The following is a 57,671-nucleotide window of genomic DNA, read 5'->3' as shown; positions in this document are numbered from 1 at the left end:
CGTGCGCCACGCCCAGCCGCTGGCCATCGGCCTGAACTGCGCCCTGGGTGCGGCGCTGATGCGCCCCTACATCCAGGAGCTGCACCGCGTGGCCCCGGACACCTTCATCAGCTGCTACCCCAACGCGGGCCTGCCCAACCCGATGAGCGACACCGGTTTTGACGAAACCCCGGACGTCACCTCGGCCCTGGTGCGCGAGTTTGCCGCCGAGGGGCTGGTCAACATCGTCGGCGGCTGCTGCGGCACCACACCGGAGCACATTGCGGCCATCCACGACGCGGTGAAGCCGCTGCCGGGGCGGGTGCGGCGGGCGTACTTCTACCAAGATGAAACCAACGAACAAGAGGCAGCCTGATATGCAAAAAGTACGCTGGGGCGTGTTGAGCACCGCCAAGATCGGTATGGAAAAGGTCACCCCGGCGCTGATGCGCAGCCAGTGGTGCGAGGTGCAGGCGATTGCCTCGCGTTCGCTGCCTTCGGCGCGTGCTGCGGCTGACACGCTGGGCATCCCCACCGCCTACGGCTCCTACGCAGAGCTGCTGGCCGACCCGAATATCGAGGCCATTTACAACCCCCTGCCCAACGACTTGCATGTGCCCATGACCCTGGCGGCCGCCCGCGCGGGCAAGCATGTGCTGTGCGAAAAGCCGATGGCTTTGAACGCCGATGAGGCGGCGCAGCTGCGCGAAGTGGCCGGCCAGGTCCACATCATGGAAGCCTTCATGGTGCGCTTTCACCCGCAGTGGCTGCGCACCCGGGAGCTGGTGCAGAGCGGCGCTTTGGGCGAGCGCTGCTCGGTGCAGGCCTGGTTCTCGTACTTCAACCGCAACCCGGACAACATCCGCAACGATGCGGCCAAGGGCGGCGGCGCGCTGTTCGACATTGGCTGCTACCCCATCGTGGCCGGGCGCTTTTTGTTTGGTGCCGAGCCGCTGCGCGTGATGGCGCTGGCCGACATCGACCCCACGTTCAACGTAGACCGCACGTTCAGCGCGCTGCTGGACTTTGGCGGCGGGCGCCAGCTGAACTTCACCGTGTCCACCCAGTCCACGCCCTACCAGCGCGTGCAGGTGGTAGGTACACAGCAGCGGGTGGAGATCGAGATTCCGTTCAACGCGCCGCAGGGTGAGGCCACCCGTATCTTTATCGACAGCGGCAAGCAGCTGGGCGGTGCCAGCGCCACGGTGGAGACCTTTGCGCCTTGCGACCAGTACAGCCTGGAAGGTGATGCGTTCTCACTGGCGATCCGGGGCGAGGCCACGTTGCAGTACGGCGTGGAAGACGCGATCCAGAACATGCGGATCATCGACGCGCTGTTTGCCTCGCAACGCAGTGGCCGCTGGGAAGTCTTGTAAATCATCAAAATGAATAGCTGTTTGCGCAGGTGCTACCTACGCTAGAGGCTGTTTTCTTATAAAAATGCAAGGCATCCGAAGAAGAGTCGTCTACGTCGCCCTGTACGAAGCGTTCGCCATCGTGGCGGCCACGCTGGGGCTGGCGGGCATGTCGGGCAACGGCATGCAGGATGCGGGCATCGTGGCGGTGGCCACGTCGGCGATTGCCATCGTCTGGAACCTGGTGTTCAACACCCTGTTCGAGCGCTGGGAAGCCCGCCAAACCGTACGTGGCCGCAGCGTGGCGCGCCGGGTGGCCCATGCCATTGGGTTTGAGGGCGGCCTGACGGTATTTTTTGTGCCGCTGATGGCCTGGTGGTTTGGCACCACCTGGCTGCATGCCCTGTGGATGGACCTGGGGCTGCTGCTGTTCTTTTTGGTCTACACCTTTGTGTTCAGCTGGGTGTTCGACCGGGTGTTTGGGTTGCCCATTTCCGCGACGCAGGCGGCCTGAAGCAGGCCGCTCAAGTGGGCATCAGGTGGTCGATTTCCTGCTGCATGGCTTGCACCAGCTGGCTATAGCGCTTGACCTTTTCTGTGGTGTCGCGCAGGCGCTCGGCGATGCGCATCGACACGGCCAGCAGTAGCTTGGCGGCGGTTTGGGGGTCGTCCTGGCTGAGCTTTTCCAGCGCGGCGCGGGACAGGATGGCGCAGGTCACGTCGGTGCTGGCGGTGCACGATGCCAGCCGGGCCTGGCCGTCGATCAGGCCCATTTCGCCAATCAGGCTGCCGGGGCCGAGCACGCTGACCGTCACCGGCTGGTGGCGGCTGACGACGAGGTTTTCCACCGTCACCTCGCCCTCCAACAGCAGCAGCATGTAGCCGGTTTCGGTTTTGTCGCCCTCGTGGATGAAGGTGGTGTCCATGGGAATGCGGCGCGGGGTCATGTAGCTGACGATGGCCAGCGCCTCGGCGGGACTGAGCTGCATCAGCGCGGTGGGCGCAATCAGCAGCTCGGCCGCCCGGCTGGCCGAACCCGAATGCTGCACGCTGCGCATGCGCTCTTGGGGTTCCAGCGATTCGGGGGCCCGGGCAAGCTGGGTTTTGATACCGTCAAACAGGCTTTTGAACATGGTCGGGTTTCAGGTGAGGTGTAACAGGCTTGTAGCACAGCGCGGCAATGTGGAGCGCTTGGGTATGTTTGTTGCTATTAAATGTATAGCTGCATGCGCATGATTTATATGCGCTAGCGGCCTATTTCTTATAAATTTTCCCCGGCCCTTAAAATGGCGGCCTCCCAAGGAGCGTTGCAGCGGGCTGGTCCCCGTCAGGCTTGGGTTGTTAACGACGCTCACCTGAACCCCCGCACATCCACAGGTGAGTCGCATGCTTGATGCCGTCGTAAATTCCGTTCCCCCCATGCTGTTGTCTGGCCTGGAGCCCGTCTCCATCGGCCAGGGCACCCTCTTCGTCAACATCGGCGAGCGCACCAACGTCACCGGCTCCAAAGCCTTCGCCCGCATGATCTTGAACGGCGAGTTCGACCAGGCCCTGTCGGTCGCCCGCCAGCAGGTGGAAAACGGCGCCCAGGTGATCGACATCAACATGGACGAAGCCATGCTGGACAGCAAGGCGGCGATGGTGCGGTTTTTGAACCTGATTGCCAGCGAGCCCGACATCGCCCGTGTGCCGATCATGGTGGACTCGTCGAAGTGGGAGGTGATCGAGGCCGGGCTGCGCTGCATCCAGGGCAAGGGCATCGTCAACTCCATCAGCATGAAAGAAGGCGTGGACGCTTTCAAGCACCAGGCCACGCTGGTCCGCCGCTACGGCGCAGCCGCCGTGGTGATGGCGTTTGATGAAAAAGGCCAGGCCGACACCTACCAGCGCAAGATCGAAATTTGCGAACGCGCCTACCGCATCCTGGTAGACGAGGTGGGCTTTCCGCCCGAGGACATCATCTTCGACCCGAACATCTTCGCCATCGCCACCGGCATCGAAGAGCACAACAACTACGCGGTCGATTTCATCGAGGCGGTGCGCTGGATCAAGGCGAACTTGCCGGGCGCCAAAATTTCTGGCGGCGTCTCCAACGTGAGCTTTTCGTTCCGGGGCAACGACCCGGTGCGTGAGGCCATCCACACCGTGTTCCTGTACCACGCTATTTCCGCCGGCATGGACATGGGCATCGTCAACGCGGGCATGGTGGGCGTGTACGACGACCTGGAGCCGGTGCTGCGCGAGCGCGTGGAAGACGTAGTGCTGAACCGCCGCCCCGATGCCGGTGAGCGCCTGGTCGAGATCGCCGAAACCGCCAAGAGCGGTGCCAAAGACGAAAGCAAACGCCTGGACTGGCGCGGCACGCCGGGTCACTTTGTGACGGTAGAGCAGCGCCTGAGCCACGCGATGGTGCACGGCATCACCGACTTCATCGTGCCGGATACCGAAGAGGCCTACCAGGCCATTTTGGCCAAGGGCGGCCGGCCGCTGCACGTGATCGAAGGCCCGCTGATGGCAGGCATGAACATCGTGGGCGACCTGTTTGGCCAGGGCAAGATGTTCCTGCCGCAGGTGGTCAAGTCCGCGCGGGTGATGAAGTCTGCCGTGGCGCATTTGATTCCGTACATCGAAGAAGAAAAGCGCCTGGACGAAGCCGCCGGGCGCGACGTAAAGACCAAGGGCAAGATCATCATCGCCACGGTGAAGGGCGACGTGCACGACATCGGCAAGAACATCGTCACCGTGGTTTTGCAGTGCAACAACTTCGAGGTCATCAACATGGGCGTGATGGTGCCCTGCCACGAGATTCTGGCCCGCGCCAAGCTGGAAAAAGCCGACATCGTGGGCCTGAGTGGCCTGATCACCCCCAGCCTGGAAGAAATGCAGTACGTGGCCGCCGAGATGCAAAAGGACGACCACTTCCGCATCCAAAAGATCCCGCTGATGATCGGCGGTGCCACCACCAGCCGCGTGCATACCGCCGTGAAGATTGCGCACCACTACGACGGCCCGGTGGTCTACGTGCCCGATGCATCACGCAGTGTGGGTGTTGCGCAGAGCCTGCTTGGGGATGGTGCTGCAAACTTCATAGCGGAGTTGAACGCCGACTACGACAAGGTGCGCCACCAGCACGCCAACAAAAAGCAAACCCCGCTGTGGCCGCTGGCCAAATGCCGGGCCAATAAAACCGTGATCGACTGGACTGGCTACACCCCCAAAGTGCCCAAGTTCATAGGACGGCGCGTGTTCAAGAACTTCGACCTGACCGAGCTGGCCCGCTACATCGACTGGGGCCCGTTCTTCCAGACCTGGGACCTGGCCGGGCCGTACCCCGCCATCCTGACCGACGAAGTGGTGGGCGTGGAAGCCAGCCGCGTGTTCAAGGACGCGCAGGCCATGCTCAAGCGCGCCATCGAAGGCCGCTGGCTCACCGCCAACGGCGTGATCGCCCTGTACCCGGCCAATAGCGTGAATGACGACGACATCGCCTTCTACACCGACGAATCCCGCACCGAGGTGGCCCTGACCTGGCACGGCCTGCGCCAGCAGGCCGAGAAGCAGGCAATTGACGGTGTCATGCGCCCCAGCCGCTGCCTGGCCGACTTTGTGGCTCCCAAATCCAGCGGCATTGCCGACTACGCGGGCCTGTTTGCCGTCACCGCCGGGCTGGGTGCAGAGAAGAAAGAGGCGCAGTTCCAGGCCGAGCTGGACGACTACTCCAGCATCATGCTCAAGGCCATTGCCGACCGACTGGCCGAGGCCTTTGCCGAGTGCCTGCACCACCGCGTGCGCACCGACCTGTGGGGCTACGCGCCGCAAGAGGCGCTGAGCATTGAGGACATGATTGCCGAAAAGTACACCGGCATCCGCCCCGCACCCGGCTACCCGGCCTGCCCGGACCACAGCGTCAAGCAAGACATGTTCAAGCTGCTGCAATGCCATGACATCGGCATGGAGCTCACCGAGAGCCTGGCCATGATGCCGGCGGCTAGCGTCAGCGGCTTCCAGCTGGGCCACCCAGACAGCGTGTACTTCAACGTCGGCAAGATTGGCGAAGACCAGCTCAAAGACCTGGCCCAGCGCCGGGGCGTGCCGGAGGCAGATTTGCGGCGCTTCCTGGCCCCCAACCTGTAAGCGCTGCTTCCTCAAACCTGGCGGACGGTGTGCCCGTGGCGCAGGGCGTAGGTCTGCGGGGTAATAGGCTTGTCCTTAGCTACATTTTGTAAGAGACTGTGTCTTTAGTTTGTACATGGCGCCTAGCCGCCACCTAGCCCATGAATGACGAAGATCTGCTTGAGTTCATAGACGGCGCTTCGGCGCCACCACTGGTGGTGGCTGTGCGAGAGCCGTGGCGGATTCTGGTGGTGGACGACGATCCCGGTGTGCATGAAAGCACCACCTATGGCTTGCGCGGGCTGGAGATTGACGGCCGTGGTTTGCAGCTGCTCCACGCCCATTCGGCCGCCGAGGCACTGGCCTTGTTGCGCCACGAACGTGACATCGCCGTGATCCTGCTCGACGTGGTGATGGAAACCGACAATGCCGGGCTGGTCACCGTGGGGGCCATCCGGGGTGAACTGGGCTTGGCCAATGTGCGCATCATTTTGCGCACCGGCCAGCCGGGCCAGGCACCCGAGATCGACACCATCCGCCGCTTTGATATCAACGACTACAAAACCAAAAGCGAGCTGACCCGCACCAAGCTGTACACCACGCTGACCACGGCCATCCGCTCGTATGACCAGTTGCGTCGCCTGGATGCCAGCCGCCGGGGGTTGGAGCAAATTGTGGCCGCCAGCAACCAGTTCATTGCCGAACCGGGCTTGCAGAACTTTGCCGAAGGCGTTATTACGCAAATTGCGAGTCTGGTGGGCATTGAGCCGGAAGGTCTGGTGTGCGCTTACAGCAGTTTCCCTGGCATGGGGGCGCAGAGTGCCGCCGAATGTGTGGTGATCGCGGCCGCTGGGCGCTTGGCCTATCTGATGCAGCGACGTGTCACCGAGATTGAAGACCCGCATATCGCCGCCAGCCTGACCCAGTGCCTGGCGGAGCGCCGCAACCTGCTGGCAACGCACAGCGTGACCTTGTTTTTTCCGGGCCGCGAGGGCGGGGACTTTGCCGCTTTTGTGTACGCAGCCGCCCCGCTGCGCGATGTAGACATGCATTTGCTGGAGGTTTTTTGCACCAATATTGCCCTGTGCGCTGCCAATGTCGAGCTGGTAGCCCGGTTGCGCAACTATGCTTTTGTCGACCGTATGCTGGGTCTGCCCAACCGCACCGCCTTCATCCAGCACCTGGACGATGCGGTGGCCGGTGGCAGCATGGCCGGGCACGCTATTGGCCTGATGGATGTAGACCAGTTTGCCGAAACCAACGACATGTTTGGCCACGGCTATGGAGACAAATTGTTGGCGGCCATTGCCCAGCGGTTGGGTGCGGGGTACACCGGCGGCGGTTATCTGGCCCGGGTGGCGGGGGATATCTTCGGCCTGTTTGGCCTGGAGTCCAGCGTCAACCCCGAGGTGCTGCACCACGTGTTTGAGCAGCCGTTTGAGATCGAGAACGTGCAGCGCCCGGTGTCGGTGTGCATGGGTTTTGTACGCTGCGACGAAACCTCTGGCAGCGGGCTGGAGCTGCTGAAAGACGCATCCATTGCCCTCAAGCGCGCCAAAGAATTGGGCCAGGGGCGCAGCGCCTACTATTCGGCCGAGATCGGCACTATCACCCGCGAGCGCACCCGCATGCTGCATGGCTTACAGCGCGCGTTTGACTGCGAACACATGTTTGTGGTGTACCAGCCCCAGGTGGATTTGCGCGATGGACGGCCGATTGGGGTCGAGGCGCTGCTACGCTGGCGCACCGATGACGGCAAGTTCGTACCACCCGACCGCTTTATCCCGGTGGCCGAGCAGTCAGGTTTGATTGTCACCATGGGGGCCTGGGTGCTGCGCTCGGCTCTGCACGCCATGGCCACCCTGCGCCACCAGGGCAAGGCGCTGGACATCCGGGTGGCGGTCAACGTCTCATCGGTGCAGTTTTCCCAGCCGCAGTTTTTGGACATGGTGGACGAGGCCCTGCGCGACAGTGGTATGCCACCCGAGAGCCTGGAGCTGGAGATCACCGAGTCGGTGGCCGTGATGGGCATGGAGCGGGTGGCGGCCCTGCTGCGGCAGATCAAAGCGCGCGGCATTGCGGTGGCGATTGACGACTTCGGCACCGGGTTTTCATCGCTGTCGTACCTGGACCGCCTGCCCGCCGACCGGCTCAAGATCGACCGCGCCTTTGTGATGTCGCTCGACTCCGGCCGCCTGGGCGCACGCATCGCCGAAATGATCGTGCCGCTGGGCCACCAGCTGGGCATGCAGGTGCTGGCCGAAGGGGTAGAAACCGAGGCCCAGGCCGATATCTTGCGCAAATTAGGCTGCGATGAAGCGCAGGGCTACCTGTACGCCAAGCCCATGCTGATCGAAGACCTGGGGCCGTGGCTGGCGCAACGCTGTGGAACCTCTGCGTGAACCGATGGCCCTGGCGGACCGCCCTGGTGCTGGTCTGTGTGTTGGCGGGCTGTGGTCCGGCAAAACCGATCCAGCTGGGCTTTATCGGCAGCCTGTCGGACCGGACTTCCGACACCGGCGAGGATGGTCGCAACGGCATGATGCTGGCGGTGGAGCAGCGCAACCAGGCCGGTGGCATCCGTGGCCGCATGGTCGAAATTCTGGTGAAGGACGACGGCATGGACCCGGTCAAATCGCAAGTGGCCGTCCAGGCGCTGGTGGCGGCGCATGTCGATGCGGTGGTGGGGCCCTTTAGCAGTGCGGTTGCGACGGTGGTGCTGCCGGTGATCAACCAGGCGGGTATCGTGATGGTCAGCCCCACCGTGACATCGCTGGATTTTGCGGGTAAGGATGATTTCTTGATCCGCATCAACCGCACCACGCAGGACAACGCCAGCGAGTACGCGCACTTGCTGTACCAGCGCGGCCAGCACCGCCTGGCCCTGGCCTATGACACCCGCAACGCCAGTTACTCTCTATCTTGGCTGAACGCTTTCAAGGCCGCCTATGCCGCGTTGGGGGGGGAGGTGGTGGTCGCCGTGGCGTTCGCATCCGATGCCAGTACGGGCTTTGGCAACGTGGTCCGGCAGATGCTGGCCGGTGCGCCGCAGGGCCTGCTGTTTATCGGCAGTGCGGTTGATGTGGCCCGCCTGGCCCAGCAGGCCGAAAAATTGGCACCGCAGATGCCCAAGAGCGCCGCAGAAAGAGCCTCTACCGAATTACTTTTGGAGCTAGGCGGGCGCTCGGTAGAGGGGCTGCTGATTGCGCAGGCCTTCAACCGGGATGACCCCTCCGAACGCTACCGCAACTTCCGCCAGGCATTTTTGGCACGGTTTGCGCGGGAGCCGGGCTTTAGTGCGGTGCTGTCGTACGACGCTACCTATGTGCTGTGCCAGGCGCTGGCGTTGCAGCAGAAGGGCCAGTCCTTGAAAGACAGCATCCTCCAGCACGGGCCCTTCCAGGGGCTGCAACAAAGCATCCAGTTCGACCGTTTCGGCGATACCCCGCGCAAGGTGTTTTTCACCGAAGTCCGGGGTGGCAAGTTTGTGTTGCTGCCATGAACCATTTGCGCATCTGGCGTTTGCGCAGCTACCTGGCGGCTCTGCTGGTGGTGACGATTCTGGTCACGTTCGCCATCGTGGGCAGCAGCATTTTGCTGGTGCGTATTCCGCAGATCGAACGCACCAACAAAGACACGGTGGTGCGTGACACGAATGAAATCGCCGACCGCGTGGAAGTCTTGCTGGGCTCGCTGGAGGGCCGCATGGAGCTGCTGAGCGAAGCGATGGAGGGCATGGACCTGGTGCAGTCCACCGCCATGATGGAGCGCGCCGCCTGGGACGGCAAAGCCATCCGTGCCATCTACTTGGTAGCCAACGACGGCACGGTGCTGGCGGCAGGCGTGCAGCCCGCGTTGCGCTTGAGCCGTACCGATCTGTTGGGCAGCGACCTGTCGGCCAGCCCGCTGTTCCGGGCGGTGCTGGAGTCGCGCCAGATGGTCTGGGGCGATAAATTTTTGTCGGCTCTGTCGGGGGCCGTTACCGTCGGCCTGGCCTACCCGGTGGGCCGTGACCGGTTGCTGCTGGCCGAGGTGCCGCTATCGTATTTGCTAGATACCTTTCAGCTGGCGGCGGGCCAGCGCACCGCATCCGTCTGGCTGGTAGATAGCACCGGCGAAATCGTGGCCGATACCGATGGCGGGCGGCACGTGGGTGCCGCCAATGTGCTGAACTGGCCGCTGATGCAGGCGGCGCTGAACTTCGAGACCCTGCCCGAGCTGTTCAGATTCGATGGCCGCAGCTTCCACCCGGCGGTGGCCCGCTCCCAAGCCCTGGACTGGTACTTCGTGGGCGGCATGCCCGCCGCGCTGGAGAACCAGGACATCCGGGGGTTGGTGGTGGGCGTGGTGTCCGGGTTTGCCGGGGCGCTGCTGGTGGGTCTGCTGATGGCGCCGTTCTGGGCCTCGTGGCTGACGCGGCCGCTGCGCGGCATCGTGGCGCGGGCCGGACAAATCACCCAGGGCGCTGTGGGCGGCCCCTGGCCCCGGGGGCCGATTGCCGAGTTCAACCTGCTGTCGGCCGATATCGAAAAAATGGCCAGCAGCCTGCAAGAGCGCGAGCTGAAGTCGCAAGCCATCTTCAACGCCTCGCCCATCCCCATGTCGGTCACCGATGCCGACCACGCCTTTGCCCTGCTGGACGTGAACCAGGCCTGGTGCACTGCCTACGGCTTTGCGCGCGAAGATGTGCTGGGCCGCACCGGCATCGGCATTGGCCTGCTGCCGTCCAGCGAGGCCCGCGAAAACGCCATGGTCCATATGGTCGACGGTAGCCTGACTACCGAGGGAACGCTGTACCGGGCCGACGGCCAGCCGGTGCTGTGCCAAGTCTTTGGTCGCCAGGTGCAGATTGGCGACGCCCACTTGATGATCTGGGCCAGCATCGACATCGGCGATATGCGCCGCATCAGCAACGAACTGCGCGAACTCAACACCGAACTCGAAGCCCGCGTGCAGCGCCGCACCGAGGCCCTGGCGGTTACCAACGAAGAACTCTCCAGCGTGGTGGCCCACCTGCGCGAAACCCAGGGCGAGCTGGTGCGGGTGGAAAAAATGGCCGCCCTAGGCGGGCTGGTGGCGGGCGTGGCCCACGAACTCAACACCCCGCTGGGCAACAGCCTGATGGCCGTGACCGCGCTCACCGACGAGGTGCGCCAGTTCCGCGCCGCCATGCAGGCGGGCCTGCGCCGCAGTGCTCTGGAGAGCCTGCTGGACAGCGCGGAACAGGCCACCGACATTGCGGCCCGCAACCTGCACCGTGCGGCCGACCTGGTCGCCAGCTTCAAGCAGGTGGCGGTAGACCAAACCAGTTCCCAGCGCCGCCCTTTCGAGCTGCGCGAAGTAGTCGATGAAATGGTTGTCAGCCTGCGCCCCAGCTTCGCCCGCACGCCCTACACCATCGTGGTCGATGTGCCCACCGGCCTGCGCCTGGACAGCTACCCCGGCGCGTTGGGCCAGGCCATTGGCAACCTGGTCCATAACGCCGTGCTGCACGGTTTTGAGGGCCGCCCCCAGGGCACCGTGCGCATCACCGGCGAGCGCGATGGCCAGGGCGCGCTGGTGCTGCGCGTGGCCGACGACGGCTGCGGTATTCCGCCGGCGCTGCTGGAGCGCGTCTTCGATCCCTTCGTTACTACCAAAATGGGCCGGGGCGGCACCGGCCTTGGCTTGCACATCGCTTTCAATGCCGTCACCAACGTGCTGGGCGGCAGCCTCACCGTGCGCAGCCAGGAAGGTGCGGGGACGACGTTTGAAATGCGCCTGCCGGATACCGCCCCGCACCACAGCGGGGCCATGCCCTTGGCATGAGAATCAGCATCAAACAGGCCTCTGGCGCTTATTTAATATGCGCTAGTAGCTATTAAATATGTAGCATTTTTGGTGGCTGCCTAGCTGCCCCCATTTCTGTAAATAGTGTGCATGGTTGGCTGTGCCATCAGCCCGTAGCCCGCAAGGCCCGCCGGTACTGCATCGCCTCCGCCACATGGTGACTCTGCGTGGTGGCTGCACCCTCTAAATCTGCAATCGTCCGCGCCACTTTCAGGGCCCGGTGTACGCCGCGTGCGGACCAGCCGAGTTTGGCGGCGGCGGTGGTCAGGAACTTGGCGGCGGCGGGGTCCAGGGCGGCGAATTGGTCGATCTCTTGGCCTTGTAGTGCCTGGTTGGTTTTGCCTTGGCGGTCTATGGCGTGCTGTCGGGCGGTGGCGCAGCGGGCGCGGATGGCGGCGGTGGATTCACCGGGCGGGGCGTGCAGCAGGTCTTCGGCGGGGAGGGCGGGCACTTCGATGTGCAGGTCGATGCGGTCGATCAGCGGGCCGCTGAGTTTGCCCTGGTAGCGCGCCACCTGGTCCGGGCTGCAACGGCAGGCTTGTTGGCGTGCGCCGAGGTAGCCGCAGGGGCAGGGGTTCATGGCGGCGATGAGCTGGAAGCGGGCCGGAAATTCGGCTCGGCGGGCGGCGCGGGCGATGGTGATGCGGCCGGTTTCCAGTGGTTCGCGCAATGCTTCAAGCGCGGCGCGGGGGAATTCGGGCAGCTCGTCGAGAAACAGCACGCCGTGGTGCGCCAACGATATTTCACCAGGTCGGGGTGGCGAGCCGCCGCCCACCAGAGCCACAGCGCTGGCGGTGTGGTGGGGGCTGCAGGTGGGGCGGGTGGCCCACTGCTCCAGTGCAAAGCAGCCGCCCAGGCTGGCGATGGCGGCGCTTTGCAGGGCTTCAATGACGGTCATGGGCGGCAGCAGGCCGGCAAAGCGTTGTGCCAGCATGGACTTGCCCGAGCCGGGTGGGCCGACCAGCAGCAGGCTGTGGCCGCCCGCTGCGGCGATTTCTAGCGCCCGTTTGGCCCCGGCCTGGCCTTTGACGTCGGCCAGATCGGCGTAGGTGGCCGAGGCGGGCAAAGGGGTGGCGGTCTGCCGGGTCCAGCCGTCTGTGGGTTCGGGTGCATTGCCATCCAGGGGCAGAAACTGCTGCACCACGTCAAGCAGGTGCTGGGCGCAGAACACCTGGGCACCGGGCACCAGGGCGGCTTCTTCGGCACTGCCGGGGGGCAGCACCAGCCGGGTTTGCACTTGGGCGATGTGCAAGGCCAGGCTGGTGGCGAGTGCGCCGCGCACTGGGCGCAGCGCACCCGACAGCGACAGTTCACCGGCAAATTCATGCCCGGCCAGCCGCGCGGTGTCGATCTGGCCGCTGGCGGCCAGGATGCCCAGGGCGATGGGCAAATCAAACCGGCCCGAGTCTTTGGGCAGGTCGGCCGGGGCCAGGTTGACGGTGATGCGTTGGTTGTGGGGGAATTCCAGCCCCGAATTCTGGATCGCCGAGCGCACCCGTTCGCGGGCTTCTTTGACCTCGACCTCGGCCAACCCGACCAGCGTGAAGCTGGGCAAGCCATTGGTTAAATGCACCTCGACGGTGACCGCAGGGGCATCCAAGCCCAGCAAAGCCCGGCTTTGCACCAAACATAAGCCCATAACAACGTGCCTCCCCATATCGGTGCGCAACGGTGGGATTCAACATGTAAACCACCTGCGCGCACCATTTTTGTGCGATAAATACCTGCCCAAACCTGTGCATGGCCGAAAAAAGGGGCTGCTGGTAGGCGTTACCAAAGTAACACTTATTTGGCACGCAACCTGCTTAAATCGGTTCGCCGTTCTCCTTTTAGAGGGGAAGCACATGCAACAGCCCGAGCCCCAAGGCCACCCGCCTTGGTGCCCATTTTTGCGACAGCCTACCGAAAGAGCAGCCATGAAACTAGTCACCGCCATCATCAAACCCTTTAAGTTGGACGAAGTGCGTGAAGCCCTCTCCAGCATTGGTGTGCAGGGTATCACCGTGACGGAAGTCAAGGGCTTCGGTCGCCAAAAGGGCCATACCGAGCTGTACCGTGGTGCCGAGTATGTGGTCGATTTCTTGCCCAAGGTGAAGATTGAAGCTGCCATTGCCGACGAGCTGGTAGACCGCGTGATCGAAGCCGTTGAAGGTGCCGCCCGCACCGGCAAGATCGGCGACGGCAAGATTTTTGTCTACAACCTGGAACAGGTTGTCCGTATCCGTACCGGCGAAACCGGCAAAGAAGCGCTGTAAGCACCGCCCCTTGTCTTATCTGAAAGTTTGTCAAAAATGAAAAAAATCATTGCCTCCCTGGCCTTGGGCCTAGGACTCCTGTGGGGTGGAAGTTTCGCCCAGGCGCAAACCGCCGCCGCTGAACCTGCTGCCAGCGCCGTGGTGGAAGCCGCTCCGGCCGAAGCCAAGCCCGCTGACGCGGCACCCGCGCCGGCCGAGGCCGCGCCTGCGGCTGCCGTTGTGGCACCCGCTGCTGCCGAAGCTGCACCCGTTGCCGCCCCCGTGCCCAACAAGGGCGACACCGCCTGGATGATGGTTTCCACCCTGCTGGTTATTTTGATGACCGTGCCCGGCCTGGCCCTGTTCTACGGCGGCCTGGTGCGCAGCAAGAACATGCTGTCGGTGCTGATGCAGGTCATGGTCACGTTCTCGCTGATCGTGGTGCTGTGGTTCATCTACGGCTACAGCCTGGCGTTCACCGAAGGCAACGCGTTCATTGGCGGCTTTGACCGGCTGTTCATGAAGGGCGTGTGGGACAACACTGCGGGCACGTTTGCCAATGCGGCCACGTTCAGCAAGGGTGTCTATATTCCTGAAATCGTGTTCGCCGCCTTCCAGGCCACGTTCGCCGGTATCACCTGCTGCCTGATCGTTGGTGCTTTCGCCGAACGTATCAAGTTCTCGGCCGTGTTGCTGTTCTCGGCTCTGTGGTTCACCTTCTGCTACGCCCCTATGGCCCACATGGTGTGGTTCTGGATGGGCCCTGACGCTTACGCCAGCAAGGAAGTGGCCGATGCCATGACCGCCAAGGCCGGTTTGATCTGGCAGTGGGGCGCGCTGGACTTCGCTGGCGGCACGGTAGTGCACATCAACGCCGCTGTGGCTGGTTTGGTCGGTGCCTACATGCTGGGCAAGCGCGTGGGCTACGGCAAAGAATCTATGGCCCCCCACAGCCTGACCCTGACCATGGTGGGCGCGTCCCTGCTGTGGGTGGGCTGGTTTGGCTTTAACGCCGGTTCCGCTCTGGAAGCCAACGGCTACGCCGCTCTGGCCTTCGTCAACACCCTGGCGGCCACTGCGGCTGCGGTGCTGGCATGGTGCGTGGGCGAAGCGCTGATGCGCGGCAAGGCGTCGATGCTGGGTGCTGCATCCGGTGCGGTGGCAGGCTTGGTGGCGATTACGCCCGCAGCCGGTAACGTTGGCATCGGCGGCGGCCTGGTGATTGGTTTCATCGCCGGTTTCGCCTGCCTGTGGGGTGTGCATGGCCTGAAGAAGATGCTGGGTGCCGACGACTCGCTGGACGTGTTTGGCGTGCACGGCGTGGGCGGCATCGTGGGTGCGCTGCTAACCGGCGTGTTCAATTCGCCTAGCCTGGGTGGCCCGTCCACCGTGGCTGACTGGGTTTCGGTAGGCATGACCCCCGCTGACGCGTACTCGGTGGCGGCACAGGTGTGGATCCAGGCCAAGGCCGTGCTGCTGACCATCGTCTGGTCCGGCGTGGTGTCTTTTGTGGCTTACAAAATTGTGGACCTGACCATCGGCCTGCGCGTCACCGAAGAAGAAGAGCGCGAAGGCCTCGACATCAGCTCGCATGGCGAGACTGCTTACAACAGGTAACACCCCCAGGCTACAGCGCAAGCGCTTTTCGCCACCCCCCTTGCAGGGGGCGATACCAGCAGCCCGGCAAAGCCGGTTCTGCGGTATCCCTGGCGAAGAAAGCAAGCGTTCTGCCTCGGAGGCCCGCCCACAGCGATGTGCGCGGGCCATTTTTTGCCCGTTCACAATACGGGCATTGCAACCAAATTGACACCGAACATGACCTGGACCACCGTTACCACCGAACCCAACGCCCTGGGCGAATCGCCGTTTTGGCATCCGCAGGAAAAACGTCTGTACTGGGTCGACGTTCCCGGCAAACTGCTGCAGCGCATGGACGTGGCCAGCGGTGAGGTGGAGCGCTGGGCCATGCCGAGCGAGCCCGGCTGCATCGCCCCGGCCACCGGCGGCGGTCTGGTGGTGGCGCTGCGCGACGGCATCTACCGCGCGCCCGTGTGGGGTGGCGCAATGGCGCTGCTGGCCGCCGCGCCGTATGACCCGGCCACCACCCGCTTCAACGATGGCAAATGCGACCCGCAAGGCCGCTTCTGGGCCAGCACCATTTTTGAGCCGCGCGATGCCCGCAATGCCGCGCTGTACTGCCTGGACGGCGGCGCGCTGAAGATGATGGCGGGCAACGCCATCACCGGAAACGGCCTGGCCTGGTCGCCGGATGCCAAAACCCTGTACTGGGCCGACACGCCGCACCACATCGTCCACGCCTGGGACTGGAATGCCCAGGCCAATATCTTGTCCGAGTACCGCGAATTTTTGTTGATGGCCCCCAAGCCCGCAGGCTGGCAGCCCGGCATGGGCGGCTACGGTGGCCGCCCGGACGGTGCAGCGGTAGACGTGCAGGGCAATTACTACTCCGCCCAATTTGAAGGCCAGCGCCTGTGTAAGTTCTCGCCCGAAGGCGATCTGCTCAACGCCTACGCCCTGCCGGCCCGCTGCCCCACCATGCCCTGTTTTGGCGGTGACGACCTGCAAACCCTGTACCTCACCACCGGCCGCCACGGTCGCCCAGAGGCCGAGCTGGCGGCCCTGCCCGCGTCGGGCTGTGTGCTGTCCATGCGGGTCGATGTGCCGGGCTTGCCGGTAAACTTCTTCCAGGATTAACTGCTATATTTTGTATAGCTATTGGCGCAGGTGGAATGTGCGCTAGAGCCCTATTTTTATAAATTAACAGCCATGCGCCGTCTTCGCCACCTGAGCAGTCAGCACCGCACCGCTTCGACCAACCGGCTGTTGGGCGGCTTGCTGGCGTTCAACGCGGGGGCTATCAACGCCGGGGGCTTTTTGGTGGTCGGCATGTACACCTCGCACATGACCGGTTTTGCCTCCATGCTGGCCGACAACCTGGTGCTGGGCAACATCACCCTGGTGCTGGGCGCGCTGGGCACCTTGTTGGCATTTACCGGCGGCGCGGCCACCACGGCGGTGCTGGTGAACTGGGCGCGCCAGCACCATCTGCGCAGCCAATACGCGCTGCCGCTGCTGTGTGAGGCCTTGCTGCTGCTGGTGTTTGGCCTGATCGGGGCCACGCTGTACCGGCAAACCCCGTTTGCCGTGCCGCTCACGGTGCTGGTGCTGGCCTTCACGATGGGGCTGCAAAACGCCGTGGTGTCCAAGCTGTCGGCCTCGCAGATCCGCACCACCCACATGACCGGCGTGATCACTGACCTGGGCATCGAGCTGGGCAAGTTGCTCTACATGAACCGGCAAGACAGCCCGTTGGCATCCCGGGTGCGGGCCAACCGCGTCAAGCTGCGGCTGTATGGCACGCTGCTGGCCGCCTTTGTGGTGGGTGGGCTGGTGGGGGCTACCGGTTTCAAATACGTGGGTTTTATCTGGGTGCTGCCAATGGCGCTGCTGTTGCTGGGCCTGTCGCTGCCGCCGCTGGTGGCCGATCTGGTGCGGCCCCGGCGCACCCCCGCGCGGGGTAGTTAAACGTCTTGCGGCCGGGGGTGGCCTGGCATCAGATCGTAGGGCGCGACCCAGTCCGGCTGGCTTTGGATGCGTTGCAGCCATGCGCCTATCGCCGGGTAGTCGGCCCAGTCCACACCGTATTCCGTGGGCCAGAACAGGTAGCCGCAGAGGGATAGGTCGGCCGTGGTCAGGCGCTCGGCCACCACATAGGTGCGGCCAGTCAGGTGCTGCTCCAGAATCTTCAGTGCCGCCACCATGCGTCCGCGCAGAAAGGCGGTGACGGGCGTTTCCCCGGTCTTGGCAAACAGCAGCTGAAAGCGCAGCGTGGCGATGTTGCTGGTCAGTTTGTGGTTGTCGAACAGCGTCCAGCGCAAGATTTCGCGGCGCTCGTCTTCATTGGCTGGGCCGAACTGCGGAAACTGCCCGGCCAGATAGTCCAGGATCACGCCCGACTGGCTGAGCCGCAGGTCACCGTGCGCCAGCACCGGTACCTCGCCCATCGCGTTGATGGCGCGGTAGGCGGGGGTGCGGGTTTCGCCGCCAAAAAAATCCACAAACTGGGGCGACCAATCGACCCCGGCGAGCTGCAAGGTCAGCGCCACTTTGTAGGCATTGCCCGACTGGGCGAAACAATAAAGCTGGTACGGGGGCATGGGCATCTCCGGTGGAAAGAGGGGTGTTTTCGCCTGCTTATCGGCGCATTGGAAAACGACAGTCCCGGTATTGTTACCCAGGTGTGCAGCCGTGTATGCACGCACCACCGGGAGCCTCTATGAACATCCAAGCCAGTCGTATGCTGTCGGCCATTGCTTACCCGGCCAGCGTGGGTTCGACCCGGTCGGCAGTCGCTGCTCCGGCGGCCGTTGTCAGCAGCGCTGCCAGCACATCGGATACGGTGACTATTTCCCAGGCTGCCAAAGACCTTCTGGCCCAGTCCCAGGCCAGCGTGTCTTTGTCCAGCCGGGCGATGGACCTGATCCAAAAGCGCAATCCGTACGAGAGCGCCACCAGCAGCGACAGCCAGCAGGCCCAGGTCCGCAAGGTGATGGACAACCTGACCACCCAGCACATCAACAAGCAAATCTCCACCACCCAGTACCAGCACGACATGGCCTTTTACACCCGCGTCGCTAACGCGATGGCATAGAAATAAATAGGGGTCAGACCCCTATTTTTCTGCGCCCGGTCAGCGCAAACCACAGGTAGGCCAGCGTGCTGCAAGCGGCCAGCATTCCCAGCACGATCTGGAACGCCAGCGGCTGAGGTACTTGCCGGGCCACCAGTGCGTCGATGCCCAGGCCAATGCTCCATTGGCAGATAAACGTGCCCAGAAAAATCAGCAGGTTGAAGGCCGACATCGCTCGGCCTGCCTCGTGGACCGGAAAGGCCAGGCCGATCGACGGCTGCGACAGCGCCAAAAAGCTCGACAGCGCACAAAACACGGCAAATGCAGGCCAACCCGCCGCCGCACCCAGCCAGGCAATGCCCGCCAGCGCCAGAATGCCCAGCGGCATGCCCCAGACCATCATGCGTACCGCCTGCATGCCGCGCCGCTCCAGCACCGGGCTGACGCTGCCCCACAGCCAAAACACCACTAGCATGGTGAGGTTGATGCCAAACAAACCGCTGGCGGCCTGCAAGGGCGTGTAGCCCACCACCTGCGTCATCCACGGCCCGGCCCACAGGGTTTGCACGGCCACCAGCCCGCCGTAGTTGACCAACCCCAGCGGCAGCATGCGCTGAAAATGCGGGTGCCTGAAGATCGGCCGGTAGCTTGCGCGCAGCGACACTTTGGCGTGCGGTGCGGGGGCTTCCCAGCGCGGCAACTGCCAGCGGATGGCCAGCATGGCGGCGGCCAGTAGCAGTGCCAGCAGGCCAAAAATCAGCCGCCAACCGAGCAGCGGCAGCGCCCACTGCACCGGCAGCGTGGCCAGCAGCAGGCCCAGCGCGCCGACCATCAGCATCCAGGCATTGGCGCGCATTTGCAGGTCGGGGGCCAGCCAGCGGCGGTAGCCAGTGAGCGGGGCCATCAGGCAGGCGCACAGGCCAATGCCGCTGAGCACGCGGGCCAGCAGCAGGGTGGCAAAGCCATCGGCCAGCGCAAAGGCCAGGCAGCCCAGCACCGCCAGGCCCAGCAGCCACAGCTGCACTTTTTGTGGGCCGTAGCGGTCTAGCCAATGGCCCAGCGGCAGCTGCATGCAGGCAAAGCCTAAAAAATAGCCCCCCGCCAGCAAGCCCAGTTGGGCCGAAGTCAGCGCGAAGTCCCGCGTTAACACCGGTGCCAGCGTGCCCGTGACACCGCGCACCAGTGCCGACAGCAAATACGCCGAGGCCAGCACCGTAAACACCGCTACGGCACGGCGGGTGGGTAAATAAGGCATGGACATCCTGTGGGTGTAAGCAAGCGGAAAAGCCCGAGCGTAACCGCCCGCCCAGACACCTAGGGCAAGTCCTAATAAGACAATTCTGAAAATGTTAGATAGTTCGTCCGGAAGTCGAACTAACTACCGGCATACGCTGCACGCGCCTTCCTAGACCCGCCTTAAGCAGGCACCTAACTTTCAGGCCGGGATGCCGCGCACCCCGGCTTATGAAAGTTTGTTCTTTCACGTTATTGGAGACAAGCATGAAAAATACATTCAAGAAAACCCTGTCCGTTCTGGCCCTGGCCGCCCTGGGCACCGTCAGCACCGCCACGTTGGCGCAAATGACGGTGGGGGTGAGCTGGTCCAACTTCCAGGAGGAACGCTGGAAAACCGACGAGGCGGCCATCAAGGCGCAGCTGGAAAAGCTGGGCGCCAAGTACATCAGCGCCGATGCCGGTGGCTCGCCCGAAAAGCAGCTGGGCGACATTGAGGGCCTGATGGCCAAGGGCGCCAAAGTGCTGATCGTGCTGGCGATGGACAAAGACGCCATCCTGCCCGCCGTGAACAAGGCCACCAAGCAAAAAGTGCCCGTGGTGGCCTATGACCGCCTGATCGAAGCGCCCGGCGTGTTCTACATCACCTTCGACAACAAAGAGGTCGGCCGCATGCAGGCCCGCGCCGTGTTCAAGGCCCAGCCCAAGGGCAACTACGTGATGATCAAGGGCTCGCCCACCGACCCGAACGCCAACTTCCTGCGCGAAGGCCAGCAGGAAATCATCGATGCCGCTGTCAAATCCGGCACCATCAAGATCGTCGGCGAGGAATACACCGACGGCTGGAAGCCCGAAGTCGCGCAGAAGAACATGGAGCAGATCCTGACCAAAAACGGCGGCAAGGTGGATGCTGTGGTGGCATCGAACGACGGCACCGCCGGTGGCGTGGTGGCCGCGCTCACCAGCAAGGGCATCAAGGGCATTCCCGTCTCCGGCCAGGACGGCGATTTCGCCGCACTGAACCGTGTGGCGCAGGGCTCGCAAACCGTGTCGGTGTGGAAGGATGCCCGCGACCTGGGCCGCGAAGCCGCCAGCGCCGCCGTGGCTTTGGGCAATGGCAAAAAGGTGACCGGTGCGGTGAGCTGGAACGGTGGCGACAAAAAAATTGCGCTGGACTCGCACTTCCTGGCCCCGGTGGCCATCACCCGCGACAACCTCGACGTGGTGGTGAAAGCGGCGTGGATCAAGAAGGAAGAGCTGTGCAAGGGCGTGGCGGCAGCTACGGCTCCGGCGGCTTGTAAGTAATACGGACATCCTTGCCCCCACCCCAACCCTCCCCCGAGGGGGGAGGGGGTAAGACCGGGCCTCGCTCTTCTCCCTCCCCTTCCGGGGGCGGGCCGGGGTGGGGGCTGGCCCCCTGAGCCATCTTTCTTTGATACACCCATGACTCCTTTCCAATCCCCCTGGCGCAGCGCCGCCATCGACTGGCGACTGGTGCTGATGAGCCTTGTCTTGGCCGCAATGGCGCTGGTGTTCCACCTGCTGTCTGGCGGCATCTTCCTCAGCCCGGAAAACCTCTACAACATTGCCCAGCAGACGGCGGTGGTGGGCATTGTCTCCACCGTCATGGTGCTGGTCATCGTGGCCCGGCATATCGACCTGTCGGTGGGCTCGGTGATGGGCTTTGTGGGCGTGCTGATTGCGTATTTGCAGTACAGCGCCAACTGGTCTTGGCCCACAGCCTGTCTGGCCGGGCTGGCGGTGGCGCTGGTGGCCTCTATTTACCAGGGCTGGCTCACAGCGGTGCTGGGCGTGCCTTCGTTCGTGGTCACGCTGGGCGGGTTGATGACCTTCCGGGGCGCGGCTTTTCTGGTGGCCGATGGCAAGACCCAGCCGGTCACCGACGACTTCTTTTTACGCCTGGGCGGCGGCTACGACGGCGGCATTGGCACCCTGGCCAGCTGGGCGGTGGTGGGCCTGGTCAGTGCGGGCCTGTTGCTGCGGGCCGTGCAAAAGCGCCGCGCCCGTCAAAGCTACGGTGTGCCCACCGACCCGCTGTGGATGGAGGCCCTGCTGGTCGGCGTGCCCATCGCCCTGCTGCTGCTGTTTGCCCACACCATGAACCACTACCAAATATCCAGCAAAACCGAGCCGCAAGGCATCCCCATCCCCGTGTTGATCTGGGCGGTGGTGGGCGGCGTGCTGTCCTTCCTGGTGCACCGCACCCGCTTTGGTCGCTACGTGTATGCGATGGGCGGCAACCCCGATGCGGCGGCACTGGTGGGCATTCCGGTCAAAAAAGTGACCTTGCAATTATTTGCCCTGCTGGCCGTCCTGATTACGGTAGCAGCTATTGTTTCTATAGCACGACTGAACGCGGGTACCAATTCGCTGGGCACCAGCATGGAGCTGTACGTGATTGCCGCTGCCGTGATTGGTGGCACCGCGCTGGCCGGGGGCAGCGGGTCGATCTTTGGCTCGGTGTTGGGCGCGCTGATCATGCAGTCGCTGGACAGCGGCATGCTGCTGCTGGACGTGCCGATTGGCAAACGCATGGTGATCATCGGCCAGGTGCTGATCGTGGCCGTGGTGTTTGATGTTTTGTATCGCAAATTAGCGGGTGAACGATGAGCACGCCTTTAGTTGAACTGCGCGACATCCGCAAAGCCTTCGGCGGCGTGGTCGCGGTGGATGGGGTCAGCGTCAACCTGTATCCCGGCGAAGTGGTCGCCTTGCTGGGCCACAACGGCGCGGGCAAGTCCACGCTGATGAAGATGCTGGCGGGGGCCTACCCCATCGACTCCGGCGACACGCTGGTGGCGGGCCAGAAGGTCCACATCCGCACCCCCGCCGAGGCGCAGGCCCAGGGGATCGAGACCATCTACCAAACCCTGGCGCTGGCCGACAACCTGGATTCCGTCGCCAACCTGTTTCTGGGCCGCGAGAAGATGACCCGCTGGAACACGCTGGACGACCATTTCATGGAGGTCAACGCCCGCAAGGTTTTTGCCCGGCTGAACAAAAACTTCACCAACATCCGCGTGCCGGTGCGGCAACTGTCGGGTGGCCAGCGCCAGGTGGTGGCGATCTCGCGGGCGCTGTACTTCAACGCCCGTATCTTGATCATGGACGAGCCCTGTGCCGCCTTGGGCCCAGAGGAAACCGCCATGGTCGGCCGCCTGGTGCAGCAGCTCAAGAGCGAAGGCGTGGGCATCTTTTTGATCACCCACGACATGCCCGACGTTTTCTCCTTAAGCGACCGGCTGGCGGTGATGAAGAACGGTCGCCTGGTTGGCACCTACGCCACCGCCGATGTCACCGAGGACGAGGTGCTGGGCATGGTGATCACCGGCAAACGCCCCGAGGGCAAGCCGCAAACCGAGCGTGGGCAGAACTAGACTCCTGTCTTCTTTTGTTCACACGGCAAACCATATGAAGACTACCGGCGACCAACAACTCGTCAAGCGCATCAACCGCAGCGTGCTGCTGCGCATGCTGCGCGCCCAACCCGGCCTGTCGCGGGCACGGCTGGCCACCGAGAGCGGTCTGACCAAATCCACCGTCAGCCTGCTGGTGCGCGAACTGCTGATTGATGGTTGGCTCACCGAAGCCATGGAAACCGTCAACGAAGGCCTGGGCCGTCCGTCCACGCCGCTGCGCATCCACGAGGGCAAGCGCGCGCTGATCGGGGTGGAAATCGCGGTCGAAGTGGTGCGCGTGGTCTGCGTCAGCCTGCAAGGCGAGGTACTGCATTCCGAAGAGCAGCCGCTGGCCAGCAAGACCCCGGCCCTGGCCAGCCAGCAAACCGCCCGCATGGTGGCCACCGCCTACCAAGGCATCGCGGCGGTGGGCCTGCAACTGGTGGGCGTGGGCGTGTGTACGCCTGGGGCCATCGACCACGCCAGCGGCCAGGTGCTGTTTGCCCCCAACCTGGGCTGGCGCAAGCTGGATTTGCTGGCCCTGCTGACCCGCGCCCTGGCCGAGGTCGGCCTGCCCCCGGTGCCCCTGCAACTGCAAAACGATGCCGATGCAGGTGCCTTGGGCGAATACGAATTTGCCGACGGCGAAGGCGAAGACCCGCTGATCTTTGTCAGCTGCGACGTCGGCGTGGGCGCGGGCATCGTCTCCAACGACCGGCTGTTCAGCGGCGCGCAAGGCATGGCCGGGGAAATCGGCCACACCATCATGCAGATCGACGGCCCGCTGTGCTCTTGCGGGCGCAAGGGCTGCGCCGAGGCCTTTATCGGTCTGCGCGCCCTCAGCGGTCTGAACGGCAAAGCGGTGGATTTGAGCCACTCTGGCCACTACCTGGGCGTGCTGCTGCAAAACCTGTGGACCACCTTTAACCCCCGGGCCATCGTGGTCGGCGGCAAATCGTGCGACCACCACCCCGAATTTTTGCAAAGTGCCCTGGCCACCGTGGCCCAGTACGCCGCCAGCGCAGGCATGCCCGCCCCCAGCATCCGCGTGGCCCGCTACGGCCCGCTGGCCGCCGCCGTGGGCGCCGCCGCCCTGACGCTGCACGAGTACCTGCGCCCCATGCACCCCAATTCCGAAACCCGCCGCGCCCGCTCTGGGCAGGCCTTTTCGCCATCCACACCCCCTTAAACCCCAACCCAAAGGACTTTCCATGCCCTCTTATTTCTCCGAAATTGCCCCCGTCGCCTATGCAGGCCCTGCATCGACGGACCCATTGGCCTTCAAGTGGTACGACCGCGACAGGCTGGTGCTGGGCAAGCGCATGGAAGAGCACCTGCGGTTCGCCGCCTGCTACTGGCACAGCTTCTGCTGGAACGGCTTTGACCCGTTCAGCCACGACGGCACCTTTGAGCGCCCCTGGCAACACATGGCCGACCCGATGGCCGCTGCTCGCGCCAAGGCCGATGCGGCGTTTGAATTCTTCGCCAAGCTCGGCGCGCCCTACTACTGCTTCCACGACCGTGACGTGGCACCCGAAGGCGCAACCCTGCGCGAGAGCGTCAACAACCTGCACGCTATGGTCGATGTGCTGGGCGAAAAGCAGCAGCACACCGGCATGAAGCTGCTGTGGGGCACGGCCAATTTGTTCAGCCACCGCCGGTTCATGTCCGGCGCGGCCACCAACCCCGACCCGGCCCTGTTCGGCATGGCCGCGCTACAGGTGAAAGAAGCGATGGATGCCACCCTGAAACTGGGCGGCGAAAACTACGTGCTCTGGGGCGGCCGCGAAGGCTATGAAACCCTGCTCAACACCCGCATGGGCCAAGAGCTGGAGCAGATGGGCCGCTTTTTGAACATGGTGGTCGAGTACAAGCACAAGATCGGCTTCAAGGGCGCCATCCTGATCGAACCCAAGCCCCGCGAACCCACCAAACACCAGTACGACTACGACGTGGCCACCGTCTACGGCAGCCTGTGCCGCTTTGGGCTAGAGAAGGAAATCCAGGTCAACATCGAAGCCAACCACGCCACCCTGGCCGGCCACAGTTTCGAGCACGAAATCGCCACCGCCATCGACCTGGGCATCTTCGGCAGCATCGACATGAACCGGGGCGACATGCAGTGCCAGTGGGACACCGACCAGTTCCCCAACAGCATCCCCGACACCGCCCTGGCCCTGTATTTGATCCTGCAAGGCGGGGGCTTTAAAACCGGCGGCGTGAACTTCGACTCTAAAGTCCGCCGCCAGTCCATCGACCCCCAAGACATGTTTTACGGCCACATCGGCGGCATGGACGTCACCGCCCGGGCGCTGCTGATTGCCGAGAAGATGATTCTGGACGGCCGGGTGGAGAAGGCCATCGCCGACCGCTACGCCGGTTGGGCATCGCCCGAGGCGCAAGGCATTCTGGCGGGCAAGGTCACGCTGGACGGCCTGGCGGCGCAGGTGCTGGCGGGTGGCGTGGACCCCCGGCCGGTGTCGGGGCGGCAGGAATATATGGAGAACCTGCTGAACGCGTTTATTTGAGGGTGCTATCGAGTTTGTAGCTTCTAGCGCAGGTGGTATATGCGCTAGAAGCCGATTTGGCTTGTAAGCCTGCTCGCTATGCACCACGCAGCGCAAGGCCGTGGGGTCGGATCCGGATTGCGCCCACTCCGCGCATCGGAGTCCGCCACGCCCACCCGCATTTCGGCTCTGGTCCGCCTGCCGACGCTGCCAAATAGCCGCATCGGGAAATGGCTGCCGCATCACTGGACTTTGCCATCATGGGAGTGTCAAGTCCAAGCCGACCTTCCTGGCAAGGACGAAGGTGAGAAACCCCAGGACCAGGAGCGCTAGCACGAAGACTGCGGCTAACTTGCCGACCCCGCTTAGCACCGCACGCTTGTCCTTCCCCTTCTTTCCGCGATCGTAATGCCACTTGATGGCGAAGAACATGCCCGTGCCGAGCACGAGAACCTTGAATGTAATCAAGACGATAGGGATCCAATCAATCATTTGCTTGAGACTCTCTATGGTGAGGAGCACGACTTTAAACGCTGCGCCGAATGCAGATGATGCGCGTGCAGCCGAAAGCGAGGGCATTGCCGTCACGCCGGTGGAGGCATTCGCTACTGGCGCAGCGGGCAGCGGGTCGGTGAATGCCATTCGGATCTCTTTGGGCGGCATCCAGGATCGGGCACGCTTGCAGGCGGGTCTGCAACGGCTGTCTCATTTGCTTGCGCGGCGGCCCGAGTCGTTCAGCGCTGCGGTGGTTTAACTGTCCGGGTTGCACGGTGTGCATATTTCGGAAGCCTATTTCCCTTAAAGGCTTGGCCGCCCCCTAAGCACCTCCCCACAACCCGTCCGCATCCAAAATCTCAAACGCAATCGTCGGCGTGGCTTCCAAACACCGGCGTACCGCTGCCGGAATCGCCTGCTTGGTCTTGCGGCACAGGCCGGGCTGGTCGGCGACCTGGATGTGGAAGCCGCGCACCGTTTGCACTTCGTTGGTACCGGGGGCGATGGTCAGCACGATACCCAGCTGCGTGCGCAGGCGCTCCTGCATGCGGTGCAGGTCGGGCAGGGTTTGCAGGGCCTCCAGCCGGGCGAGCAGCTTGGCCTCTTCTTCTTTGGTGAGCCGCAGGATGCGCAGGTCCGCCTGCGGGTCGGCCAGCAGGGCTTCGCGCTGGCACAAGCAGGCCCCGGGCGGGCATTCTTTGCGGATCGGGAAGGGGACGGTCATGGCATCGCGGAGGCTACTCCGCAGGCTGGAAATCTAGCCGGGTAGTTTAAATCAGGCAGCGCGCTGTTTGCTATGGTAAGAATAGCTGCTAGCGCAGTTCCCACTTGCGCTAACGGCCTATTTCTATCTGACCTCTGCTACTTCGGCCACCTCTCGGCTATACGACCGGCTGGACTCCACCAGCATGCGGGTGTAGGGGTGTTGCGCGGCGTTGTTGCACAGCGCTTCGGTGCTCAATGTTTCGACAATGCTGCCGTGCTGCATCACCGCCACCTGGTCGCACAGGTGGGCCACCACGCCCAGGTCGTGGGTGACCATCAGGTACGTCAGGCCGTCGCGCTCGCGCAGGTCGGCCAGCAGGTTCAAGATTTCCGCCTGCACCGACACGTCGAGTGCCGAGGTGGGTTCGTCCAGCAGCAGCACGCGGGGCTCCAGAATCAGGGCCCGGGCAATCGCCACGCGCTGGCGCTGGCCGCCCGACAGCTGGTGCGGGTAGCGGAAGCGAAAGCTGCTGTTCAGCCCCACCTTGGTGAGGATGCTGTCGATGCGTTCGCGCTCCTGGTCCATGCCGTGGATGCGCAGCGGTTCGGCCAGCACGGTGTGGATGGTGTGGCGCGGGTGCAGCGAACCATAGGGGTCCTGGAACACCATCTGCACTTCGCGGCATTGGGCCAGTTTTTGGGCCCGGTCCAGCTTGTGGCCCAGCGCGCGGCCTGCAATCTGCAAGCTGCCTTCCCAATGCGTGTACTGCCCGGCCAGGCAGCGCAGCACCGTGGTTTTGCCCGAGCCTGACTCGCCCACCAGCCCGAAGGACTGGCCCTGGCGCACTTGCAGGTGGACGTTGTTGAGCACGTTGACGGCCCCGAAGGCCAGGTGCAGGGCGTTGACATTGATCATGGTCATGGTGGTGTCCTTCAGCACTTTTTAGGCAGTGAGCCAGGTGGGGTCGCGTTGCAGCACCGGCAGGCGCGTGCGGCGCTGGTCCAGGCTGGGCAGGGCGCTGAGCAGGCCCCGGGTGTAGGGATGCTGGGCGTTGTCCAGGTCGGCGGCGGCAATGCTTTCCACCACCCGCCCGGCGTACATCACCAGCACCCGGTCGCAAAAGTGGCGCACCAGGTTCAGGTCGTGGCTGATGAAGACCAGGCCCAGGCCGCGCTGGCCGACCAGGTCGTCCAGCACGGCCAGCACTTGCAGGCGCACCGACACATCCAGGGCCGAGGTGGGTTCATCGGCAATCAGGATCTCGGGCTCGGTGATGAGCATCATGGCAATCATGATGCGCTGGCCCATGCCGCCGGACACCTCGTGCGGGTACAGGTTGAACACCCGCTGCGGCTCGCGGATGCGCACCGACTCCAGCATGGCCAAGGCCCGCTGGGTGGCTTCGGCACGCGTTACCTTGTTGTGCGCCAGATAGGCCTCGGCGATCTGCTGGCCCACGCGCACCACCGGGTTCAGCGAGTACTTGGGGTCTTGCATGATCATCGACATGCGCTTGCCGCGAATGGCCTGCATGGTTTGGGGGCTGGCGTCCAGCAGGTCGATGCCGTCGAAGGCCAACTTGCGCGCTTCGATCTGGGCGCTGCGCGGGTGCAGCTTGAGCAGCGCCCGACCCACGGTGGATTTGCCGGAGCCGGATTCGCCCACGATGGCCAGCTTTTCCCGCGACAGGTTGAACGACACACCGCGCACGGCGTGCATGGGGCCGTCGGGGGTGGCGAAGCGGATGTGCAGGTTTTCGACTTGCAGCTTGGGGGTGGAGGAAGAGGCGGAGGAAGAGGTGGAGGTCATGGCGGGCATCCTCATTCGTTACGGGGGTCGAGCACATCCCGCAGGCCATCGCCCAGCAGGTTGAAGGCCAGGCTAACCAGCATGATGGCGGCACCGGGCGTGGCCACCAGCCACCAGCACTCCATCATGTAGCGGCGGCCACTGGAGATCATCGCGCCCCACTCGGGCATGGGCGGCTGGGCACCCAGGCCCAGAAAGCCCAGGCCGGCAGCGGTCAGGATCACACTGGCCATGTTCATGGTCAGGCGCACCACCACCGACGACATCAGCATCGGTGCGATGTAGCGCAGCAAAATGCGGCTGCTGGATGCGCCCTGCAACTGGGCCGCCACCACGAAGTCGGCGTTGCGCAGCGACAGGGTTTCGGCCCGTGCCAGCCGCGCAATCGGCGGCCAGGCGGTGAGGGCAATGGCCATCACCGCGTGGTCCAGCCCCGGGCCTAGGGCGGCCACGAAAGCCAGCGCCAACACCAGGCTGGGGAACGAGATGAAGATGTCGGTGACGCGCATGAACAGGGTGTCCACCCAACCGCCAAAGTAGCCCGAGATAGCCCCCACGGCCAGCCCCACCGGCCCCACGATCACCGTCACCAAGGCAATGATGTAGAGCGAAATGCGCGAACCGTGCACCAGGCGGCTGAACACGTCGCGGCCATATTCGTCGGTGCCGAACCAGTGCGTGCCGGACGGGGCTTGCAGTGCTTCGGCCAGGTTTTGCTCCAGTGGGTTGTGGGTGGCGATGAGCGGGGCGAACAGGGCCAGCAGCAGCAGCGCCACGACCACCACCAGACCGGCCACGGTCATGGGGTTGTGCAGCAGCCGTTGCAGGATGCGGCGGGCGCTTTGCCGCAGGGCTTGCGCCGCCGTCTGGGGGGAAGTGGAGGGCATCGCTGCCAAAGTAGAGGTGGCCATTAGCGGGTTCTCGGGTCAAACACGTGGTACAGGGCATCGGACAGCAGGTTCAGCGTGACGAAGATCACCCCCACCACCAGCACGCAGCCCATCACGGCGTTCATGTCGCCCAGCAGCAGGCTGCTGGTCAGGTACTGGCCAAAGCCGGGCCAGGCGAATACGGTTTCGATCAGCACCGCGCCTTCGAGCAGGCTGCCATAGGCCAGGGCCACGATGGTCAGCAACTGCACCAGGATGTTGCGGAACGCATGGCCCCAGACCACACCGCGCTCGGACAGGCCCTTGACCCGCGCCGTGGTGATGTACTCCTGCGACAGCTGCGCCAGCATGAAGCTGCGCGTCATGCGGCTGATGTAGGCCATAGAGTGCAGGCCCAGAATGCAGGCGGGCAGCACCAAAAACTTCAATGCGCTGCGGAACACCTCCCACTCGCCCGCCAGTGCTGCGTCCAGCAGCAGCAGGCCGGTGCGCGGCTCCACCAGGCCGTCAAAGGCCAGGTCCACCCGCCCGGCACCGCCGGCCCAGCCCAGCCAGGCGTAGAACACCAGCAGGCCCATCATGCCGAACCAGAACACTGGCGTGGAGTAGCCAAACAGGCTGACGACGCGCACCACGTGGTCGGCCAGGCGGCCGCGCCGGGTGGCGGCATACACGCCCAGTGGCACGCCCACGCCGGTGCCCAGCAAGATGGCCAGGGTGGCCAGCTCGATGGTGGCGGGCAGCACACGGGCCAGGTCGTCGGTGACCTTGTGGCCGGTGAGCAGGGCGTTGCCCAGGTCGCCGTGCAGCAGGTCGCGCAGGTAGTAGGCAAACTGCACCGGCAGGGGCCGGTCCAGGCCCAGCTGCTGGTAGACCTGGTCGTAGGTGGAGCGGTCTGCGTCGGGGCCGACGATGGACAGCACCGGGTCCAGCGGCATGACGCGGCCAATCACAAAGGTCAGCAGCAGCAGGCCCAGCAGGGTCAGCACCACGCTGAGCAGGCGCTGGGCCAGTGCGCGGAAGGTGGAAGTAGTCACAAAAGTTTCTCCAGGGGGATGGGCTTTAGCGCTGCTTGCCCACATCGCGCAGCCGGGTGGTGGCCGACGGGTGGCCCAGGTAGCCGTGTACGTCTTTGCGCAGCACCACGGTGTCCACCATCTGCGAGAAGGGCTGGATTGCGCCGACCTGGGTGTCATACAGCTTTTGGGCTTCCTGGTAGTCGGCGGTCTGCCGGGCTTCGTCGCGCTCGACCTCGGCCTTTTCGATCAGCTGGTTCAGCTCGGGGCTGAAGAACGCGGTGCGCCAGCCCTGGAAGTTGGTCAGCTTGGCCGCGTCGCTGTTGTCCGGGTTGTAGACCAGGGCGCGCAGGCTGGAGTGCGGATGGGGTTCGGCCCCGCCGCCGCCCCGGCCCACGATGATCTCGAAGTTGCGCTCGCGCATCGCGCCGTACACCTGGTTGCCGGTGCCCGACAGCACGCTGGCTTCAATGCCCGCCTTGGCCAGCGTGGCTTGCAGGCTGGTGGCGATGTTGATGAACGGCGGGTCGGCCAGCACGCGGATGGTGGTTTTGAAGCCATTGGGAAAACCGGCCTCAGACAGCAGCTTCTTGGCCGCCGCCACATCCAGCTTGTAGCCCGGGCTGGGCAGGCTGGCGGGCAGGCCCATCTGCACCGGGCGCTGCTGGGGGATGCCGTAGTGGGGCATCACCGTGCTGTTGATGCCGTCGTAGTCGATCAGGCTGCGCATCGCTAGGCGCACGCGCTTGTCGGCGAACTTGGGGTCTTTCATGCTCACGGCCACGTAGTACAGCGTGCCCCGGCGCACCGGCTGCACTACCGTCTCGGGGTTTTTCTTCATGGCTTCGACATCGGGTACCGACATGCCAGAGGCCACGTCCAGGTCGCCGCGCTCCAGCATCAGGCGCAGCGACTGCGACTCGGTCATGTGCCGCATGATGACGCGCTTGAGCTTGGCCGGGCCGCGCCAGTAGCCGTCAAAACGGTTCATCAGCAGGGCATCTTTGGCGCGCCAGTCGGCCAGCGTAAACGGGCCGGAACCGGCAGCGTGGGTGGTTAGCCAGGCGGCGCCCAGGTCACCGTTTTTGTCGTTTTCCATGACCTTCTTGCGGTCCAGAATCACCGCGCTGACCGAGGTGGCCAGGGTGTAGAGCACCATCTTCGGGTCGGTGGCCTCGGGCAGGTCAATCACCAGGGTGGTGGCATCCGGCGCGCGGATGGCCTTGTCCACATTCTGGGCGCTGAAGCCATAGCTCTTCCACGGCGAGGCCATCGCCAGGTTCAGTTTGAGCACGCGTTGCAGCGACCAGGCGGCATCGTCTGCCGTGAGCGGGTTGCCGGACTGGAACTTCACCCCCTTGCGCAGCACCAGCGTGATGCTGCGGCCATCGGGCGCGACCTTCCAGCTCTCGGCCAGGCCGGGCAGCATCTTGCTGGTGGCTTGCGGGTCGAGCTCGATCAGGTAGTCGTACAGGTTGGCGGCAATTTCCACCACGTCGTTGCCGGTGGCGGCGGCGGGGTCCAGCGACAGCAGGTTGTTCATGCTGAAGCCAATGATCAGCTGGTCGTCCGGGGTCTTGGCGTGGGCCGTGCCCAGAGCCACGGCGACTGCGACGGAAATAGCGCAGTGGCGCAGCAACTGTGTGTGTTTCATGTATGTCTCCTCAAGGTGGGGGAAAGCGGGCTCAGTACGCGTTGCGGGTGTGGGCTTCGATGTAGGCGAAGTTGATGTCTTCGCCCAGGCCAGGTTTTTGCGACAGGTGCACATAGCCGTCGGTATCCATCGGGTCGGCCAGGGTGTTCAGGTAGGCGGGCACTTCGTCGTACTCCAGAAACGGGTGCAGCAGGCCGCGCTCGTACCAGCGGGTGTTCTTGATGGCCGCGCACACCGCCAGGTTGGCCGCGCCGTTGCCGTGCACCTCGCACTGCATGCCAAACGACTCGGCCAGGTGCGCCACCTTGAGCGTCGGGGTGATGCCGCCCACGCCGGGCACCCCGGCACGCAGGATGTCGCAGGCTCCGGCCTGGACCCAGTCGGCCCGGCTGTGGTGCTTGCCCGACAGGCTTTCGGGCCCGACGATGGGGATGTCCAGCTGCCCGGCCAGCCAGGCGTACGAGGCCATGCTTTGCTCGTTCATCATTTCTTCGAACCAGGTGAAGTTGAGCTTCTCCAGGGCGCGGCCAATGGTCAGCGCGTCGATGCGGCTGTAGTTGTGGTAGCCGTCTAGCATCAGCGGAATGTGCGGGCCCACGGCTTCGCGCACGGCGGCGCAGGCCTGGATGTCCATCGGTACGCTGGGGGCAAAAGAGACCGGCGGCATCCAGGTGTGCAGCTTGATGGCCTTGTAGCCGCGCGCCACCAGCGTGAGGGCGAAGTCACCGTATTCTTGCGGCGTGGACAAGCCGCCGGGCAGTTCGTCACCGCACATGGTGCTGCCGTAGGCGGGCACTTTGTCGCGGTAGCCGCCGATCAGGCGGTACACCGGCTGGCCCAGGGCGCGGCCTGCCAAGTCCCACAGCGCCTGGTCCACGGCGGCCAGGGCGCGGTCGGTCAGCTGCCCGGCGCTGCCGCGCTGCCAGTGCTCCAGGCCGTGCCAAAGCTGCTCGCGCTGGAACGGGTGCTGGCCCACCAGCACCTTGCGCACAAAGGCCTCCAGCACATGCGGGCGAATCACCTCGGGCGGCGCAAACGCGTAGCCGCTGTGGCCCTCGTCGGTTTCAATCGTCAGCAAGGCCATCTTGCCCAGGCCCTCGGGGCCAGGATGGGAGTGGCCAGCGGTGTCCACCGAGCGGCGGGTGGGAAAGGTGAATTCGGTGCCAAGCACGCGGGTGATTTTCATAAGATTCCTTGGATGTCATCGGTCGTCAGACTGGAATGGATTTTATTTAACACGTCTGACGAGTTGAATGGGTAAAAACCCTTGCACCGTGGGTCTTTACCGTGCTTTTGCAGATGGCATCAGTCGTCTGGCGGGAGTATCTCTGCGCGGTATAGTTGCCAGCTCTTCCCACGGCCCCTCCATACCATGCGCTCTCTGTCGCCAGACCCGTCCACGCGGACCAAAAGCCAGCCGCAGCGGGTAGTGGACGGGGTGTCCGAGCGCATCCATAGCGGGGCCCTGAAGCCTGGCGACCGGGTGCCGTCCGAGCCGGGGCTGATGCAAGAGTTCGGCGTCAGCCGCACCGTGGTGCGCGAAGCCATGTCGCGCATGCAGGCCAGCGGGCTGGTCGAAACCCGCCAGGGCGTGGGTACGTTTGTACTGGCATCGGCCGCCCCTGAACCCCTGCTGGCCCGGGGCGCGCGCAATGTCCAGGTGCGGCAAAAGCTGGCCATGCTGGAGCTGCGCATCAGCATCGAATCCGAAGCCGCCAGCCTGGCCGCCGTGCGCCGCAGTGACGCCCACCTGGCGGCCATGCGCAGCGCGCTGGATACCTTTGATGCCCAGCGCCGTGCGGGCGCCAACACCACCGAGCCGGACTTCCAGTTTCACGTGCAGATTGCCGCCGCCACCGGCAACGAGTACTTTGAAGAGGTGCTGACCAGCCTGGGCAATGCCACCATTCCCCGGGCTGCACCCCAGGTGCCTAGCCCGTCCGGTTCGGCCGACAGTGGCAGCAAACCCGCCGCCCGCTTTGGCGAAGCCCAGCCCCTGCTGGAGAGCGGCAAGGCCATCACCCAGCGCGAGCACGAGGCCATTTTTGACGCCATCCGCCGGGGTGACGCGGCAGCCGCAAGGGCGGCGATGTTCATGCACTTGAGCAACAGCCGCGAGCGCATGCGCGCCAGCACCGAGAGTGGCGGCAGCCGCAACTGACAACGGCGACAGACTGCATCCAACAGCCGCAGGCGGATGCGCCACGGCAGCGTGCGCTGCGCACAAACCGCCCAGATTCAGGGTTTCCACCGATGCCTCAAGGGCGATCTTTTTCTTACTATGCGCACAGTCGTCTGACGACTGACGTACGACTGATAAAAATCCCTAAAACCGCCCTCGGAGACCCTTCTCATGCAACCCAAACTACTCGCCGTGCTGGTGTTCGGCGCTTTTGCCGGTGCCGCTTCGGCCCAATCCAGCGTCACCTTGTCTGGCATCGTCGATGCCTGGGCGGGTCAGACCCGTAACAAAGTGGGCGGTGTCAGCACCACCAACAGCGTGGTGGACAGCGGTGGAGGACAGGCCAGCCGCTGGAACCTGCGCGGCACCGAAGACCTGGGCGGCGGCCTGAACGCCAGCTTCATGCTGGACCAAGGATTTGCCCTGGACAGCGGCACCGTATCCACCGTGTCGGCCTCCAACATCGGCTTCAACCGGGGTGCGTACGTCGGCCTGTCGGGGGACTTTGGCGAGCTGCGCCTGGGCCGTATGCTGGGCGCGTTCGATGCCTTGCGCGGCTCCACCAACCACCTGTACGACTCGTCGGGCTTTGCCTCGACGGGCCAGGTGTGGGGCGCGGGTTCCACCGCCGCCAACGGCCTGGCCGCCGTGACCGGCAGCGACTATTTGGCCCGGGGCAACAACACGGTGATGTTTATGACGCCGGTGTTTGGCGGCATCAGTGGCTCGGTGAGCACCAGCGCCAGCGAAGGCGCGGCTACTGCCACCGCTGCGCCGCGCATCGTCAGCGCCCACGCCAAGTACGCTGACGGTCCGGCCCGCATCGGCTATGGCTACCAGGCCGAGTACTTTTCCACGGGCAAGAACCAGTTCCACATCGTGGCGGGCAACTACGACTTTGGCCCGGCGCAGATGGTGGGGGCGTTCCAGCGCCAGACCGATGGCCGCATCGCAGGCGACCAGACCTCAAATGAGTGGGAACTGGGCCTGAACATCCCGTTCGGCCAGGCCTCGGTGGCCCTGGGCTACGCCAAGGCGATCACCAAAAATGGCGCGGGCAATGAGGTGCTGGACGCCAAAGGCCTGAGCCTGATGGCCACCTACGACATCTCCAAGCGCACCCGTTTCTACTCGGGCTTTCGCCAGTTGAAAGCGGTGCGCGCCGACGGCAGCAGCACGCTGGATGCGGGCCGCTTCGGCGTGGGCGTGACGCACAAGTTCTGAGGACTGCCGCTGCCCCCTAGGGAAAGCGTATGCACACACCGTTGGTGGCGGCCCGCCCCCACCCCAACCCTCCCCCGAAGAGGGAGGGAGTCGCACGGGGTCCGGCTTTACGCCCTCCCCTTCCGGGGGAGGGTTGGGGTGGGGGTCTGCCGGGCTAGGCAGTGTGTAGCCTGGGGTGTGCTACTTCGGCCACAGCACCCACAGCTTCAGCGGCTGGTTGACCCGTGACGCGAGGGCTCCGGCTTCGGGGCCGGTGCCCGCAAAATAATCGGCACGCACGGCACCCAGGATGGCGCTGCCGGTGTCTTGCGCGAAGACGAGCTTTTGCAGTTGCAAGGCGCTGCCGCTGGTCGCCAGCCACACCGGCGTGCCGTACGGAATGCTTTGTGGGTCGATTGCGATCGAGCGGCCCGGCGTGAGCGCGACGCCTTGCGCGCCTTTAGGGCCGAAGGCCGCATCGAATGCGCTTAAGTCCTCTTCACGGAAAAAAATATAGCGTGGGTTACTCCATACCAGCGACTGCAGGCGCTGCGGGTTCTTTGCCACCCAGGCTTTGGTCGATTCGGTCCACGGTGCGGCCATGTTGCCCTGGCCCTGGTCACTGAGCCACTGCGTAATACTGCGAAACGGCTGCTCGTTGGTGCCGGCAAAAGCTACACGCACGGTGCGCTGCGCGCCGTCGGGTTCGGTGATGGCCAGACGGCCCGAACCTTGGATGTGCAGCGACATCGCCTCAATCGGGTCGGCCACCCAGGCGATTTCGCGGCCTTTCAGCGCTGCGCGGGCCTCTGGCAGCGTTTCGATTTCCTGGCGCGTGAACCACGGCTTGCGGTTACCTAGACCGACCGGCGGCCGGTACAGCGGCACATCGAAACCCGGTGCCAGGACGCGGCTGGCGCGCAGCACCGGTTCAAAGTAACTGGTGAGCTTGCCATCGGCCAGGCCTTGCAGCGACTCGACGCGGTACGGTTGCAGGCGCGCCACCATCCAGTCGCGCTGTTCGTTGCCGCTGCCCAGGCTGAGGCGGCGCACGTCTTTGCACAGGGGGGCCTGCACCGGGCCGGGGCGTTCGCAGCTTTTGATCCAGGCGTTCCAGGCTTCATGCAGCGGGTCTTGGCCAAAGCCGGGCAGCTCGGCCCAGCGCACGGCGGTCCAGCGGCTTTTGCCCTGGGTGATGGGGGCGGGCAGCGGGCCGGTGTCGCCCTGCACCACATACGGCGCGGCCTCGGTGGGGGGCGTGGCAGCGGGCAGAGTGGGGGCCGGGGCATCGCCCGGTGCAGGGGCTTCGGGCAGGTGGGTGGCGCAGGCGGCCAGGGTTCCTACAATCGCGGCCAGTACGGCACGGCGGGCGCTGCGCCCCATCACATGGTCAAGAAGGAGTCGGTTCATGGTCTTGTTGTTATTGGAGGCATTGGGCGCCGGGGTGTTGCTGGTGCTGATTGTCTGGTGGACCATGTTCTCGGGCCGCAAGCACGGTGAAATCGTTCAAAAACCTGAAGAAAAAGTGCCTCCACCGCATGTGGAATAAGCGCAGATAGCTATGTTTTTTGTAGCAAATTAGCCAGTTCGACGGCCGACTTCACTTCCATCTTGTCGAACACCCGGCCCCGGTGTACCTCCACCGTGCGCACGCTGATGTCGAGCTGGTCGGCAATCAGCTTGTTGGGCAGGCCCTGTACCACCAGCCGCATCACATCGTGCTCGCGCTCGGTCAACTCGGTGAGCCGGGTCAGCAGGTGCTGGCGGCTGTCGCGGGCCAGCAGGCTCTGGGCCGACTGGGCCAGCGCCTGTTCCACCCGATCCACCAGGGCGTTGTCCGAGAAGGGTTTTTCGCAAAAATCAAAGGCCCCGCGTTTGACCGCATCCACCGCCGTGGGCACGTCGGCATGGCCACTTAAAAAAATCACCGGCATGGCGATGTGCAGGCTTTGGGCCACCAGCTTGTCAAACAAGGCCAGCCCGCTCATGCCGGGCATGCGCACATCCAGCAGCAGGCAGCACGCCTGGTTGGGCACAAATCCGGCCCCCAGCATGTGGTCAAAGGCTTCGGCGCTGGCATAGCTTTCGCTGAAAAGGCGGCGCGAGCGCAGCAACCACGACAGCGCATCGCGCACGCTGGCATCGTCATCGACGATGAATACGGTGGCGTTTTTTACGGGTTGCATCCAGTCCTCTCATTCCATTTTTAACGGCAGGGGTAACTACTCACCACCCCAGCATCAGTAAGAACACCGCCCCTCAAGGCATCCGTGGAACTGGCTTTGCCAGGCCACTGGATGCGTCCCCTGCAAGGGGGTTGGGAATCAGCGCTTGCGCTGTAGCCTGGGGGTAAGTAATTACCGGCAGGGTAAACCGAAAAACCGTGCCTTGCGGCAGATTGGCTTCGTGGCTCAAAAAGCCGCCGTGCTGCTCCACCACGGTGCGGCACAGGCTCAGGCCTAGGCCCATACCTTCTTCTTTGGTGGTGAAAAACGGGGTGAACAAGCGCTCGGCCACGCTGTCGGGGATGCCGGGGCCGCCATCTGACACAGAAAACTCCAGCCAACCGGTGGGCGTGGAGGCGCGCAAATGGGCCCCCGCCTGCACCACCCGCAGCACCAGCACACGCTCGACCAGACCCGGCTGGTCCATGGCCTGCATGGCATTGCGGGCCAGGTTGAGCAGCACTTGCTCGACCATCGTGCGGTCGCACAGCACCGGCGGCAGTGCCGGGGCCACCTGCATCACCACCTGCACGCCCAGTTTGCGGGCTTGCAGGTAGACCAGCGGCAAAATGGCATCCAGCAGCGCCTGGGGGGCCACGGCTTCGCGGGCTTCGGCGCGGCGGCGCACAAAGTCGTGGACGCTTTTAATCACCTTGCCGGCACGCTCAGCCTGTTCGGCGATGCGGCTCAGGGCCATCGCCAGGTCCACCCCTTCGAGATCCCCCGATTGCAGCAAATTCAGCGCCCCGGTGGAGTAGCTGGAGATGGCCGCCAGCGGTTGGTTCAGCTCGTGGCTGAGCAGCGAGGCCATTTCGCCCACGGTGGCCAGCCGGGCGGTGGCCTGCAAGCGGTCCTGGCTGGTGCGCGACAGCTCTTCCACCCGGCGCTGCTCGGTGATGTCCACCACCGCGCTCATCCAGCCGGTTTGCAGGCCCTGGGCGTTGATCAACGCCGCCTCGATCACCAGCACCGGGAAGCGCACACCGTCTTTGCGCATGAACACCGAGCTAAAGCCTTCGCGCGGCGGGGCGTTGCCGGCCAGCCGGACCTCCTGGCGCTGCTGGTATTCCACGGCCAAATCGGGCGGCCAATAGGGGGCGGGCATGCCGTGGCCCCACAGCTCGGTCGCGCTGAAGCCCACCATCTGGCAAAACGCCGGGTTCACGTAGGTGATGCGCCCCTGTAGGTCGCGGGCGCGCAGACCGGTGAGCAGCGAATCCTCCATCGCTTTGCGAAACGCCAGCGCGTCGGCCAGATCACGCTCGGCGCTGAGCCGCAGGCGGGTGTCCTTGACCAAGAGCGCCGTCACCGACACCAGGGCGATCGACATCAAGGTCACCAGCGCCGTCATCAGGTTGGGGTAGACCTCGGGGTCACCGTGCCAGCTGTCCATGCGCAAGACCATCGTGTTGCCCGGCAGGTTGACCAGCTGCTGGGCGGTAAACACCCGCGTGCCACGCCGGGCCGAGCCGTGCAGCACCAGGCGGGTGCCATCGGGTTCGATAAACGACACCTCCTGGCTGCGGCTGAGCTGGCGGCCCACCATGTCGGCCAACACATCGCCCAGCGCGTAGGTGGCCACCAGATAGCCTTTGAGCTGGCCACGGCTGACCAGCGGCATGCACAGCTCCATCACCTCCAGCCCCTGTCCCTGCCCGCTGGCCTGCGCTAAAAAATAGCTGCCCGAATACGCCGGACCATTGGCGCGCTTGGCCAGCGTGCAGGCCAGGGTGACATCGGGTTCGGCATTCTTGCGGCCCAGCCACGCGAATGCCTGGGGCCGAAACGGGCTCTCTGCCGTCGCCAACACCGCCAAATGGGGCTGCCGCCATTCCACCCGCAACAGCTCGCGGTGGTGGCGCAAGAATTCAGCGGCATCGATGCGCCAAGAGCCGGGGCTGGGGTCGTTGAACTGCAAGGCTTGCAGGCTTTGCGCATTGCGCCCCAGGCCCAGCCGCACGTCGTCCACCGCTGCGGCGGTATCGCGCTCCAGCCTGTCTTGCACCTGGCTGGCCTCAAACCGCCCGGCCAGCCACACCAGCGTGGCCAGCACCAGCGCCAGCAGCAACAGCATCACGCCCCACAGCGACCAGCGTTGCCACCAGCGCAGCAAGCCCCCTCGGGATAGCGACAGCACGGCGCTCACAGAACGCGGTGCGCCAACCGGCTGCTAGAAATCTGGGCGAAAGCGGCGAGGTTCACGGCATGGGCTCCGGTTTGCTGGGGGCTTTGGCATCCAGCAGCTTGCGTGGCACCTTGGTGATTTTGGGGTCGGCCCAGGTGCCGTCAATGTGGAACTGCTGGGTCGCCGCTTCGCTCAGGGGGCGGCTTAAAAACCATTGCGCCAAAAATGTGCCCAGCCCCACCACCGGGTTGATCGCCGCTGCTACCAACGAGGCCGTACCGGCGTTGATCTCAGGCACCACCAGCACCCGCAGATCCTGGGTTTCACGGCCAATGTCGGCATGGCCTTCCATCATCACGGCGGCGTTCACGCCCTTCATTTGCAGGTTGTTGGTAAAGGCAGTGCCTTGCGCCACCCGCACATCGCCGCGTATTGCATCAAACGCAAAACCGTCGCTGAACAGATCCCGAAAATCCAGTACCAGGCGGCGCGGCAGGGCTTGCAGGTTTAGCACCCCCAGCAGCTTGGTCAGGCCGGGGTCGGCCTTTAGGAACTGGCCGCTCTCGATGGCCAGGTGGAACTGCCCGCCCAGCGTGGGCGTGTCCAGCGCCAGCGGCGAACCGACCCAGCTGATCTGCCCCGCCATCTGCCCCTTGCCGCGCCGGATCACGCCGGGCATGCCCAGCCGGGTGAGCAGTTGCCCGGCATCCGTGATGTCGAGCTGAAAGTTCAGCGCGGTACGCCGGGGCGCGCTGCGCACGGCCTGCCCGGCACTTTGGCTGCCCAGGGCCGCCCCCATAGCCACCCAATTGCCGGTGGCGTTGAGCTGCATGTCGGGGTTGGTAATGCTGAGCTTGTTGAGCCGCCATTCGCGCACCCCGGCCTCTGCTCCTGCGCTACTACCGCCACCCCGGTTGACCGCATCCACCTCCACCCGGCCCAGTTTTTTGCCCTTCAGCTCCAGTGCGTCCACCACGATGTCGAGCGCGGGCACGGTGTCGGGTGCCGCGTCCAGCAGGCTTTCAACCTCGGTGGCGTTGCTCGGGGCCAGGGTCAGCCGGGTCAGCCGGGCATAGACCCGGCCGGGGCTGGTGTCCAGGGGCTGGCGGTATTCCACATAGCCATTCAGCTCCTGGGCGTCCAGGTTGGCGCGCCAGGTGGTGGCAAAGTGCGAGGCCCCCAGCACCAGCTGGTGCAGGGTGCGGCCGCCCAGCGTCAAGGCTTTGGCCTGCACCGCCAGGGTGGTGGGCGTGTAGCCACTGCTGGCGGTCGATGCCGGGCCTGCGGGGCCGCTGATTTTGGTCAGCACGGCCTCCCAGGCATCGGCGTTGACGCTGTCCACATGGAGATTGGCCGCTACGCCCTCGGCGGGCATGGCCAGCGACTCGCCGGGCTGCAGGCCCACAGCCAGCGTGCCGCGCAGCACCCGTGGCTCGGGGCCGGAAAGATCCCGGATGTACGCCACCGAAGCCAGCGCCCCCGCCGTCCCCAGCTCCAGCGCCAGGCTGTCGCGCAGCGGCCCGCCCGTGCCCGGCAGCAGCGCCTGGGTGAAACGCAGCGGCAACACCGCATCGGCGGCTTTGGCCAGCGGTGCGGGCAAGGCCAGCGCCAAGCCCTTCAGGTTGCTGGTGACGTTGATTTCGGTCACGCCCTGGCGCAGCCCCAGCACGGCGCTGTAGGCGGCGCTGCCACTGGCGTACGGGGCCACGCGCGATGCCACGCCCAGCATGCTGGCCTGGCGCAGCCCCTCGGCGCTGGCCACGCCCTGCACGCGCAATTGCAGACCGGCAGCCGACATGCCGCCGTCGATCTTCGCGTCGCCCCCCAGTAGCCGCCCCTGGGCACCGGCCACGGTGAAGCCGGATTCGGTGAAGTTCACCACCCCCTGGACCTTGCCCAGCGGGGGCCGGTCGGGGCCAAGCTGCACGTCGTTACCGGCCAGGGTCAGACTGCCCTGGACCTTGCTTTTGTCGATGCTGTCGATGGGCAACTGCAAGCGCAGCCGCAGGTCGGCCACCCCGGTGCCGCTGGCGTGGTCGAGCGCATGGTCGGTGGCGCTGGCCAGCGGCGAACGGGCCACGGTGGCCAGCATCTCGGTCAAGGGGCCGCGCCCCTGCCCTTTGAACACCACCACGCTGCGGTTGAGGTCGGCAATGGTGGCCTCGGCCTGGGTGATCTGGAAGTTGGCCCCCATGCGGGCCGTAGCGCGGTTGATCTGCAAGCTGGCTTTGTCGATCACCAGTTCCCCCGAGAGCTGCTCCAGCGCAGGCCATTGCAAGGCCTCGGCCGGGCGCAGGCTGGGTGGCACAAAGGCGTAGCTGGCATCGCGCACCTCGGCCGACAGCCGAAACTCGCCTTGCGGGGCGTTTTTGACCGGCAGATTGAACGGAAAGTCGTACAAATCGCCCTTGACCCGAAACTTCACCTTGGACAGCGCACCCGCCCGCACCGCGTCGCGCACATAGTGGCGCACCTCGGCATCCAGCTCCAGCGGCAGATAGCGGTGGACCCGCGCCGCATTGCCCCGGCTCAGCTGGCCTTGCAGGTCCAGCACGCCGGGGATGCGCGCGTGGCTGCTGGAGCGGGCCGGGTCGCTGTGCTGCCACTTTACTTGCGCCGTGCCTTCGGTATCGGCATTGGCAAAGCGCACATCGCTGGCCTGCACCGCCAACGCGCCCCCCTGCTGCTGCCAGACCACGGTGGCCGCAAGGCTGGTGATGGGCACCACCGGCTCCTCAAACAGGCCGGGCAGGTCCAGCGCGCCCTGGGCCATGCGCACCTCTGCCTTGCCCCCGGCCTGGGTCATGTCGAAGTCCAGCGCCATGCCGCGCACGCCGGGGCGGCCCAGCGGGGCGCGGTTGGTGGCACTGGGCGCGTGGGGGGGGGCCGGCGCCACTGGCAGCCCCCGGACGCGACCCATGGCACTCCACAGGGGGGGGGGGTCCCCCGGCCCCCGCCAATGTGGGTCAAAATGCGCCACCAGCCCCAGGGGGGCCAAGGCCTCCCGCACCGCAGCAGTGACCGGGCCCAGCGGCAGGCTGGCGGCCATGCGGGCCAACACGGCCAGGTCCAGCCGGTCGGCGCGCAGCTGGCCTTGGGCGGGGGCTTTAGGGGTGGCATCCTGGGTGCGCAGCGCCACATTGCCGCCCGGCCACACCAGGCCCTCGGCGGTGCTGAATTGCAGACCCTCGGTGGCCAGTTCGGTGCTGCCCGCCTGCTGCTTGCCGGTCAGGCGCCCGTGCAGCGATTGCAGTGCCAGCGGCTGCAAGCCAGGGGCCAGGGTGACGCGGGCATCGGCCAGGGCCACATCGGCCGTGCCCCCGGTGACCTGCCCGTGCCGGATGTCGGCCCACAGCCGCAGCGCCCCCACGCCCTGTGCGACGTCAAAGCCCACATCGGCCACATTGGCATATTGCCGCAGCTGCGATACATCCACCCGGGGCAGGCTGGCGTAGACCGGGCCGTCCCAGTCTTGCCACCGGCCCCGGCGGGTGCTCAGTAGCGGCTGGCGAAGCTGTGCTACCAGACTGAAGCGGTCGCCCCAGTCGGCCGGGGGCGATGCGTCCAGCCGCAGGCTATGGCCCAAGCCCTGGTTGCGCATCACAAAATCCACCCTGCTCAGCGCCAGCGGGGGGGCGGCGCGCTGTGCATCGGTCCAGCGCACGGTGCCGCCGCGCACCACCAGCTCGGCTTGGGCAAACAGCCAGTCCAGGGCTTTGCCGTCGCTGCTGTTGGTGGGCGAAAAATCCAGCCCGGCGATGAAGATTTTGCCGTCGGCGCTGCGGCGGATGTCCAGCTCGGGCTGCTCGACCACCAGCTGCTCAAAGCCCCGCCGCAGCAGCGCCCGGGGCGACAGCGTAGCCACCACGTGGGGCAGGCGCAGGGCGGGGCGGCCTTGGGCATCCAGCAGGGTTACATCGCGCAGCTCAAAAGTCGGAATCCAGTGTGCCGATGTGGCCGAGATAGCGCCTATGCGCAGGGGTATGCCCAGCGCCTTGCTGGCCTGCACCTCCACCCACGGGCGAAATTCGCCAATTCGCGGCACAATCCAGCCGTGTAAGCCCCCCCAGGCCAAGGCCAGCACCAGCCACGCCGCTACGACCAAGCCTAGGCACCAGGATGCGGCGGTGGCCGCCAGTCGAAGCAAGCGTGTGGGTGGGGTACTGGAAATAGGCGTGGAGTCAGTCATTGGACACATGGATGCAAGCAGAATTATCACTCCCACACCCGCAGCTCCCACGGCCAGCCGCCTCCTTTACGGTATTGCTTTGTTAAGTAGCCCGCCCCCCACTTTGCCCCTGTCGGGCCACTCGCGTTTTGTGCAGCGCCTGCGCCGCCGCTATGCCGACCAGCTCGCCCTGCTGCCCCCCGGCCCACCGGTGCGCGCCAGTATGGAGGCCACCCTGGCCACCCTGCGCGCCACCGGGCTGGACACCGGTGCCGCCCTGCGCAGCCTGCGCCAACTGGTGATGGAGCGCCTGGTGGTGCTGGACTGCGATGCGCAAGTCCCGCTAGAGGTAGTAACCCACGCCGTCACCGCGCTGGCCGAAATCGCCCTCGATGCCGCCTGCAGCCACGCCTTTGCGCAACTCGACAGCCAGCACGGCGCCCCCCTGGCCCCGGACGGCAGCCGCGCCCAGATGTGGGTGGTGGGCATGGGCAAGCTGGGCGCGCGCGAGCTGAATGTGTCCAGCGACATCGACCTGATCTACGTCTACAACCATGACGGCGACACCGTGGGCCAGGCTGACATGCCCGAGGGCCGGGGCCGCACCAGCAACCACGAATACTTCTGCAAGGCCGTCAAAATCATCTACGCGCTGGTGGGCGACACCACCGAACACGGCTTTGTGTTCCGCGTCGATCTGGCGCTGCGCCCGCACGGCAACTCCGGCCCGGTGGCCGTGTCGCTGGACGCATTGGAAAACTACCTGCAAGAGCAGGGCCGCGAATGGGAGCGCTTTGCCTGGCTCAAAAGCCGGGTAGTGGCCCCGCGCAGCTGCATCTCGGACGCCAGCGCCCTGCGCAGCGTGGTACTGCCGTTTGTGTTCCGCCGCTACCTGGATTACGGCGTGTTCGACGCGCTGCGCCACCTGCACCAGCAGATCCGCGACCATGCCGCCAAGCGCAGCGCGGGCCGCCCCGAGCGGGCCAACGATGTCAAGCTGTCGCGTGGCGGCATCCGCGAGATTGAATTCACCGTGCAACTGCTGCAAGTGGTGCGCGGCGGCCAGTTCCCCGAGCTGCGCACCCGCCCCACGCTGGACGCGCTGCAACGCCTGGCCCACGCCGGGCTGATGCCCCAGACCACCGCCGAGGCCCTGGCCCGCGCCTACACTTTTTTGCGCCAGGTAGAGCACCGCATCCAGTACCTGGACGACCAGCAAACCCATGTGCTGCCCACCACAGACGCCGACCTGGCCTGGATCGCCCACAGCATGGGCTACCCCAATTGCTGCCCGTTCCTGACCGAGCTGGACACCCACCGCGAGCGGGTGGCGCAAGAGTTCGACACCCTGCTGGGCGGCAAAAAAGAATGCAAGGGCTGCAACGGCAAAGGCGCTAAAAACGCGTCGAGCGACCTGTTGGGGGCGCCCGACCTGGCCACCCTGGCCGAGGCGATGGACGAGCCCCTCAAGTCGCGCCTGCTGCGCTGGTCCACCCACCCCCGCGTGCTGGCCCTGCGCGATGTGTCCCTGGCCCGGCTGTCGCGGCTGGTGCAGCGCACCGTGGGCTGGCTGGGGGAGGGCCGCACCAGCCTGGATGGCGTGCTGCGCTGGATGGACTGGATCGAACCCCTGCTGCGCCGCGAAAGCTACCTGGCCCTGCTGCTGGAGCGCCCGTCCGTCCACCAGCGCCTGCTGCGCCTGCTGGCCGCCGCCAAATGGCCCGCCCGCTACCTGCAAACACACCCCGGCGTGATCGACGAGCTGGCCGCCGAGACCATGCTGGCCGAGCGCTTCGACCCCGCCGCGCTAGAGGCCGAGCTGGAAGCCCGCCGCACCTCGCTGCGCATCACCCAAGAAGACGACGAAGAAACCCTGCTCAACCTGCTGCGCCGCGCCCACCATGCCGAACTGTTCCGCACCCTGGCACGCGACGTGGAAGGCCGCATCAGCGTCGAGCAGGTGGCCGATGACCTCAGCGCCCTGGCCGAAGTGGTGCTGCGCGTTACCGCCCGCTGGTGCTGGCAGCGCCTGTCCAGCCACCACCTGGACGAACCGCGTTTTGCCGTCATCGGCTACGGCAAACTGGGCGGTAAAGAGCTGGGCTACGGCAGCGATCTGGACATTGTTTTCGTCTATGAAGACGAAGACGAACGCGCCCCCGAGGTCTACGCCCAGCTGGTGCGCAAACTCATCAACTGGCTGAGCGTCAAAACTTCTGAGGGCGACCTGTTCGAGATCGACACCGCCCTGCGGCCCAACGGCAACTCCGGCATGCTGGCCACCACCCTGAACGCCTACGCCAGCTACCAGGAAGGCCGGGGCAGCAACACCGCCTGGACCTGGGAGCACCAGGCCATGACCCGGGCCCGCTGCGTGCTGGGCCCCGACACCATGCGCCAGCGCTTTGACAGCATCCGCCAAGCCGTCATCACCGCCCCGCGCGACCTGCCCGCCCTGCAAGCCGAAATCGTCGCCATGCGCAACAAGGTGCGCGCTGCCCACCCGGTGCGCGGGGATGCTTTCGACGTGAAACACAGCACCGGCGCGATGGTGGACGCGGAATTTGCCGTGCAATACCTGGTGCTGGCCCACGCCGCCCAACACCCCACGCTGCAAGACAACGTGGGCAACATCGCCCTGCTGCAACGCGCCGAGGCCTGCGGCCTGCTGCCCCCGGGCGTGGGCGAAGCAGCGGCCAACGCCTACCGCGAACTGCGCAAGGCCCAGCACCAGGCCCGGCTGAACGAAATGCCGACCCAGGTAGTGCCCCCGCTGCTGCAAAAGGAGCGCGAGGCGGTGCTGGCGCTGTGGGGGGCGGTATTTGACTAGAGCGGCCCCCCCAAAAGCGGAATACCCGGCGGACACCCGGCGACGTTGTGGTTTTTTTGCAATTCCACAGGTCGGCAGTTACAGCGGTAAGCTTTAGGCTATGACTGCACTTAATTTAATGCCATGAAACCGTTGAAGCAGCGGCCGCTGGCAAGTTTGGGGATTGGCCCAAAGATAGTGCTTATGTTTGCGGTGGTGTTTGGCTTCATGGGCAGCTTGGGGCTGGTGGCCATCAACCGCAGCCTGTTGCCAGCCTTTGACACTTTCGAAAAACGCTACGTTCAGGACGGTGCCAAACGGGTGGTAAGCGGCTTTGACGAGCAATTGTCCGGGCTCAACGTGCTCAACCGGGACTGGGCTTTCTGGGACGATCTGTACGACCATATGCAGCGGCCCAACAAGGCATTTGAACGCAGCAATATCGGCCCTGCGGCGATGTTGACTTCCAACCTCAACGCCATCCTGTTTGTTGACCGCAAAGGGCAAGCCGCTGGCTGGGGCGTGCGCACGATGAGCACGGGGGTGCAACCCCGCCAAGAGGATTTGCTGCCATTGCTCCAGCGCGTCTGGGCGGGCAAACCGGTAGCAGCCCAGACCGCCCAATGCGGATTGGTGCAGATGCAAAAATTGTTATCAGCCGTGTGTTGGACCCCTATTGTTCAAAGCGATGGACAGGGTGCGCCGGTCGGCATCGTTGTGATGGCACGAGAGCTAAACAACAACGCGTTCACCGCCATTGCCCAAAACGCCGGAATACCTTTCTCTATTGAGCCCACCAGCAGCGCACCGGCGGCGGGTCCAGCGGAGGACGCGGAAACCTGGGAGCTCCCCCCGTTCAAGCATCTTTCCAGCCGCAACCTCACAGCACGCTACGACCCCAAGTCCATCACCTTGAACTACCCGTTGCAAGATGTAGAAGGCAAATCCCTGGCATCGTTGCAAATGCGGCACGAGCGCAGCCTGGCGGCGCAGGCCGAGCGCATCGTGACCAATGTCGCCGTGCAATTGGCGGTAATCGCTTTGGTCACCGGGCTGGTGCTGCTGATTACCGTCCATGTGTGGCTGGTAAGGCCAATTCGCCACTTGCACGCCGATCTGGCGTCAATCACGGCCTCGCGGCGTTGGGACAGCGCGCTAACGTACACACGGCCCGACGAGATTGGTGCCCTCACCCAGGGCGTGAATGCGCTGCTGCGGGTACTCAGCAGCCAAGTGGATGCCCTGGAAACCCTGTCCAGCACCGATGCGCTGACCAGCATTGCCAACCGTCGGCAGTTCGACGAGCGCCTGGCCTACGAGTCCATTCGCCTGGCCCGGCGCCCGGCGCCGCTTTCCTTGTTGGTGCTGGATGTAGACCATTTCAAACGCTACAACGATCTCTACGGCCACCCCATGGGTGATATCGCCTTGCAAAAAATCGGCATCTTGCTGAAAAATCTCTGCCGACAGCAGGATTTGCCCGCCCGCATTGGGGGCGAGGAATTCGCGTTGCTGCTGCCAGAGACCGATGCCGCTGGTGCCATCGCCGTAGCCGAAAAATTTCGGCAAATACTCCACGGTTTGGCCATAGTCCATGGCAACTCCCCAACCGCCCCCTATATCACCGCCAGCATCGGTATCGCCACCTGGGGCTCGGACCACCAAGGCGACGCCAAAGGCTTACTGCTGCAAGCCGATGGGGCGCTGTACACCGCCAAGCGCAGCGGGCGCAACCGCGTCCACCACCAGCGCTATCCGCATTTTCCCGAGCTATAAGCCCTGCCACCGCAGCATCCCATCCGCGCAAGGAAAAACCCGCATGAAATATCTCCGATGGACCCTGGTCGGTACAGCCCTCTGGCTGGCCGCCTGCGCCACCACGCCGCCGCCCACCACCGTGCCCGCCCAAGCCGCCGCGCAATGGACGGCTCCGCTGCCGCACCACGGGCAACTGGGGGCCTTGGCGGACTGGTGGCAGCGGCTGGACGATCCGCTGCTGGTGGCGTTGATTGCCGCCGCGCAGGAGGCCAGCCCCACGGTAGCCACGGCCGGGGCACGCATTGCCCAGGCGCGGGCCACGGCGGTGGGGGCGGGCGCGGCGCTGGGGCCCACGCTGGATGCATCGGCCAGCGCCAGCCGGGGCCTGTCGCAGCCCGGCGTACCCATTGCCAGCACCGCGCAGGGCGGCTTGCAGGCGGCGTGGGAAATCGACCTGTTTGGTCGCAACCGCGCCGCCGCCAACGCCGCCCAGGCGCGCCAACAGGGGGCCCAGGCCCAGTGGCACGACGCACGGGTGGCCGTGGCCGCCGAGGTGGCCAGCCAGTACGTCACCGTGCGGGCCTGCGCCCTGCTGCGCGGGCTGGCGGGGGAAGATGCCAAGTCGCGCCAGGAGACGGCGCGCCTCTCGGGCTTAAGCACCCGCGCCGGGTTTACCGCCCCGGCGGTGGACGCGCTGGCCCGCGCCAGTGCCGCCGAGGCCAACAACCGCGTGGTGCAGCAGCTGGCGCAGTGCGATGTCTATATGAAAGCGATGGTCGCCCTGACCGGCCTGCCCGAAGCAGATATTGCACAAAAACTGGCCTTAGCGCATATGCCACCTGCGCAGATAGCTCTGTTTTCCATAGCATCCATCCCCGCGCAGGCGTTGGCCCAGCGGCCCGACATCTTCAGCGCCGAGCGCGATGTGGCGGCGGCCAGCTTCGACGTGGGCAACGCCCAGGGCCAGCGCTATCCCCGGCTGACCTTGAACGGCTCCATCGGCGGCATGGCCTACCGGGCGGGCGGCAGCAGCGAGAACTTCGGCACCTGGTCTATCGGGCCGCTGGCGCTGTCGGTGCCCCTGTTCGACGGCGGGCGGCGCAACGCAGACGTGGAGGCCGCCCAGGCCCGCTACACCGAGGCGGTGGCCGTGTACCGCGCCAAGGTGCGCCAGGCGGTGCGCGAGGTGGAAGAAGCCCTGGTCAACCTGCGCAGCGCCGATGACCGCAACGCCGACACCCAGGTGGCCGCCCAGGGCTACCAGGCCGCCTTTGCCGCCACCCAGGCCCGCTACCGCGCAGGTCTGGCCAGCCTGCCCGAACTGGAAGACGCGCGCCGCACCGCCCTGGCCGCCGACACCAATGCCATCGCCTTGCAGCGCGAAGGTCTGCTGGCTTGGGTCGCCCTGTACCGCGCCGTGGGTGGCGGCTGGACCAGCCCCGATGCCACTTAACGTATGCACACACTGTTGATGGCTGCCCGCCCCCACCCCAACCCTCCCCCGAAGAGGGAGGGAGCAACACCGGGCCCCGCATGACTCCCTCCCCTCCCGGGGGAGGGTTGGGGTGGGGGTCTGCAAGGCTCCATCGCCGCCAAGCTTTAACTTATTCGGACTCCATTCCATGAAACGAAACGCTATATCTTTCGTAGCTGCTTCCGCAATCACCATATGCGCTGGCGGCCTTTTTTCTATAAATTCTGTGGCGGCGGACGAGGCTAAGACCACCGCGCCCAAGCCCGCGCTCACCGTCACCACCGTGCAGCCGCAGCGCAGCCCGTGGGCGGTGCGGCTCAGCGCCAACGGCAACGTGGCCGCCTGGCAAGAGGCCAGCATCGGCAGCGAGGCCAGCGGCCTGCGCCTGCTAGAGGTGCGTGCCAACGTAGGCGATGTGGTGCGGGTGGGCCAGGTGCTGGCCACTTTTGCGGCCGAGAGCGTGCAGGCCGATGTGGCCCAGGCCCAGGCGAATCTGCTGGAGGCCGAGGCCAACGCCCAGGATGCCAGCGGGAACGCCGCCCGCGCCCGCACGCTGCAAGCCACCGGGGCCTTGAGCGAGCAGCAAATCACCCAGTACCAAACCACCGAGCTGGTCGCCAAGGCCCGCGTGGCCGCCGCCCGCGCCACGCTGGTGGTGCAGCAGCAGCGCTTGCGCCACACCCAGGTGCTGGCCCCCGACAGCGGCACCATCAGCGCCCGCAGCGCCACCGTGGGCGCGGTGCTGGGCAGCGGCACCGAGCTGTTCCGCATGGTGCGCGGGGGGCGGCTGGAGTGGCGGGCCGAGGTCACCGCCGCCGAGCTGGAACGCATCAAGGTCGGCACCACGGCCCAGGTGCGCACCGCCCAGGGCACGCCGGTGCAGGGCAAGGTACGCATGGTGGCCCCCACGGTAGACCCGCAAACCCGCATGGGGCTGGTGTATGTGGATCTGCCAGCGTCGAATCTCAAGCCCGGCATGTTTGCCAGCGGCGCCTTCGCGCTGGGCCAGACGACTGCATTGACCGTGCCGCAAACCGCCGTGGTGGTGCGTGATGCCTTCAGCTACGTGTACCTGGTGGGCAAGGACAACCGCGTCACCCGGGTCAAAGTGCAAACCGGGCGGCAGCAGGGCGACCAACTGGAAGTCACCAGCACCCTGGCCGCCGATGCCCGGCTGGTGGCCTCGGGCGCGGGCTTTTTGAACGACGGCGACTTGGTGCGCGTGGTGCAGGATTTCAAGCCAAATGTGCCTCCAGTGCAAGTGGCACCTGCGCAAGCAGCTAGCAAATAAAGAGCAAATATGTTGTATCTGAAAATCGTTGACGGCTGCCCGCCCCCACCCCAACCCTCCCCCGAAAAGGGAGGGGGTCATGCCGGGCTCCGCTTCACCCCCTCCCCCCCCGGGGGAGGGCTGGGGTGGGGGCCGGATGTCCTGCCCTTCCCGTCGGAGGGTGCGCGGCCATGAACGTTTCCTCCTGGTCCATCAAAAACCCGATTCCGGCGGTGATGCTGTTTGTGCTGCTGACGTTTGCCGGGCTGCTGTCCTTCAACGCCATGAAGGTGCAGAACTTCCCCGACATCGACCTGCCCACGGTCACCGTGTCCGCCAGCCTGCCCGGCGCGGCCCCGGCCCAGCTGGAAACCGAGGTGGCCCGCAAGCTGGAGAACGCCCTCGCCACCGTGCAGGGCCTGAAGCACATCTACACCTCGGTGAGTGACGGCAGCGTTACCGTGACGGCCGAGTTCCGACTGGAAAAGCCGGTGCAGGAGGCGGTAGACGATGTGCGCTCCGCCGTAGCCCGGGTGCGCAGCGACCTGCCCGGCGATGTGCGCGACCCCATCGTCACCAAGATGGACATGGCGGCCCAGCCGGTGCTGGCCTTCACCATCCAATCCAACAAGCTGGATGCCGAGGCGCTGTCGTGGTTTGTCGATAACGACATCACCCGCAAGCTGCTGGCGGTGCGCGGCGTGGGGGCCGTAACCCGTGTGGGCGGCGTGACCCGCGAGGTGCAGGTGGCGCTCGACCCGTTGAAGCTGCAAGCGCTGGGCGCCACCGCTGCCGACATCTCGCGCCAGTTGCGCCTGGTGCAGCTCGACAGCGCGGGCGGCCGCACCGACATCGGCGTGGGCGAGCAACCCGTGCGCACCCTGGCCACCGTGCAGTCGGCCCAGGAGCTGGGGGCTTTGCAGCTGGCGCTGAGCGATGGCCGCCGCATCCGCCTGGACCAGGTGGCTACGGTGCGCGACACCACTGCCGAGCAACGCTCTGCCGCGCTGCTCAACGGCCAGCCGGTGGTCGGTTTTGAGGTGTCGCGCAGCCGGGGCGAGAGCGAGGTGGCGGTGGGCGCGGCGGTGCAAAAAGCACTGGTCGAAATGAAGCTGCAACACCCCGACATGGAGCTCACCGAGTCCTTCAACTTCGTGGCCCCGGTGGAAGAGGAGTACACCGGCTCCATGCACCTGCTGTACGAGGGCGCAATTTTGGCGGTGGCCGTGGTGTGGCTGTTTTTGCGCGACTGGCGGGCCACCTTTGTGTCGGCGGTGGCGCTGCCGCTGTCGGTGATTCCGGCCTTCATCGGCATGCAGATGCTGGGCTTTTCGGTCAACGTAATCACGCTGCTGGCGTTGTCCCTGGTGGTGGGCATCTTGGTGGACGACGCGATTGTGGAGGTGGAAAACATCGTCCGCCACCTGCGCATGGGCAAAACCCCCTACCAGGCGGCAATGGAGGCGGCCGACGAGATCGGCCTGGCCGTGGTGGCCACCACTTTCACCCTGGTGGCGGTGTTTTTGCCCACCGCTTTTATGAGCGGAATTGCCGGCAAGTTCTTCAAGCAATTCGGCTGGACCGCCGCGCTGGCGGTGGTGGCTTCGCTCATCGTGGCGCGGGTGCTCACGCCGATGATGGCGGCCTACATCTTGAAGCCCATCGTCGGGGCCGAAAAAGATGCCGGCTGGATGCGCGTCTATATGCGCTGGGCGGCGTGGTGCCTGAAGCACCGGGCTCTCACCATGCTGGGCGCCACTGTGTTTTTTATCGGCTCCATCGCGCTGATTCCGCTGCTGCCCACCGGCTTCATCCCGCCCGACGACAACTCGCAAACCCAGGCCTATATCGAGCTACCGCCCGGCTCCACCCTGGCGCAGACCAAAGTGGCCGCCGAGCAAGCCCGCACCCTGATCGCCCAGGTGGCGCACGTCCACAGCATCTACACCACTATCGGCGGCGGTAGTGCGGGCGGCGACCCGTTTGCCCCCGCCGGGGCGGCAGAAGCCCGCAAGGCCACCCTCACCATCCAGCTCAGCCCGCGCGGTGAGCGGCCGCGCAAGCAAGGCATTGAAAACGCCATCCGCACTGCGCTGGAGCCGCTGCCCGGCGTGCGCAGCAAAGTGGGCCTGGGCGGCTCGGGCGAGAAATACGTGCTGGTGCTGACCGGCGTTGACCCGGTCGCCCTGCAAGCCGCCGCGCTGGCGGTAGAAAAAGACCTGCGCACCGTGCCCGGCCTGGGCAGCGTCGCCTCCAGCGCCAGCCTGATCCGCCCGGAAATCGCGGTGCGGCCCGACTTTGCCCGTGCCGCCGACCTGGGCGTGACCAGCGCCGCCATCGGCGAAACGCTGCGCATCGCCACCGTGGGTGACTACGACATTGCACTGCCCAAGCTGAACCTGTCGCAGCGCCAGGTGCCCATCGTCGTCAAGCTCGATGACGCAGCCCGCAAAGACTTGGGCGTGCTGGAGCGCCTGGCCGTGCCCGGTAGCAAGGGGCCGGTGATGCTGGGCCAGGTGGCCACGCTGGAGACCAACGGCGGCCCGGCCGTCATCAGCCGCTACGACCGCACCCGCAACGTCAACTTCGAGATCGAGCTGTCCGGCCTGCCGCTGGGCGACGTGACCGCCCTGGTGCACAAGCTGCCCGCCATGCAGCAGTTGCCGCCCGGTGTGCAGGTGGTGGAAATTGGTGACGCCGAGGTGATGGGCGAGCTGTTTGCCAGCTTCGGCCTGGCCATGCTGACGGGCGTGCTGTGCATCTACATCGTGCTGGTGCTGCTGTTCAAAGACTTCTTGCACCCCGTGACGATTCTGTGCGCACTCCCCCTGTCGCTGGGCGGGGCCTTTGTGGGCCTGCTGATTGCCGACAAAAGCTTCTCCATGCCGTCACTGATCGGCCTGATCATGCTGATGGGTATCGCCACTAAAAACTCGATCCTGCTGGTGGAGTACGCCATCGTGGCCCGGCGCGACCATGGCATGACCCGTGTCGAAGCCCTGCTGGACGCCTGCCACAAACGCGCCCGCCCCATCATCATGACGACGCTTGCCATGGGTGCGGGCATGCTACCGATTGCGCTGGGCTGGGGCGCGGCGGACAGCAGTTTCCGTAGCCCGATGTCGGTGGCGGTGATTGGGGGGCTGATCACGTCTACCGTGCTGAGTTTGCTGGTGGTGCCTGCGGTGTTTACCTATATTGACGATCTGGAGCACTGGTTTCGGCGGATGGGGGGGAAGTTGCGGGGGAAACCGGCCCCAGGGCCCGCCCAGCTGCCCCCGGCACCGCAGGCAGAATCGCTATCGTAATAAGAGCTACTAGCGCCTATGAGTGGGCGCTAGCGGCATTTTTCCAGCCTGTGTATATTGAAGCGGCATACCAAGTTTTAAGGAGGCAGTCTCAACACAGGGTTGCTCGCTACGTAACGGACACCAGATCAAGCCGGGCCACTTGAGCCAAACGCGCCGACCTCTTTTCACCTAGAGCCTTGATTGCCCTAGCCGTTACAGTTGTTAAAAACCAATCAAGGTGAGTTATGACTACCAACGGAGACCCGATTCGGGTACTCACGGAGCCAAGCTCCGTCTCGGAATTCTTGGCCGAGGTGGTTCAGGCGGCAGACAGCGACAGGGATGCCCTTGGCTTCCTCTCGCGCAGCGTTTACGCAGACTTCTGTCGCAAGGCACAGTTGTTTGTTGCCCTAGCACCGGGAAACGCTGGCGAGGTCTACGCGGGGCACCTGCTGTTCGACCTTCGCTTTCCCAAGGCCCATGTGCGGCAGATTTATGTGCCCAAAACGCATCGGGGTCAGAACATCGGGCGATCGCTTCTGATCGCTATTAAGGGCATGCTTACCGAAGGGCAATTCATTTCAATTCATGCCCGAGTCGCTGAAGACCTAAAGGATGCCAACAGGTTCTGGGAGGCGCAGGGGTTCTACGCGCAACGGGTCGCAATGGGTGGGGTCAGCCGTAACCGCATGATTGTGGTTCGAGCCCATGAGCTAGACACGCCTCAACTCTTTGCTTCCAGCGGAATCAGCGCCGCCGATCCACTCGGCCTAGTTGCCGTGGAAGGCGCGGCAAAGCCGCTCTATCTGCTGGATTTGAACGTTCTGTTTGACCTGGGGCCTCGTCGACCTCGACACGAACTGGCTATGAGTGTCTTTAGGGCAGAAAGAATGCAGGCCTGCTCGCTGGCTGTCAGCAGCGAGATAGAGACGGAGTTGAACCGTACCGCCCACAACGGCAAGACGGACCCAATGCTCTCTTTCGCGGGAACTCTCCCGAAATTCTCAACGGCACCAGAGGAGCAGTGGGCGCGCCTATCTCCGCTACTTGCCGCGCTTGTGTTTCCCGAGCACCATGCCACCAATTCCTTGTCGGATAACGACTGGTCTGACTTGATGCATCTAGCAACCGCCATTCACCATGGTCTTCCAGGTCTCATCACGAGCGACAGACGAATTCTTGATCGAGCGCCCGAGCTCAGGCGGCGGTTCGGCGTGGATGCCATATCGCCAGAGCTATTTCAAGTCGAATCAGATCACATGGCGGATCCAGTAATTCACGAAGCGCATAGCGCCGACATCATTGAAGTGCAAGCTGCATCGGGTGCCGACACAGTAGCCATTCGGGGACTGCTAACTGCCCTAGGCATCGACACGGCAACCCAGGTCAACGAATGGGCGGCAACCGACGCTGGCAGCTCAGCCTGTGTTCGACATGTAGCTCGAAGCAACGGCGTGGTTGCGGGTTACTTAGTATTGCCGGCAAACATTCGAGGTCTTGAGATTCGAGCCTATGTTGCAGTCGCCGAAAACCAGCAGGACGCTCATGAAATTGCGCAGTCCCTGCTCCAGCACATTCTGAGCATGGTGAAGCAAGGGGACGTAGGCCGTGTAAGGTTGAGCTGTCCACAGCGTCAAGCCTCGCTTCGGGAAGTCGCAGCCACGTTCGGCTATGTGGCATCCCCGTCATCGTCAAACGAACTGCAGAAAATCGTTGCCAAGGCGCGTTTAACCGAAAGGAACTGGATCGCTGCCCGCGACTCTCTGGCCACAGTGGGTAAGATCGGTTTGCCCGATGTGCCACCCACGTTCCGACATGTAGATCAGCAAATTCCCCTCATTCGACCAGATGGTCAAAAAGTCCTAGTCCCTCTGTTCAAGCTAGAGTCCCTGCTGGCCCCAATGCTCCTGTGTTTACCTGGGCGAAAGGGCGTAATGGTCCCCATCCGTAAGCAATTTGAAGAGCACCTCTTAGCTGACTCGCCGCAGGCCACCTTCCTTCCTCGGGGAAAGGCCCAGCTCGCCCCCTTGCGACATTACTTGAGTGACAAGAAAACATTAAAGAACTTTGCTCGCGGTGATCTAATTTTTTTCTATGAACCGGTGAAGAATAAGGGCGCTGGTGCCGTCATCGCAGTAGGACGTGTACTGCGAGCCTACCTTCGTGACGAGTCTGCAATGCAGGCCGTCGACTTGGCCCCCTCCGTGTTGGACAGCAGCCAACTCTCAAGCATCGGGGTCTCTAAGACCAAGACCATCACTGTGTTCGACAATGTGCTGCGCTTGCCAAAACCTGTTCCATTGCGCGAGCTAAAAAGCATGAAGTGTGGCGAAGCTCACCAACTTATTACTAGCCAACGACTGTCTTCTGAGACAGTTCAGGCAATCCTAGATAAAGGCCTTTGATGCAACCGACCGAGCATGTGCTCATTTCACTTGACGAACGCCATGCAGCCAACATACTCGCTGGTACGAAGCGAGTAGAGCTCAGACGCAGAACCATGCATGTTGAACCTGGCTCGACCGTTTGGCTTTACGTCAAAAAGCCTGTAGGAGCAGTGGTTGGCTTTGCGACAGTAGGAACGACCTACGCGGCTGCGCCGAGTTCCGTATGGCGAAAGTATGGACCCGTCTCAGGTCTCAGCAAGTCCGAATTCATGAGCTACTTTGACGGGGTAGTAGTGGCATCGGCGATGTCTCTATCTGGCTCAAAGAAGCTGAAGAAGCCAGTCACGCTTGATTCCCTCCGGGCAGCAATGCCGGGCTTCCATCCGCCGCAGTTCTACTGTCGGCTCAAGACAGATTCATCGATCAAGCTGCACCTTTCCATGGGGCTGTGACGCCACCTCCAGCCAGCGAGGCTTAAGGCAACGCTGAACAAGGCCGTTCAAAACGCGTTGTCGAGGTGCTGAAACCCAGAAACCACCGAATCCGGCCAAAACGCCCCGTTCTCTAACCCCGTTGGGCACGGTTTACGGGCCTTTTGGCCCACTTTGCGCCCTTATGGACGCACCTGTGCCAACAGCTCCTTGCGCCCCAGGTAGATGTTGGCCAGTGCCAGCGCCGTGAATGCCCGCGTCGCGTTCTTCTCCAGTCCCCGGTAACGCACTTTGGTAAAGCCCCACAGCTTCTTGACCACGCCAAAGACGTGCTCCACCCGAGCGCGTATCTTGGATTTGTTGCGATTCTTGCTGCGAATCCCCTCATCGACCACGCCGCCTCGGCGGCTGCGTTGGTTAGTAAAGTCGCAAGCTTTAGGCGCTTTGCCACGGATCAAC

The 57,671-nt window shown here is 64.6% G+C and carries 44 protein-coding genes, 1 pseudogene and 1 riboswitch (1 of these 46 running past the window's edge); of the genes and pseudogenes, 28 read left to right on the top strand and 17 right to left on the bottom strand.

Translation table 11 applies throughout. The features are described 5' to 3' along the window. The 3 genes from AC0969_RS11800 to AC0969_RS11790 form a co-directional block, all read left to right on the top strand. Positions 1-355 carry the 3' end of a homocysteine S-methyltransferase family protein gene (locus tag AC0969_RS11800; protein WP_479624336.1) on the top strand. It extends 707 nt beyond the left edge of the window, so the window shows 355 of its 1,062 coding nt (coding positions 708-1,062); the start codon falls outside the window, past its left edge; the stop codon is at positions 353-355. 1 nt (position 356) lies between these two features. Continuing rightward, positions 357-1,355: a Gfo/Idh/MocA family protein gene (locus AC0969_RS11795; protein WP_479624335.1), complete on the top strand. Its 999-nt coding sequence runs from the start codon at positions 357-359 to the stop codon at positions 1,353-1,355. 64 nt (positions 1,356-1,419) lie between these two features. Further along, positions 1,420-1,848 carry a PACE efflux transporter gene (locus tag AC0969_RS11790; protein ID WP_479624334.1) on the top strand — a complete coding sequence of 143 codons (429 nt, stop codon included), beginning with the start codon at positions 1,420-1,422 and terminating at the stop codon, positions 1,846-1,848. Positions 1,849-1,858: 10 nt separating this feature from the next. Here the strand turns inward: AC0969_RS11790 and AC0969_RS11785 are convergent, their stop codons facing one another. After that, positions 1,859-2,467: a cyclic nucleotide-binding domain-containing protein gene (locus AC0969_RS11785; protein ID WP_479624333.1), complete on the bottom strand. Its 609-nt coding sequence runs from the start codon at positions 2,465-2,467 to the stop codon at positions 1,859-1,861. A 162-nt stretch (positions 2,468-2,629) separates the two neighbouring features. Next, a riboswitch (S-adenosyl-L-homocysteine riboswitch) is annotated at positions 2,630-2,694 on the top strand. A 26-nt stretch (positions 2,695-2,720) separates the two neighbouring features. On the opposite strand from AC0969_RS11785, the gene metH reads away from it, so the two are divergent. The 4 genes from metH to AC0969_RS11765 all read left to right on the top strand — a co-directional run bounded on the left by metH (position 2,721) and on the right by AC0969_RS11765 (position 11,255). Next, positions 2,721-5,468: a methionine synthase gene (metH, locus tag AC0969_RS11780; RefSeq protein ID WP_479624332.1), complete on the top strand. Its 2,748-nt coding sequence runs from the start codon at positions 2,721-2,723 to the stop codon at positions 5,466-5,468. A 140-nt stretch (positions 5,469-5,608) separates the two neighbouring features. Continuing rightward, positions 5,609-7,849, top strand: coding sequence for a GGDEF/EAL domain-containing response regulator (locus AC0969_RS11775; protein ID WP_479624331.1), 2,241 nt, complete (start codon positions 5,609-5,611; stop codon positions 7,847-7,849). Then, positions 7,846-8,949 carry an ABC transporter substrate-binding protein gene (locus tag AC0969_RS11770; protein ID WP_479624330.1) on the top strand — a complete coding sequence of 368 codons (1,104 nt, stop codon included), beginning with the start codon at positions 7,846-7,848 and terminating at the stop codon, positions 8,947-8,949. Before AC0969_RS11775 ends, AC0969_RS11770 begins: the two co-directional genes overlap by 4 nt. Further along, positions 8,946-11,255: an ATP-binding protein gene (locus AC0969_RS11765; RefSeq protein WP_479624329.1), complete on the top strand. Its 2,310-nt coding sequence runs from the start codon at positions 8,946-8,948 to the stop codon at positions 11,253-11,255. Before AC0969_RS11770 ends, AC0969_RS11765 begins: the two co-directional genes overlap by 4 nt. Before the next feature lie 127 nt (positions 11,256-11,382). Here the strand turns inward: AC0969_RS11765 and AC0969_RS11760 are convergent, their stop codons facing one another. Continuing rightward, complete coding sequence (locus tag AC0969_RS11760) at positions 11,383-12,915, bottom strand: YifB family Mg chelatase-like AAA ATPase (protein ID WP_479624328.1); 1,533 nt, start codon at positions 12,913-12,915, stop codon at positions 11,383-11,385. Positions 12,916-13,192: 277 nt separating this feature from the next. Here AC0969_RS11760 and glnK point away from each other — a divergent pair, with 277 nt between their 5' ends. The 4 genes from glnK (at position 13,193) to AC0969_RS11740 (ending at position 17,056) form a co-directional block, all read left to right on the top strand. Next, on the top strand, positions 13,193-13,531 hold the full coding sequence (glnK, locus tag AC0969_RS11755) for a P-II family nitrogen regulator (protein WP_315227029.1): 339 nt from the start codon (positions 13,193-13,195) through the stop codon (positions 13,529-13,531). A gap of 36 nt (positions 13,532-13,567) precedes the next feature. Further along, complete coding sequence (locus AC0969_RS11750; RefSeq protein WP_479624327.1) at positions 13,568-15,127, top strand: ammonium transporter; 1,560 nt, start codon at positions 13,568-13,570, stop codon at positions 15,125-15,127. A 198-nt stretch (positions 15,128-15,325) separates the two neighbouring features. Beyond that, positions 15,326-16,225, top strand: a complete 900-nt coding sequence (locus AC0969_RS11745; protein WP_479624326.1) for an SMP-30/gluconolactonase/LRE family protein — start codon at positions 15,326-15,328, stop codon at positions 16,223-16,225. 72 nt (positions 16,226-16,297) lie between these two features. Next, entirely contained in the window at positions 16,298-17,056 is a 759-nt protein-coding gene (locus AC0969_RS11740; RefSeq protein ID WP_479624325.1) for a YoaK family protein, read from the top strand. Here AC0969_RS11740 and AC0969_RS11735 read toward each other — a convergent pair. Next, positions 17,053-17,688, bottom strand: coding sequence for a glutathione S-transferase family protein (locus tag AC0969_RS11735; protein ID WP_479624324.1), 636 nt, complete (start codon positions 17,686-17,688; stop codon positions 17,053-17,055). The genes AC0969_RS11740 and AC0969_RS11735 overlap by 4 nt on opposite strands. A gap of 119 nt (positions 17,689-17,807) precedes the next feature. On the opposite strand from AC0969_RS11735, the gene AC0969_RS11730 reads away from it, so the two are divergent. Then, complete coding sequence (locus AC0969_RS11730) at positions 17,808-18,182, top strand: hypothetical protein (RefSeq protein ID WP_479624323.1); 375 nt, start codon at positions 17,808-17,810, stop codon at positions 18,180-18,182. A gap of 13 nt (positions 18,183-18,195) precedes the next feature. Here the strand turns inward: AC0969_RS11730 and AC0969_RS11725 are convergent, their stop codons facing one another. After that, positions 18,196-19,416 carry an MFS transporter gene (locus AC0969_RS11725; protein ID WP_479624322.1) on the bottom strand — a complete coding sequence of 407 codons (1,221 nt, stop codon included), beginning with the start codon at positions 19,414-19,416 and terminating at the stop codon, positions 18,196-18,198. A gap of 245 nt (positions 19,417-19,661) precedes the next feature. On the opposite strand from AC0969_RS11725, the gene xylF reads away from it, so the two are divergent. The 5 genes from xylF (at position 19,662) to xylA (ending at position 25,341) form a co-directional block, all read left to right on the top strand. Then, positions 19,662-20,699 (top strand): D-xylose ABC transporter substrate-binding protein, encoded by a 1,038-nt coding sequence (gene xylF / locus AC0969_RS11720; RefSeq protein WP_479624321.1) that lies wholly within the window; start codon positions 19,662-19,664, stop codon positions 20,697-20,699. A gap of 138 nt (positions 20,700-20,837) precedes the next feature. Next, the gene (locus AC0969_RS11715; protein ID WP_479624320.1) at positions 20,838-22,025 is read left to right on the top strand and encodes a sugar ABC transporter permease; all 1,188 of its coding nucleotides are present in this window, start codon (positions 20,838-20,840) and stop codon (positions 22,023-22,025) included. Then, the gene (locus AC0969_RS11710) at positions 22,022-22,792 is read left to right on the top strand and encodes an ATP-binding cassette domain-containing protein (RefSeq protein WP_479624319.1); all 771 of its coding nucleotides are present in this window, start codon (positions 22,022-22,024) and stop codon (positions 22,790-22,792) included. Before AC0969_RS11715 ends, AC0969_RS11710 begins: the two co-directional genes overlap by 4 nt. 34 nt (positions 22,793-22,826) lie before the next feature. After that, complete coding sequence (locus tag AC0969_RS11705; protein ID WP_479624318.1) at positions 22,827-24,002, top strand: ROK family transcriptional regulator; 1,176 nt, start codon at positions 22,827-22,829, stop codon at positions 24,000-24,002. A gap of 22 nt (positions 24,003-24,024) precedes the next feature. After that, complete coding sequence (gene xylA, locus AC0969_RS11700) at positions 24,025-25,341, top strand: xylose isomerase (protein WP_479624317.1); 1,317 nt, start codon at positions 24,025-24,027, stop codon at positions 25,339-25,341. 237 nt (positions 25,342-25,578) lie between these two features. Here the strand turns inward: xylA and AC0969_RS11695 are convergent, their stop codons facing one another. Beyond that, positions 25,579-25,812 carry a hypothetical protein gene (locus AC0969_RS11695; protein ID WP_479624316.1) on the bottom strand — a complete coding sequence of 78 codons (234 nt, stop codon included), beginning with the start codon at positions 25,810-25,812 and terminating at the stop codon, positions 25,579-25,581. Between the two features lie 61 nt (positions 25,813-25,873). Between AC0969_RS11695 and AC0969_RS11690 the strand changes: the two are divergent. Then, positions 25,874-26,074, top strand: a pseudogene (locus AC0969_RS11690) (PLP-dependent aminotransferase family protein); the annotation flags it as partial. A gap of 63 nt (positions 26,075-26,137) precedes the next feature. Here the strand turns inward: AC0969_RS11690 and AC0969_RS11685 are convergent. The 7 genes from AC0969_RS11685 to AC0969_RS11655 form a co-directional block, all read right to left on the bottom strand. Next, positions 26,138-26,539 carry a hypothetical protein gene (locus tag AC0969_RS11685; RefSeq protein WP_479624315.1) on the bottom strand — a complete coding sequence of 134 codons (402 nt, stop codon included), beginning with the start codon at positions 26,537-26,539 and terminating at the stop codon, positions 26,138-26,140. Positions 26,540-26,662: 123 nt separating this feature from the next. Then, complete coding sequence (locus tag AC0969_RS11680; protein ID WP_479624433.1) at positions 26,663-27,436, bottom strand: ABC transporter ATP-binding protein; 774 nt, start codon at positions 27,434-27,436, stop codon at positions 26,663-26,665. Positions 27,437-27,463: 27 nt separating this feature from the next. Beyond that, positions 27,464-28,330 (bottom strand): ABC transporter ATP-binding protein, encoded by an 867-nt coding sequence (locus AC0969_RS11675; RefSeq protein WP_479624314.1) that lies wholly within the window; start codon positions 28,328-28,330, stop codon positions 27,464-27,466. 11 nt (positions 28,331-28,341) lie between these two features. Beyond that, on the bottom strand, positions 28,342-29,217 hold the full coding sequence (locus AC0969_RS11670; protein ID WP_479624313.1) for an ABC transporter permease: 876 nt from the start codon (positions 29,215-29,217) through the stop codon (positions 28,342-28,344). A gap of 23 nt (positions 29,218-29,240) precedes the next feature. After that, positions 29,241-30,257, bottom strand: coding sequence for an ABC transporter permease (locus AC0969_RS11665; RefSeq protein WP_479624312.1), 1,017 nt, complete (start codon positions 30,255-30,257; stop codon positions 29,241-29,243). 25 nt (positions 30,258-30,282) lie between these two features. Beyond that, positions 30,283-31,890, bottom strand: a complete 1,608-nt coding sequence (locus tag AC0969_RS11660; RefSeq protein WP_479624311.1) for an ABC transporter substrate-binding protein — start codon at positions 31,888-31,890, stop codon at positions 30,283-30,285. 31 nt (positions 31,891-31,921) lie between these two features. Beyond that, positions 31,922-33,076, bottom strand: a complete 1,155-nt coding sequence (locus AC0969_RS11655) for a mandelate racemase family protein (protein WP_479624310.1) — start codon at positions 33,074-33,076, stop codon at positions 31,922-31,924. Between the two features lie 186 nt (positions 33,077-33,262). On the opposite strand from AC0969_RS11655, the gene AC0969_RS11650 reads away from it, so the two are divergent. Beyond that, on the top strand, positions 33,263-34,051 hold the full coding sequence (locus tag AC0969_RS11650; protein WP_479624309.1) for a FadR/GntR family transcriptional regulator: 789 nt from the start codon (positions 33,263-33,265) through the stop codon (positions 34,049-34,051). Positions 34,052-34,243: 192 nt separating this feature from the next. Further along, on the top strand, positions 34,244-35,296 hold the full coding sequence (locus AC0969_RS11645) for a porin (RefSeq protein WP_479624308.1): 1,053 nt from the start codon (positions 34,244-34,246) through the stop codon (positions 35,294-35,296). Positions 35,297-35,476: 180 nt separating this feature from the next. On the opposite strand, the gene mltA is transcribed toward AC0969_RS11645, so the two are convergent. Next, positions 35,477-36,751 (bottom strand): murein transglycosylase A, encoded by a 1,275-nt coding sequence (gene mltA / locus AC0969_RS11640; protein ID WP_479624307.1) that lies wholly within the window; start codon positions 36,749-36,751, stop codon positions 35,477-35,479. Here mltA and AC0969_RS11635 point away from each other — a divergent pair. Beyond that, positions 36,684-36,824, top strand: a complete 141-nt coding sequence (locus AC0969_RS11635) for a hypothetical protein (protein WP_479624306.1) — start codon at positions 36,684-36,686, stop codon at positions 36,822-36,824. The genes mltA and AC0969_RS11635 overlap by 68 nt on opposite strands. A gap of 10 nt (positions 36,825-36,834) precedes the next feature. Here AC0969_RS11635 and AC0969_RS11630 read toward each other — a convergent pair whose 3' ends face one another. From AC0969_RS11630 to AC0969_RS11620, 3 genes are all read right to left on the bottom strand, one after another. Continuing rightward, complete coding sequence (locus AC0969_RS11630) at positions 36,835-37,461, bottom strand: response regulator transcription factor (RefSeq protein ID WP_479624305.1); 627 nt, start codon at positions 37,459-37,461, stop codon at positions 36,835-36,837. Between the two features lie 73 nt (positions 37,462-37,534). Further along, the gene (locus AC0969_RS11625; RefSeq protein WP_479624432.1) at positions 37,535-39,574 is read right to left on the bottom strand and encodes a two-component system sensor histidine kinase NtrB; all 2,040 of its coding nucleotides are present in this window, start codon (positions 39,572-39,574) and stop codon (positions 37,535-37,537) included. Between the two features lie 124 nt (positions 39,575-39,698). Then, on the bottom strand, positions 39,699-43,823 hold the full coding sequence (locus AC0969_RS11620) for a YhdP family protein (protein ID WP_479624304.1): 4,125 nt from the start codon (positions 43,821-43,823) through the stop codon (positions 39,699-39,701). Positions 43,824-43,887: 64 nt separating this feature from the next. Between AC0969_RS11620 and glnE the strand changes: the two genes are divergently transcribed. From glnE to AC0969_RS11585, 7 genes are all read left to right on the top strand, one after another. Then, on the top strand, positions 43,888-46,623 hold the full coding sequence (gene glnE, locus AC0969_RS11615; protein WP_479624431.1) for a bifunctional [glutamate--ammonia ligase]-adenylyl-L-tyrosine phosphorylase/[glutamate--ammonia-ligase] adenylyltransferase: 2,736 nt from the start codon (positions 43,888-43,890) through the stop codon (positions 46,621-46,623). A 183-nt stretch (positions 46,624-46,806) separates the two neighbouring features. Further along, positions 46,807-48,378 (top strand): sensor domain-containing diguanylate cyclase, encoded by a 1,572-nt coding sequence (locus AC0969_RS11610; protein WP_479624303.1) that lies wholly within the window; start codon positions 46,807-46,809, stop codon positions 48,376-48,378. 43 nt (positions 48,379-48,421) lie between these two features. Further along, the gene (locus tag AC0969_RS11605; protein WP_479624302.1) at positions 48,422-49,813 is read left to right on the top strand and encodes an efflux transporter outer membrane subunit; all 1,392 of its coding nucleotides are present in this window, start codon (positions 48,422-48,424) and stop codon (positions 49,811-49,813) included. A gap of 169 nt (positions 49,814-49,982) precedes the next feature. Beyond that, positions 49,983-51,125: an efflux RND transporter periplasmic adaptor subunit gene (locus AC0969_RS11600; RefSeq protein ID WP_479624301.1), complete on the top strand. Its 1,143-nt coding sequence runs from the start codon at positions 49,983-49,985 to the stop codon at positions 51,123-51,125. A 170-nt stretch (positions 51,126-51,295) separates the two neighbouring features. Next, complete coding sequence (locus tag AC0969_RS11595) at positions 51,296-54,412, top strand: efflux RND transporter permease subunit (RefSeq protein ID WP_479624300.1); 3,117 nt, start codon at positions 51,296-51,298, stop codon at positions 54,410-54,412. A 227-nt stretch (positions 54,413-54,639) separates the two neighbouring features. Continuing rightward, positions 54,640-56,799, top strand: a complete 2,160-nt coding sequence (locus tag AC0969_RS11590; RefSeq protein ID WP_479624299.1) for a GNAT family N-acetyltransferase — start codon at positions 54,640-54,642, stop codon at positions 56,797-56,799. After that, on the top strand, positions 56,799-57,233 hold the full coding sequence (locus AC0969_RS11585) for an ASCH domain-containing protein (protein WP_479624298.1): 435 nt from the start codon (positions 56,799-56,801) through the stop codon (positions 57,231-57,233). The genes AC0969_RS11590 and AC0969_RS11585 overlap by 1 nt, the downstream gene beginning before the upstream one ends. A 161-nt stretch (positions 57,234-57,394) precedes the next feature. Here the strand turns inward: AC0969_RS11585 and AC0969_RS11580 are convergent. Further along, positions 57,395-57,671: transposase (locus AC0969_RS11580; protein ID WP_479624297.1), on the bottom strand; the 277-nt coding region annotated here is incomplete at its 5' end.

This window comes from Rhodoferax sp. LB1P47 (assembly GCF_056521445.1).
Note: the sequence above shows the minus strand (reverse complement) of the source record. Positions and strands in the feature narration are given on the sequence as shown.

Coding starts and splice junctions, on each gene's coding strand:
- AC0969_RS11765 (WP_479624329.1), top strand. CDS start 8,946: ATGAACCATTTGCGCATCTGGCGTTTGCGCAGCTACCTGGCGGCTCTG.
- metH (WP_479624332.1), top strand. CDS start 2,721: ATGCTTGATGCCGTCGTAAATTCCGTTCCCCCCATGCTGTTGTCTGGC.
- AC0969_RS11590 (WP_479624299.1), top strand. CDS start 54,640: ATGACTACCAACGGAGACCCGATTCGGGTACTCACGGAGCCAAGCTCC.
- xylF (WP_479624321.1), top strand. CDS start 19,662: ATGAAAAATACATTCAAGAAAACCCTGTCCGTTCTGGCCCTGGCCGCC.
- glnK (WP_315227029.1), top strand. CDS start 13,193: ATGAAACTAGTCACCGCCATCATCAAACCCTTTAAGTTGGACGAAGTG.
- AC0969_RS11790 (WP_479624334.1), top strand. CDS start 1,420: ATGCAAGGCATCCGAAGAAGAGTCGTCTACGTCGCCCTGTACGAAGCG.
- AC0969_RS11705 (WP_479624318.1), top strand. CDS start 22,827: ATGAAGACTACCGGCGACCAACAACTCGTCAAGCGCATCAACCGCAGC.
- AC0969_RS11645 (WP_479624308.1), top strand. CDS start 34,244: ATGCAACCCAAACTACTCGCCGTGCTGGTGTTCGGCGCTTTTGCCGGT.
- AC0969_RS11635 (WP_479624306.1), top strand. CDS start 36,684: ATGGTCTTGTTGTTATTGGAGGCATTGGGCGCCGGGGTGTTGCTGGTG.
- AC0969_RS11795 (WP_479624335.1), top strand. CDS start 357: ATGCAAAAAGTACGCTGGGGCGTGTTGAGCACCGCCAAGATCGGTATG.
- AC0969_RS11735 (WP_479624324.1), bottom strand. CDS start 17,688: ATGCCCCCGTACCAGCTTTATTGTTTCGCCCAGTCGGGCAATGCCTAC.
- AC0969_RS11595 (WP_479624300.1), top strand. CDS start 51,296: ATGAACGTTTCCTCCTGGTCCATCAAAAACCCGATTCCGGCGGTGATG.
- AC0969_RS11725 (WP_479624322.1), bottom strand. CDS start 19,416: ATGCCTTATTTACCCACCCGCCGTGCCGTAGCGGTGTTTACGGTGCTG.
- AC0969_RS11610 (WP_479624303.1), top strand. CDS start 46,807: ATGTTTGCGGTGGTGTTTGGCTTCATGGGCAGCTTGGGGCTGGTGGCC.
- AC0969_RS11710 (WP_479624319.1), top strand. CDS start 22,022: ATGAGCACGCCTTTAGTTGAACTGCGCGACATCCGCAAAGCCTTCGGC.
- AC0969_RS11760 (WP_479624328.1), bottom strand. CDS start 12,915: ATGGGCTTATGTTTGGTGCAAAGCCGGGCTTTGCTGGGCTTGGATGCC.
- mltA (WP_479624307.1), bottom strand. CDS start 36,751: ATGGTCCACCAGACAATCAGCACCAGCAACACCCCGGCGCCCAATGCC.
- xylA (WP_479624317.1), top strand. CDS start 24,025: ATGCCCTCTTATTTCTCCGAAATTGCCCCCGTCGCCTATGCAGGCCCT.
- AC0969_RS11625 (WP_479624432.1), bottom strand. CDS start 39,574: ATGCTGTTGCTGCTGGCGCTGGTGCTGGCCACGCTGGTGTGGCTGGCC.
- AC0969_RS11600 (WP_479624301.1), top strand. CDS start 49,983: ATGAAACGAAACGCTATATCTTTCGTAGCTGCTTCCGCAATCACCATA.
- AC0969_RS11650 (WP_479624309.1), top strand. CDS start 33,263: ATGCGCTCTCTGTCGCCAGACCCGTCCACGCGGACCAAAAGCCAGCCG.
- AC0969_RS11740 (WP_479624325.1), top strand. CDS start 16,298: ATGCGCCGTCTTCGCCACCTGAGCAGTCAGCACCGCACCGCTTCGACC.
- AC0969_RS11605 (WP_479624302.1), top strand. CDS start 48,422: ATGAAATATCTCCGATGGACCCTGGTCGGTACAGCCCTCTGGCTGGCC.
- AC0969_RS11715 (WP_479624320.1), top strand. CDS start 20,838: ATGACTCCTTTCCAATCCCCCTGGCGCAGCGCCGCCATCGACTGGCGA.
- AC0969_RS11775 (WP_479624331.1), top strand. CDS start 5,609: ATGAATGACGAAGATCTGCTTGAGTTCATAGACGGCGCTTCGGCGCCA.
- AC0969_RS11745 (WP_479624326.1), top strand. CDS start 15,326: ATGACCTGGACCACCGTTACCACCGAACCCAACGCCCTGGGCGAATCG.
- AC0969_RS11655 (WP_479624310.1), bottom strand. CDS start 33,076: ATGAAAATCACCCGCGTGCTTGGCACCGAATTCACCTTTCCCACCCGC.
- AC0969_RS11585 (WP_479624298.1), top strand. CDS start 56,799: ATGCAACCGACCGAGCATGTGCTCATTTCACTTGACGAACGCCATGCA.
- AC0969_RS11620 (WP_479624304.1), bottom strand. CDS start 43,823: ATGTGTCCAATGACTGACTCCACGCCTATTTCCAGTACCCCACCCACA.
- AC0969_RS11680 (WP_479624433.1), bottom strand. CDS start 27,436: ATGATCAATGTCAACGCCCTGCACCTGGCCTTCGGGGCCGTCAACGTG.
- AC0969_RS11670 (WP_479624313.1), bottom strand. CDS start 29,217: ATGCCCTCCACTTCCCCCCAGACGGCGGCGCAAGCCCTGCGGCAAAGC.
- AC0969_RS11730 (WP_479624323.1), top strand. CDS start 17,808: ATGAACATCCAAGCCAGTCGTATGCTGTCGGCCATTGCTTACCCGGCC.
- AC0969_RS11630 (WP_479624305.1), bottom strand. CDS start 37,461: ATGCAACCCGTAAAAAACGCCACCGTATTCATCGTCGATGACGATGCC.
- AC0969_RS11695 (WP_479624316.1), bottom strand. CDS start 25,812: ATGATTGATTGGATCCCTATCGTCTTGATTACATTCAAGGTTCTCGTG.
- AC0969_RS11785 (WP_479624333.1), bottom strand. CDS start 2,467: ATGTTCAAAAGCCTGTTTGACGGTATCAAAACCCAGCTTGCCCGGGCC.
- AC0969_RS11750 (WP_479624327.1), top strand. CDS start 13,568: ATGAAAAAAATCATTGCCTCCCTGGCCTTGGGCCTAGGACTCCTGTGG.
- AC0969_RS11685 (WP_479624315.1), bottom strand. CDS start 26,539: ATGACCGTCCCCTTCCCGATCCGCAAAGAATGCCCGCCCGGGGCCTGC.
- AC0969_RS11675 (WP_479624314.1), bottom strand. CDS start 28,330: ATGACCTCCACCTCTTCCTCCGCCTCTTCCTCCACCCCCAAGCTGCAA.
- AC0969_RS11660 (WP_479624311.1), bottom strand. CDS start 31,890: ATGAAACACACACAGTTGCTGCGCCACTGCGCTATTTCCGTCGCAGTC.